Annotated in this window: 46 protein-coding genes (1 of these 46 cut by a window edge); 10 read left to right on the forward strand and 36 right to left on the reverse strand. The window is 68.1% G+C overall.

Annotated elements, in window-relative coordinates; all coding sequences use genetic code 11:
• The 4 genes in view from EV648_RS40625 to EV648_RS40640 are tightly spaced (each overlapping or abutting the next) and all read right to left on the reverse strand, a layout consistent with a single transcriptional unit that may run on beyond the window.
• Window positions 1-186 carry the start of a respiratory chain complex I subunit 1 family protein gene (locus tag EV648_RS40625; RefSeq protein WP_132301513.1) on the reverse strand. The gene continues 762 nt to the left of window position 1, outside the view, so the window shows 186 of its 948 coding nt (coding positions 1-186); its start codon is at window positions 184-186; its stop codon lies off the left edge, out of view.
• The gene (locus EV648_RS40630; RefSeq protein WP_132301515.1) at window positions 183-2,243 is read right to left on the reverse strand and encodes a proton-conducting transporter membrane subunit; all 2,061 of its coding nucleotides are present in this window, start codon (window positions 2,241-2,243) and stop codon (window positions 183-185) included. The genes EV648_RS40625 and EV648_RS40630 overlap by 4 nt, the downstream gene beginning before the upstream one ends.
• Window positions 2,240-2,722 (reverse strand): NADH-quinone oxidoreductase subunit B family protein, encoded by a 483-nt coding sequence (locus EV648_RS40635; RefSeq protein ID WP_132301517.1) that lies wholly within the window; start codon window positions 2,720-2,722, stop codon window positions 2,240-2,242. The genes EV648_RS40630 and EV648_RS40635 overlap by 4 nt, the downstream gene beginning before the upstream one ends.
• On the reverse strand, window positions 2,719-3,087 hold the full coding sequence (locus EV648_RS40640) for a helix-turn-helix transcriptional regulator (RefSeq protein WP_132301519.1): 369 nt from the start codon (window positions 3,085-3,087) through the stop codon (window positions 2,719-2,721). Before EV648_RS40640 ends, EV648_RS40635 begins: the two co-directional genes overlap by 4 nt.
• Before the next feature lie 220 nt (window positions 3,088-3,307).
• Between EV648_RS40640 and EV648_RS40645 the strand changes: the two genes are divergently transcribed.
• Window positions 3,308-3,502, forward strand: coding sequence for a hypothetical protein (locus EV648_RS40645; protein WP_132301521.1), 195 nt, complete (start codon window positions 3,308-3,310; stop codon window positions 3,500-3,502).
• A gap of 229 nt (window positions 3,503-3,731) precedes the next feature.
• On the opposite strand, the gene EV648_RS40655 is transcribed toward EV648_RS40645, so the two are convergent.
• Together EV648_RS40655 and EV648_RS40660 are read right to left on the reverse strand one after the other, a co-directional pair.
• A complete protein-coding gene (locus EV648_RS40655) occupies window positions 3,732-4,322 on the reverse strand; it encodes a hypothetical protein (protein WP_199235123.1) in 591 nt (196 codons plus the stop codon).
• 118 nt (window positions 4,323-4,440) lie between these two features.
• Window positions 4,441-4,629 carry a hypothetical protein gene (locus EV648_RS40660; protein WP_132301525.1) on the reverse strand — a complete coding sequence of 63 codons (189 nt, stop codon included), beginning with the start codon at window positions 4,627-4,629 and terminating at the stop codon, window positions 4,441-4,443.
• A 569-nt stretch (window positions 4,630-5,198) separates the two neighbouring features.
• Between EV648_RS40660 and EV648_RS40670 the strand changes: the two genes are divergently transcribed.
• Window positions 5,199-7,952, forward strand: coding sequence for an AAA family ATPase (locus tag EV648_RS40670; protein WP_206751966.1), 2,754 nt, complete (start codon window positions 5,199-5,201; stop codon window positions 7,950-7,952).
• A 38-nt stretch (window positions 7,953-7,990) separates the two neighbouring features.
• On the opposite strand, the gene EV648_RS40675 is transcribed toward EV648_RS40670, so the two are convergent.
• Both EV648_RS40675 and EV648_RS40680 read right to left on the reverse strand, forming a co-directional pair.
• Complete coding sequence (locus EV648_RS40675) at window positions 7,991-8,425, reverse strand: nitroreductase/quinone reductase family protein (RefSeq protein ID WP_132301527.1); 435 nt, start codon at window positions 8,423-8,425, stop codon at window positions 7,991-7,993.
• Between the two features lie 100 nt (window positions 8,426-8,525).
• Complete coding sequence (locus EV648_RS40680) at window positions 8,526-9,845, reverse strand: NAD(P)/FAD-dependent oxidoreductase (protein ID WP_132301529.1); 1,320 nt, start codon at window positions 9,843-9,845, stop codon at window positions 8,526-8,528.
• Between the two features lie 219 nt (window positions 9,846-10,064).
• Here EV648_RS40680 and EV648_RS40685 point away from each other — a divergent pair, with 219 nt between their 5' ends.
• The gene (locus EV648_RS40685; protein WP_132301531.1) at window positions 10,065-12,806 is read left to right on the forward strand and encodes a helix-turn-helix transcriptional regulator; all 2,742 of its coding nucleotides are present in this window, start codon (window positions 10,065-10,067) and stop codon (window positions 12,804-12,806) included.
• Window positions 12,807-12,827: 21 nt separating this feature from the next.
• On the opposite strand, the gene EV648_RS40690 is transcribed toward EV648_RS40685, so the two are convergent.
• The 8 genes from EV648_RS40690 to EV648_RS40725 all read right to left on the reverse strand — a co-directional run bounded on the left by EV648_RS40690 (window position 12,828) and on the right by EV648_RS40725 (window position 19,865).
• Window positions 12,828-14,198 (reverse strand): phosphomannomutase/phosphoglucomutase, encoded by a 1,371-nt coding sequence (locus EV648_RS40690; RefSeq protein WP_132301533.1) that lies wholly within the window; start codon window positions 14,196-14,198, stop codon window positions 12,828-12,830.
• A gap of 6 nt (window positions 14,199-14,204) precedes the next feature.
• Window positions 14,205-14,420 carry a hypothetical protein gene (locus EV648_RS44605; RefSeq protein WP_132301535.1) on the reverse strand — a complete coding sequence of 72 codons (216 nt, stop codon included), beginning with the start codon at window positions 14,418-14,420 and terminating at the stop codon, window positions 14,205-14,207.
• 46 nt (window positions 14,421-14,466) lie between these two features.
• The gene (locus EV648_RS40700) at window positions 14,467-15,303 is read right to left on the reverse strand and encodes a carbohydrate ABC transporter permease (protein ID WP_132301537.1); all 837 of its coding nucleotides are present in this window, start codon (window positions 15,301-15,303) and stop codon (window positions 14,467-14,469) included.
• Window positions 15,303-16,181, reverse strand: coding sequence for a carbohydrate ABC transporter permease (locus EV648_RS40705; RefSeq protein ID WP_132301539.1), 879 nt, complete (start codon window positions 16,179-16,181; stop codon window positions 15,303-15,305). Before EV648_RS40705 ends, EV648_RS40700 begins: the two co-directional genes overlap by 1 nt.
• A gap of 83 nt (window positions 16,182-16,264) precedes the next feature.
• On the reverse strand, window positions 16,265-17,551 hold the full coding sequence (locus tag EV648_RS40710; RefSeq protein WP_132301541.1) for an extracellular solute-binding protein: 1,287 nt from the start codon (window positions 17,549-17,551) through the stop codon (window positions 16,265-16,267).
• 68 nt (window positions 17,552-17,619) lie between these two features.
• Complete coding sequence (locus EV648_RS40715; RefSeq protein WP_132301543.1) at window positions 17,620-17,895, reverse strand: hypothetical protein; 276 nt, start codon at window positions 17,893-17,895, stop codon at window positions 17,620-17,622.
• Between the two features lie 40 nt (window positions 17,896-17,935).
• Window positions 17,936-18,502 carry a hypothetical protein gene (locus tag EV648_RS40720; RefSeq protein ID WP_132301545.1) on the reverse strand — a complete coding sequence of 189 codons (567 nt, stop codon included), beginning with the start codon at window positions 18,500-18,502 and terminating at the stop codon, window positions 17,936-17,938.
• A 544-nt stretch (window positions 18,503-19,046) separates the two neighbouring features.
• Entirely contained in the window at window positions 19,047-19,865 is an 819-nt protein-coding gene (locus EV648_RS40725) for a helix-turn-helix domain-containing protein (protein WP_132301547.1), read from the reverse strand.
• 128 nt (window positions 19,866-19,993) lie between these two features.
• Here EV648_RS40725 and EV648_RS40730 point away from each other — a divergent pair, with 128 nt between their 5' ends.
• The 7 genes from EV648_RS40730 (at window position 19,994) to EV648_RS40760 (ending at window position 28,252) form a co-directional block, all read left to right on the forward strand.
• Window positions 19,994-20,545, forward strand: coding sequence for a carboxymuconolactone decarboxylase family protein (locus EV648_RS40730; protein WP_158294210.1), 552 nt, complete (start codon window positions 19,994-19,996; stop codon window positions 20,543-20,545).
• A gap of 165 nt (window positions 20,546-20,710) precedes the next feature.
• Window positions 20,711-23,527, forward strand: a complete 2,817-nt coding sequence (locus tag EV648_RS40735) for a penicillin acylase family protein (RefSeq protein WP_132301551.1) — start codon at window positions 20,711-20,713, stop codon at window positions 23,525-23,527.
• Between the two features lie 88 nt (window positions 23,528-23,615).
• The gene (locus EV648_RS40740; RefSeq protein WP_132301553.1) at window positions 23,616-24,164 is read left to right on the forward strand and encodes a GNAT family N-acetyltransferase; all 549 of its coding nucleotides are present in this window, start codon (window positions 23,616-23,618) and stop codon (window positions 24,162-24,164) included.
• Between the two features lie 320 nt (window positions 24,165-24,484).
• On the forward strand, window positions 24,485-25,420 hold the full coding sequence (locus EV648_RS40745; RefSeq protein WP_158294211.1) for a hypothetical protein: 936 nt from the start codon (window positions 24,485-24,487) through the stop codon (window positions 25,418-25,420).
• A complete protein-coding gene (locus EV648_RS40750) occupies window positions 25,413-25,991 on the forward strand; it encodes an RNA polymerase sigma factor (RefSeq protein ID WP_158294212.1) in 579 nt (192 codons plus the stop codon). Before EV648_RS40745 ends, EV648_RS40750 begins: the two co-directional genes overlap by 8 nt.
• A gap of 188 nt (window positions 25,992-26,179) precedes the next feature.
• Window positions 26,180-26,410 (forward strand): response regulator transcription factor, encoded by a 231-nt coding sequence (locus tag EV648_RS43610; RefSeq protein ID WP_199235125.1) that lies wholly within the window; start codon window positions 26,180-26,182, stop codon window positions 26,408-26,410.
• Window positions 26,411-26,659: 249 nt separating this feature from the next.
• On the forward strand, window positions 26,660-28,252 hold the full coding sequence (locus tag EV648_RS40760; RefSeq protein WP_132301559.1) for an MBL fold metallo-hydrolase: 1,593 nt from the start codon (window positions 26,660-26,662) through the stop codon (window positions 28,250-28,252).
• A gap of 62 nt (window positions 28,253-28,314) precedes the next feature.
• Here EV648_RS40760 and EV648_RS40765 read toward each other — a convergent pair whose 3' ends face one another.
• The 20 genes from EV648_RS40765 to EV648_RS40860 form a co-directional block, all read right to left on the reverse strand.
• Entirely contained in the window at window positions 28,315-28,992 is a 678-nt protein-coding gene (locus EV648_RS40765; RefSeq protein ID WP_132301561.1) for a sugar transferase, read from the reverse strand.
• 18 nt (window positions 28,993-29,010) lie between these two features.
• Complete coding sequence (locus EV648_RS40770) at window positions 29,011-30,087, reverse strand: hypothetical protein (RefSeq protein WP_132301563.1); 1,077 nt, start codon at window positions 30,085-30,087, stop codon at window positions 29,011-29,013.
• Window positions 30,084-31,421 (reverse strand): polysaccharide biosynthesis C-terminal domain-containing protein, encoded by a 1,338-nt coding sequence (locus EV648_RS40775; protein ID WP_132301565.1) that lies wholly within the window; start codon window positions 31,419-31,421, stop codon window positions 30,084-30,086. Before EV648_RS40775 ends, EV648_RS40770 begins: the two co-directional genes overlap by 4 nt.
• Window positions 31,418-32,722: an O-antigen ligase gene (locus EV648_RS40780; protein ID WP_132301567.1), complete on the reverse strand. Its 1,305-nt coding sequence runs from the start codon at window positions 32,720-32,722 to the stop codon at window positions 31,418-31,420. Before EV648_RS40780 ends, EV648_RS40775 begins: the two co-directional genes overlap by 4 nt.
• Window positions 32,719-33,768: an aminoglycoside phosphotransferase family protein gene (locus EV648_RS40785; protein WP_132301569.1), complete on the reverse strand. Its 1,050-nt coding sequence runs from the start codon at window positions 33,766-33,768 to the stop codon at window positions 32,719-32,721. The genes EV648_RS40780 and EV648_RS40785 overlap by 4 nt, the downstream gene beginning before the upstream one ends.
• Window positions 33,765-34,202 (reverse strand): hypothetical protein, encoded by a 438-nt coding sequence (locus EV648_RS40790; RefSeq protein ID WP_132301571.1) that lies wholly within the window; start codon window positions 34,200-34,202, stop codon window positions 33,765-33,767. The genes EV648_RS40785 and EV648_RS40790 overlap by 4 nt, the downstream gene beginning before the upstream one ends.
• Window positions 34,199-35,353, reverse strand: coding sequence for a glycosyltransferase (locus EV648_RS40795; protein WP_132301573.1), 1,155 nt, complete (start codon window positions 35,351-35,353; stop codon window positions 34,199-34,201). Before EV648_RS40795 ends, EV648_RS40790 begins: the two co-directional genes overlap by 4 nt.
• Window positions 35,353-36,372 carry a hypothetical protein gene (locus EV648_RS40800; RefSeq protein WP_132301575.1) on the reverse strand — a complete coding sequence of 340 codons (1,020 nt, stop codon included), beginning with the start codon at window positions 36,370-36,372 and terminating at the stop codon, window positions 35,353-35,355. The genes EV648_RS40795 and EV648_RS40800 overlap by 1 nt, the downstream gene beginning before the upstream one ends.
• On the reverse strand, window positions 36,369-37,613 hold the full coding sequence (locus EV648_RS40805) for a hypothetical protein (protein ID WP_132301577.1): 1,245 nt from the start codon (window positions 37,611-37,613) through the stop codon (window positions 36,369-36,371). The genes EV648_RS40800 and EV648_RS40805 overlap by 4 nt, the downstream gene beginning before the upstream one ends.
• Window positions 37,614-37,641: 28 nt before the next feature.
• Entirely contained in the window at window positions 37,642-41,868 is a 4,227-nt protein-coding gene (locus EV648_RS40810) for a PKD domain-containing protein (protein ID WP_132301579.1), read from the reverse strand.
• A gap of 26 nt (window positions 41,869-41,894) precedes the next feature.
• The gene (locus EV648_RS40815) at window positions 41,895-43,355 is read right to left on the reverse strand and encodes an RtcB family protein (RefSeq protein WP_132301581.1); all 1,461 of its coding nucleotides are present in this window, start codon (window positions 43,353-43,355) and stop codon (window positions 41,895-41,897) included.
• A gap of 44 nt (window positions 43,356-43,399) precedes the next feature.
• Window positions 43,400-44,884 carry a polysaccharide biosynthesis protein gene (locus EV648_RS40820; RefSeq protein WP_241996099.1) on the reverse strand — a complete coding sequence of 495 codons (1,485 nt, stop codon included), beginning with the start codon at window positions 44,882-44,884 and terminating at the stop codon, window positions 43,400-43,402.
• On the reverse strand, window positions 44,881-46,098 hold the full coding sequence (locus tag EV648_RS40825) for a DegT/DnrJ/EryC1/StrS aminotransferase family protein (RefSeq protein WP_132301583.1): 1,218 nt from the start codon (window positions 46,096-46,098) through the stop codon (window positions 44,881-44,883). The genes EV648_RS40820 and EV648_RS40825 overlap by 4 nt, the downstream gene beginning before the upstream one ends.
• 120 nt (window positions 46,099-46,218) lie before the next feature.
• Window positions 46,219-46,905: a response regulator transcription factor gene (locus EV648_RS40830; RefSeq protein WP_132301585.1), complete on the reverse strand. Its 687-nt coding sequence runs from the start codon at window positions 46,903-46,905 to the stop codon at window positions 46,219-46,221.
• Window positions 46,902-47,546 (reverse strand): response regulator transcription factor, encoded by a 645-nt coding sequence (locus tag EV648_RS40835; RefSeq protein WP_132301587.1) that lies wholly within the window; start codon window positions 47,544-47,546, stop codon window positions 46,902-46,904. The genes EV648_RS40830 and EV648_RS40835 overlap by 4 nt, the downstream gene beginning before the upstream one ends.
• Window positions 47,543-48,115, reverse strand: a complete 573-nt coding sequence (locus EV648_RS40840; protein ID WP_132301589.1) for a sensor histidine kinase KdpD — start codon at window positions 48,113-48,115, stop codon at window positions 47,543-47,545. The genes EV648_RS40835 and EV648_RS40840 overlap by 4 nt, the downstream gene beginning before the upstream one ends.
• Before the next feature lie 147 nt (window positions 48,116-48,262).
• A complete protein-coding gene (locus tag EV648_RS45490) occupies window positions 48,263-48,361 on the reverse strand; it encodes a hypothetical protein (protein WP_158294213.1) in 99 nt (32 codons plus the stop codon).
• 96 nt (window positions 48,362-48,457) lie between these two features.
• Window positions 48,458-49,789 carry a right-handed parallel beta-helix repeat-containing protein gene (locus EV648_RS40850; protein WP_158294214.1) on the reverse strand — a complete coding sequence of 444 codons (1,332 nt, stop codon included), beginning with the start codon at window positions 49,787-49,789 and terminating at the stop codon, window positions 48,458-48,460.
• Window positions 49,790-50,032: 243 nt separating this feature from the next.
• Window positions 50,033-51,163, reverse strand: a complete 1,131-nt coding sequence (locus EV648_RS40855) for a HAMP domain-containing sensor histidine kinase (RefSeq protein ID WP_132301593.1) — start codon at window positions 51,161-51,163, stop codon at window positions 50,033-50,035.
• Complete coding sequence (locus EV648_RS40860; protein WP_132301595.1) at window positions 51,135-51,800, reverse strand: response regulator transcription factor; 666 nt, start codon at window positions 51,798-51,800, stop codon at window positions 51,135-51,137. Before EV648_RS40860 ends, EV648_RS40855 begins: the two co-directional genes overlap by 29 nt.
• Between the last annotated feature and the right edge of the window lie 398 nt (window positions 51,801-52,198).

Raw genomic sequence — 52,198 nt, forward strand, 5'->3', positions numbered from 1 at the left:
GCCCTCTGGGCTGATTGCCTCCTTGGCGAGTTGCTTGCGCAGATCCCGCCACGGCTGCCCGATGCCTGCGCCGGCACGGCCCTCCAAGCGGGCCCTGACCTGCCGCATCACGCCAACGACGTACGGCGCGACCGCGATCAGCAGGACCACCTGGAGCAGCACACCGGCCATTGCGCCCGGGGTCATGACGTCACCCCCACAACGACCAGCACGATGATGAGTCCCACCAGCCCGAACGCGAGGTACCGGTGCACGCTGCCGTTCTGCATTCGGCCGGCCAGGCGACCCCAACCGGTCGCTGCGCCGAGTAGCGGCGGATACAACGCAACTTCGACGCGATCGGCGACCTTCTGGCGGTACTGGACACTCTCGATCAGGTATCGCGACTCGGCATGGTGCGTGACGTCGATGTCCTGCTCCGGTGCGAGGACGTCGTCGAAGACTCGCGTCAGCGGTTCGGCGAAGGACGTCGCTGTGTACTCCATCCGGGGATCGAGCCGCGTGCCGCCGCAGCCCCACACCAGTGCTTTGCGACGCGGCAGCCCGCGACCGGCGATACGGAGCGTCACGACGATCACAAGTGCCGCAGCGAACAGCCCGCAGAGGATCAGTAGCGGCGACATCGAACCCGCGATCCTGGTCAGCTGCAAGGTCACTCCGCCCTGCAACGGTGCGCCGTCGCAAACCGTCGGGAAGGTGGCCGCGACCCTGTTGAGGGTCGGTCCCACAATGGCGGGGACGATCGCGAGCGCGGCACAACCGGTGGCGGCCAGCGCCATCGCCGCGCGCATGGAGACCGGGCTCTCGATGGCGTTGCCGGCGGCCATCGAGCGAGGTCGGGCGAGGAATCCGACCCCGAACGCCTTCACGAACGTCGCGACCCCCAAGCCGGCAGTCAAGGCGACGACGCCGACCGCCAGTGGCATCGCCACGGCGATCAGGACGGACGGCGATCCGGCTGCGGGCAGGCTGTGGATGAGGCCTTGCAGCAATAGCCACTCCGATACGAACCCGTTCCCTGGTGGCAGTGCGGCCGCGGCCAGTGCACCGACACCGAACAGCGCAGTGGTGATCGGCATTCTCGACACCAGGCCACCGAGGCTGTCGAGATTGCGCAACCCGGTCGAGCGCAGTACGGACCCGGCACCGAGAAAGAGCAACGTCTTGAATCCGGTGTGGTTGATCGCGTGCAGCACTGATGCTGCCAGCAACAGTGTCGCCAGCGGCCGATCACCGTCGGCCGCGAAGATCCCGGCGGCTCCGACGCCCATGAAGATCAGGCCCATGTTCTCGGTGGTCGAGTAACCGAGCAGCCGCTTCAGATCTACCGCGACGCTCGCCTGCAGTACGCCGTACAGGGCCGACACGGCGCCGGCGGCGAGAACGAGCACCCACCACCAGCGCTGTCCACCACCGAGCAGATCGAAACCGACCCGCAGGATCCCGTAGAGGCCGAGCGTCACCATTGCCGCTGACATCAGCGCCGAGACGTGACTTGGAGCTTCCGGGTGCGCCCTGGGCAGCCAGACATGCAGCGGCACGATCCCGGCCTTGGAACCGAATCCGACCAAGGCCAGCAGGAAGATCAGCGACCGCAGCGTGGTCGGCAGTTCGGCCGCACCCACCCGCAGTGCGGCGAATGAATCGCCGCCGACCTGGGAAGAGAACAACACCAGGGCGAGGAGGATCGCGACGAAGCCCGCGTGGGTCATGGACGCGTACCACGCGGCGGCGGTGCGCACCTGCGGGCGGGCGCGGTGCTCAGCCAGCACCAGCACCAGCGAGGTGAGCGCCATCAGCTCCCACAACACCAGGAACGTGGTGACGTTGCCCGCGATCGGAACCCAGACCATCGTCGTCACGAAGAGCGGTAGAACTGCTTGAACTGTCCTGGACCCTGCCCCGGATCCAGGACCATGGTCGAGCGGCGAGCCCGGGCTTGTGTACCCGATGCTGTAGATCCCGGCGATAACCGCGACCGCACCGACCAGGGCCACGAACACTCCCGAGAGAGCATCGCCCGCCACTGCCGCAGTGCCCAGTGGCAGCAGACCGGGGACCGTTGCTGAGTATGTCTGACCGTCCACCAGCGCGATGCCGGCCAGCAAGCCGCCGGCGCCACAAACGCTGGTCGACACACCAGCCACGACTGCACGAACCCGGGGACCGGTCAGGGCCGCGCCGACAGCTCCGGCCAGGGCGAAAACGGTGCCGCCCAGCAGGGCCTGTGCAACCAGGTTCATCTACCGGTCAGATCCCGCAACGCAGCGACGATCACGTCCGGCTCCGGTGGGCAGCCGCGGATCTCGACGTCCACGGGCACGATGTCACCGACTGTTCCGACGACTCCGTAACCCCCCGCGAACACACCGCAGTTGTGGGCGCAGTCACCGACGGCGACGACCCGCTTGGGTGCCGGCGTCGCCTCGAACGCCTTGCGCAGAGGGTCCTCCATATTGCGTGTCACCGGACCGGTCACCAGCAGCACGTCCGCGTGCCGTGGGGATGCGACGAGCCGGGCGCCGTAGCGTTCGGCGTCATACACCGGGCCGAACGCCGAGGCGATCTCCAGTTCGCAACCGTTGCAGGACCCGGCATCGACGTGGCGTATCTGCACAGAGCCGCGCAGTACGCCGGGATCAGCGGCCTGGTCTGAGGCGCGAGCCGGAGCCGGCTGGGCGACCCGGCCGGTCGTGAGGATCTTGCGGAACAGGCTTCTCACTTCGAGCCGCGCAGAACCCGTGCCCGACCCATTGCCTGGGCGTCCGCCTTCAGGCCGTCGAGCAGTTCGGTCCGGTCGGTCAGCACACTGGTGAGGATCACCCTCGCGACCGCCAACAGCTCGGCGACGTGTGGGCTGGTCAGCGAGTAATAGACCGCCGAGCCCTCTTTGCGGGTCGTGACCAGCCCAGCGCGCCGCAGTACGGCCAACTGCTGGGACAGGTTCGACGCTTCGAGCCCGACCTCCGGGAGGATCTCTCCCACCGACATCTCACGCTCGCTCAACAGCTCCAGAACTCGGATGCGGGCGGGATGCCCGAGGGTCTTGAAGAACTCGGCCTTCAGTTGATGCAGCGGTGTGGTCACTTCTCCTCCTTCCATCACGCACCTCTCCGCCGCGGTCCGGATGATCGTCTCCGGCAGACGACCGTGACGGATCTCATCGTCAGGGACAGGCACACGTCTTCACAGCATGCACGATGGATGGCATCATGAATTGAAGAATTCTGCAAGTCTTGTCATATAGTCGCACCAGCGGTCAGTTTCGGCCGAGATCAGCAGCAACCTGCGAGGAGTGGGGAACCCGATGAGCTCGTTCGCTGACGAACTGCTGCAGAGGATCGCCGGCGCCCGGCAAGCCTTGTCGAACGCAAAAGGTGCCGGTGAGCTCGACGCCGAGCGGGTCTACGCCGGAGAACTCGACAGCCTGCTTCGACTGGCGATGGAGAACGGCGTCACCGTCCCACCAGAGCCTGCTCACCACCCACAGGACTTGAGCTGATCTGCACCACAGTGAATCGCCGTCCGCCCCGCACGACGACGCATGGAAGGCAACGATGCGCTACGTAGTGACCCATTACAGGCCAGGGCAGGACGCCACTGAATCCACCGTGACCGACGCGGCCGGCGTCTCCGAACTGGTCCGCCAAGCGGCTCGGACGGGCAGCCGTGTGCACGTCAGACCCGTGCCCGAAGGAGAACAGGCAACGCCCGCATCAGGATCGGACGCCTCAACGCCCTGAGGACCCCGCGGGCGGCACAACCGGCGGACTTTTCGTCGCCTTCCGCTCCAGTGGGTTCGCTGCGATCCTGGCGGCGAGATCGTTGCGCATCGCGGCGGCGGCCGAGCTGTCCGGTTTGCGTCTCGCCTGGTCCTGGAAACACCGGACGAACTCGTCGGCCAGGCTCAGCCGCGGATACCGCTCCAGCACCTCGGTCCGGAAGCTGACAGGGAAGTCGTCGAGGTTGCGCCCCGCGATGTCGACAGCTGTGGACCTGGCCAGCAGGAAACCTTCCGGGTCCTCGCCTGGATCCACCTCGGCCCACATGTGCCGGGCGATCACCTCCGACAGACGCGCGCGTCGCTGGACCGGCCACCCGGCGCCCGCTGCGAATACCCACGCCACGCTGCCGCCGGCCACTTCGAACGGCACCATGTGGTTGTCGAACTCGTCGACCAGCCCGAGGTCATGCAGCAGCGACGCGACGAAGAGCAGTTCGGGATCGAAGGTGACACCGCGCGCCGTCCCGAAGGCTGCCGCCCACACGTACGCCCGGATCGAGTGGTTCAGCAGCGCGGGCGAACAGTAGGTCGTCGCCACGTCGACAGAGTTCACACACACCGGACTGTCGGGAAGCACAATCTCGGCCAGGCGCATGGATCGCATCACCGCAGCACACCCGCCGCGGTGGACCACGGGCCGTGACCGACCGAGTAGTTCACGACTCCCCGCCGAGCGCATCGAGCAGGCGGTCCCGGCTCAGGCCGAGTTCGAACAGCAACTCGGCGTCCGTGGCGTTGTCCGGGTTGATCCGATCGGGCAGTCGGCCGGCCACCGACTCGGCGATGTCGGGACCGAACGCACGGCGAATGACTCCGAGCGCCTCAGACTTCGTGTAAACGGCCATGATTGCCTTCCTTTCAAGAGGATGTTGGGTCCGAGGTGAGGGGGCGCGCTACTTGGTCAGAAATGCCAGCTGCCCTGCATGACCAGGACCGGTACGTCGATCTTCGGCAGGTCAGCCCGGAAGTCGGTGTGCCAGGTGGCCACGCAGTCGATCGCCCCAACGGGTGACGCAGCGACAGCGGTGTTCCGGTGGCGTTCTCCAGTCCGACGGTGCCGTAGGGCATGGCTGCTTTCCTCTCCCTGCCAGCGATCGTGAGAAGTGTGACCAGCGTGCCGCCGTCTGCTGTACGTTCGTATCCGTGAGTCCCGGGGTGATTTCGGTGTCTACCCCGGGATCAGGTCCCGATGATCCCCAGCGGCCCATTGCTGACACGGAGCTTCCGGGCAAGACTTGAAGGCAGCCGTCAAGGGCCCGACCGACGGTGGCAAATGCATTAGCGAGCGCAGCGGTACTGCTCTTGCCGTCGCGCCGTGCAGGTGGCGAACGGAGGCCGAGATGGCCAGCGAACCGGCGATCAGACTCGTGGACGACGTCGACGGAACGACCCGACACGCAAGCAAAGTCGACTGTTGAGCACCATCGCGCCTCTCTTGCGCGGACGGCAGGCCGAGTGCCGGCAGCTCGAGCTGCTGGTCGACGCCGCCCGCCACGGTAGGAGCCAGGCCTTGGTGATCTCCGGTGAGGCCGGGATCGGCAAGTCGGCGTTGCTGGACTACCTGGTGGCCGAGGCCTCCGGCTGCCGCGTGATCCGGGTGGTCGGCGTACAGGTCGAAGCGGAACTCGCTTTCGCTGGGCTGCACCAGCTGTGTTCGCCGCTGCTGGACCAGCTCGACCGTCTCCCCGCGCCGCAGCGTGAGGCGCTTGGCACGGCCCTCGGCTTGCAGAACGGCCTCGCGCCGGACAGATTCCTGGTGGGGCTGGCGGTGTTGAGCCTGATGGCTTCCGCCGCGGCTGAGCGTCCTCTGCTGTGTGTGGCTGACGACGCGCAGTGGCTGGATCGGACCTCCGCGGAAACTCTTGCCTTCGTCGGGCGTCGGTTGGTGGCGGAGTCGGTCGGGTTGGTGTTCGCGATGCGGGACCCGGCTGACGAGCAGGCGTTTGCCGGGCTGCCGCAACTGGTCCTGGGCGGCCTACCTCCCCAGGACGCGCGAGAACTGCTGGCTGCGGTGGTTCCTGGAGCGTTGGACGAGCGGGTGCGCGACCGCATCGTCGCCGAGACCCGCGGAAACCCGCTGGCCTTGCTGGAGCTACCTCGAGAGCTGATCTCGGCCGAGCTGACGGGTGGGTTTCGCCTGCCGGGCGCCCAGGGCCTCTCGGACCGGATCGAGGACGGCTTCCAGCGTCGACTGGCGCCGCTGCCGCCCGACACACGCCGGCTGCTGCTGGTCGCAGGTGCGGATCCGACCGGCGACCCGGCGCTGATCTACCGCGCTGCGTCGCGGCTCGGCATCGATGTCGACGGGCACGATCTCACCGCGTTCGCGGGACTGCTGCACTGGGGCACGCAGGTGACCTTCCACCATCCACTCGCCCGTTCGGCTGTCTATCGAGCGGCCTCGCCCGACGAGCGCCGGGAAGCACACCGTGCGCTCGCCGAAGCCACCGATCCGGTCCACGACGCCGACCGTCGCGCGTGGCATCTCGCCCACGCGACTGAGGGGCCTGACGAAGACGTCGCCGCCGAACTGGAACGCTCGGCAAGGCGGGCACGGGCCCGGGGCGGACTCGCCGCGGCCGCTGCCTTCCTCGAACGAGCGACGCAACTCACCCCGGGCCGCGCGCGACAGGCGCACCGCGCGCTAGCAGCCGCCCGAGCCAAGCTCCAGATCGGTGCGGTCGAATCGACGCTGGCTATGCTCTCTGTAGCCGAGGAGGGGCCGCTCGACGACCTCCAGCGGGCGCATATCGAATTGCTGCGGGCAGAAGCCGCCTTCGCCTCGAATCGCGGTTCTGAGGCCCCCTCGCTGTTACTTGCCGCCGCACGCCGACTCGAATCGCTGGACGGCAAACTCGCTCGTGATACCTATCTGGACGCGCTTTCCGCCGCCATGTTCGCCGGGCGCCTGGCTGATCGCACGGGTGTCGGTGTGGTGGAGGTCGCGCGGGCGGCACGGCGGACACCCCGCTCGCGTGAGCCGGACAATGGTGAACTGCTCCTTGAAGCGCTCTCTACGCGCTTCACCGACGGGTACGCGGCCGCGGCTCCACTGGCAAAGCGAGCGCTGCGGGCGTGCTGCAGTACCGAGATCACCGCGGAGGAGGGACTTCGCTGGCTTTGGCTGGCCGAAGCCATCGCGGCGGACCTGTGGGACGACCAGAGCTGGGAGGTCCTGACCAGCCGCCATCTCAGGCTGGCGCGGGAGTCGGGCGCACTTGGCGAACTTGTCCTCGCGCTCAACTCGCGCATCGTCCTTGAGTTGTTCGCCGGCCACTTCAGGGCAGCGGGGACCCTCACCGACGAAGCATGCGTCGTCACTGAGACGATCGCCGGCAGCATCGTCCCCTATGGCGCCGTCTGGCTCGCCGCCTGGCATGGCCGCGAAGACGAAGCAGTCCGGCTGATCAGAACCGCGGCCGCCGAGGCTCTGGCCCGCGGCGAGGGAATAGGCCTGACGGTCACGCAAGCTGCCGGCGCCATGCTCGCCAACGGTCTCGGGCACCACGAACGCGCAATGGACGAAGGCCGACTGGCCAGCGAGTCGCCACGGGAGCTAGCTGCACCCAATTGGGGACTTGCCGAGTTGGTCGAGGCGGCCGCCCGTGTCGGTAACGGCAAGCTCGCTGCCGAGGCCTTCGCGCGCCTCTCGGAGATGACGACTGCAAGTGGCACCGAGTGGGCGATGGGGCTCGACGCCCGGGCACGCGCATTACTCAGCGACGACGACAGCGCCGAGCCGCTCTACCGCGAGGCAATCGATCGGCTCAGCCGCACGCGGGTAAGCGCCGAGCTGGCCAGGGCCAGGCTGCTGTACGGCGAGTGGCTGCGTCGCCGTGGTCGCAGCTTGGACGCGCGCGAACAGTTGCGTGAGGCGTACGAGATGTTCACCGCGATGGAAGCCGAGGCGTTTTCCGAGCGCGCGCACCGCGAACTCGTGGCCACGGGGGAGAAAGCCCGCAAGCGCACCGTGACCACCACCGATCAGCTCACGGCCCGGGAGGCTCAGGTCGCTCGGCTGGCGCGGGACGGTCTGTCGAATCCCGAGATCGGCACGCGTCTGTTCCTGAGTCCGCGCACCGTCGAGTATCACCTGGGAAACGTCTTCGCCAAGCTCGGCATCACCTCGCGCCACGAGCTCGGCAACGTGCCCAGTAGCGTCCGATAACGACCGGCACCCATACCCGCTAGGCGCCGGGTGCGGACCTAGTCGAGGTCGATGCGGACCGTTAGCGGGTTCGTGCTCATGACGTGGGAGGCGCTCAGGCAGAGCCGGCGCCAGCCGTTGTCCCGACCGAGCTCTCGCCGTCGCTCGCCCGGGTCGTCGCGGTCGACGATGTGAGCCGTCCCGGTCATCCACCTGCCGCCGGCGCTGAAGCGGACTCGCACCCGGGGGTCACTTTCGATATTCCGAACGTAGTCGGTGCGCCGCCCGTGCTGGGCGATCAGCCAGAACGTGGTGCCTTCCAGTCCGTTACAGATCGGCGTGCGATGCGGCTGCCCTGTGTGTCGCCCGATCGTTTCGAGATGGGCGTCGCCAGGCGGTGCCAGTCCCAGCCACCACACCAGGCGCACGGGAGGGTCGACGACGAGGCGCTGAAACAGCCGTACAGCGTGATACTTCCGATCGGACCCGATCATGTTGTCCCCGTGACAACTCGGTAGGTGGACATGTGACACCCCTTTCGTCTCTGTGAGTGGACTGCTCTACCGCAGGTGTAGAGCGAAGGCTGCACCGGCCCTAAGCCACTTGCGGCCTCTCGACAACCGTGCGGGATCCGAGCGGACTGGTGCACTCCAGCCGCACCCGGTCCGCGCTGACCAGACCGAGCTGTACCGCTCGCGGAGGCATCATCGCGTTGATGGCCCAGTCTGCCGCGGTGCGGGTCCGGTTGCCGGGGAGCGAGAGGAGGTGGTAGCCGCGAGTGACGGTCTTGGCGGCGAGGCCGGACAGGGGTATGTGCAGCGGATTGGCGGCTGCCTTGCGGCCCCCGAGATCGACCAGGAAGCCGAGGTCGTGATGCTGATAGGGCTCGAGGTCGTGCCCCGTCAGCGAGGCCGCGACGTTGCGGGCCACGAGCTTGCCCTGCCGCTGGGCGTGCTGCGCGGTCATGCCGGTGATCGAGCCCGGATGCGTGAGATCGGGAACCGCCGCGCAATCCCCACAGGCGAACACGTGCGCGCGGCCGCGCACCACGAGCGTCTCGTGCACCTCGACCCGCCCATGGTCCGTCGGCAACGACAGCGCGTCGACGAGTGGGTCCGGGCGCACGCCGACACACCAGATCAGCGATCGGGTGGCGATCTCCTCACCGGTTGTCATCCGCAGACATTCCGGCCCCGCGTAGTCGACGGACTGCCCCACGCAGACCTCGACCCCACGCCGGCGCAGTACCCGCTCGGCTGTCGTCGACATCCGCGGGCTGAGTCCTGGAAGGAGCCGCTCGGCGAGGTCGGCCAGCAGCCATCGCACCCGCTGGTTCCGCAGGGCCGGGAGCTGACGAACCAGCCGTGCTGTGAACAACTGGCCCTGCGCGGCGACTTCGGTGCCGGTGTAGCCGGCTCCGACGACGACGAACGTGCACCTCGCCTCACGTTCGTCACGGTCGTCGGTCGAGGCCGCGAGCTCCAGTTGCCGGGTGATGTGGTCGCGCAGATACAACGCCTCGGAGATGCCACGGAACCCGTGCGCGTACTCGGCGACGCCGGGAATCGGGAGCAGCTTGTTCACGCTCCCCGCGGCCAGCACCAGACGATCGAACTCCATGGCGCTGCGCCGCCCCTCGGGGCTGACCCATTCGACCCGGTGCCCGTCGATGTCGATGTGCGAGACGGTGCCGAGCACCAACTTGACCTTTGGGAGGCGGTCCGGCAGGGACACGCAGATACGGCGGGGCTCGAGGATCCCGGCACCTACCTCGGGCAGCAAGGGAACGTAGAGGAAGTAGTCGGTCGGGTTGATCAACACGATCTCGGCGCCGGGCGCGTACTTCTGCAGACCCCTGGCCGCGTGGAAGCCCGCGAATCCGGCTCCTACGATCACTACACGTGGAACGCTCATAGCTGGTCAGGGGCGCCGGTACTGAGAGGAGCCCGGTCGCCCCGTCCTCCTGTCCGTTCGTTCGTGGACGTTTCCGTTCGGATCAGCGTGCCGTTGGACGGTGATGCATCGCATCCGGGAGGCACGGGGCCGGCTCACCAGGCTTTCGCACCGGGGGCCGTTTGAAGAACGTGGCTTGGGCATCTTGGCTCCGGAATCGAACGGGGTTACGTTTCGAAGATGTTGGTTGATCGGCGTAGCGAGTGCCGGCACGTCGACGAGCTCCTCGCCGACGTCCGACGAGGCATCAGCCAGTCCCTGGTGATCTCCGGTGACGCCGGGATCGGCAAGTCGGCGTTGCTGGAGTACCTGGTGGCCGAGGCTTCCGGCTGCCGGGTGATCCGGGTGGCCGGCGTACAGGCGGAGGCGGAGCTGGCCTTCGCCGGCTTGCATCAGCTGTGTTCGCCGCTGCTGGATCGGCTGGACCGCGTTCCCGCGCCACAGCATGATGCGCTCGGCACGGCTTTCGGTCTACGGGCAGGCCCGGCTCCGGACCGCTTTCTGGTCGGGCTGGCCGCGTTGAGTCTGCTGGCTGTCGCCGCTGCCGAGCGTCCCCTGGTGTGTGTTGTCGACGACGCCCAATGGCTCGATCAGATGTCCGCGGAGACTCTTGGGTTCGTAAGTCGTCGGCTGGTGGCGGAGTCGGTCGCGCTGGTGTTCGCGGCGCGCGATCCGGTCGATGAGCGGGCGCTCGCGGGGCTCCCAAGGCTCGTTGTCGGCGGCCTACCTCCCGAGGACGCCCGAGAACTGCTGGCCGCGGTGATTCCTGGAGCGTTGGACGAGCGGGTGCGCGACCGCATCGTCGCGGAGACACGCGGAAACCCGCTGGCCTTGCTGGAGCTGCCGCACGAGTTGGGCTACGCCGAACTCGCCGGTGGTTTCGGCCTGCTGGACGCCAAGAACCTCGCGGGCCGGATCGAGGACAGCTTCCGGCGTCGGCTCGCGCCACTGTCGCCTGATCTGCGTCGGCTGCTCCTGGTCGCCGCGGTTGAGCCTGCGGGGGAACGGGCGCTCGTGGATCGCGCGGCGCAGCGGCTCGGCATCGCCGTCGACGCGGTGGACCCCGCGGAGTTCGCGGGCCTGCTGCAGACCGGAGATCGGATCACCTTCCGGCATCCGCTGGTGCGCTCGGCCATCTACCGAGAAGCGACCTCGGAGGAACGCCGGGAGGCGCATCGTGCGCTCGCTGAGGTCACCGATCCCGCGAGCGACGCCGATCGCCGCGCGTGGCACCTCGCCCACGCAGCAAGCGGTCCGGACGAGGAGGTGGCCGGGGAGTTGGAGCGCTCGGCCGGCCGGGCTCGGGACAGAGGCGGTCTGGCTGCGGCGGCCGCGTTCCTCGAGCGTGCAGCGAAGCTGACACTCGACCCGGAGCATCGGGCTGGACGGGCGGTCGCCGCCGCGCAGGCCAAGCTCCAGGCGGGCGCGTTCGATGCGGCAGTGGACCTGCTGGCCATGGCCGAAGTCGGCCCCCTGGGCGAACTCGAACAGGCCCAGGTGGAGATGTTGCGGGCCCAGCTTGCGTTCGTCACGAGCCGGGGCCGAGACGCGCCGCCGCTGCTGTTGAAGGCGGCCAAGCGGCTCGAGCCGATCGACGCTGATCTTTGCCGGGCGACCTACTTGGACGGGCTGACCGCCGCCATGTTCGTGGGCGCCCTGGCCAGTCCGGGTGGGGGCACGTTGGATGTAGCCCGCGCTGCCGGTACCGCGCCGCGCCCGCCGCACGGCGTGCGGGCGCCGGACCTTCTCCTGGACGGACTGGCGGCGAACTTCAACCAGGGATATGCGGCGGGAGTGCCCTTCTTGCGGGAGGCTCTGGCGGTCTTCGGCAAGGGAATGTCCGCGGATGAGGAGCTGCGCTGGTTGTGGCTGGGGACCGAGGCGGCCTTGCATCTGTGGGACGACGAGGCGTGGCACGCACTCTCCTCTCGGTACGTCGAGCTTGCGCGCGCGAGTGGCGCGTTGAGTGAACTTCCGCTCGCACTCAGCACGCGCGCCTACATGCTGCTGTTCGCCGGCGACCTGACTGCCGCGACGTCGCTGGTCGCCGAGGGACAGGCGGTAACCGAGGCGACGGGCAGCAACCTCGCGCCGTACAGCGCCATGGCTCTCGCCGCGTTCTGCGGAAGGCAGGCCGAGACAGCGGCCCTGATCGAGGACACCATCAGGGACGTGACCCGCCGAGGCGAAGGCATCGGGATAGCTGTCGCGCACTGGACCAACGCAGTCCTCTACAACGGCCTCGGCAACTATCCTGAGGCGATGGCGGCCGCGGAGGAGGCCCTCCGGCACCAGCAGTACCCCGATCTGCGGTACCCCGGCGTGGCGAACTGGGCCGCCACCGAGTTGATCGAGGCAGCCGCCCGCAGCGGGCGGCGGCAGACCGCCGCCGAAGCCTTCGAGTGGATCGCCGCGATGACCGGAGCCAGTCGCACCGAGTGGGCGCTAGGCCTGGAGGCTCGGTGTCGCGCGTTGCTGAGTGAAGGTGACGACGCCGAGCCGCTGTATCGGGAGGCGATCGAGCGGCTGAGCCGTACGCGAGTGCGTGGGGAGCTGGCTCGGGCCACGTTGCTGTACGGCGAGTGGCTGCGTCGGCGGGGTCGCCGTGTCGATGCGCGGGACCAGTTGCGCGCGGCGCATGAAATCTTCACGTCGACGGGTGCTGAGGCGTTCGCCGAGCGGGCACGTCATGAGTTGGTGTCGACGGGCGAGAGAGCCCGGAAGCGGACGGTGACCACCACCGGTCACCTCACGGAGCGGGAGGCGCAGGTCGCTCGGCTGGCGCGTGACGGTCTGTCGAATCCCGAGATCGGCACCCGGCTGTTCTTGAGTCCACGCACGGTGGAGTACCACCTGGGAAACGTCTTCGCCAAGCTCGGGATCAGTTCACGCCACGAGCTCGATCGTGCTTCCGGCGCCTGAGGGACGGGCTCGCTCCACTCGTCAAGACTCTTGGCGAGTGGAGTTCACGGGTCCCAGGAACGCCAGGACCTCTTGACGGAGTTCGGTCATGCTGTGCTGGTCCGATGCTTCGACGTTGAGGCGGAGCAACGGTTCGGTGTTGGACGGGCGCAGATTGAACCAGGCTCCGTCCGGCAGGGTGATGGTCAGACCGTCCAGCCGGTCCACAGCGGCGCCGTTCGCTGCGTAGTGCTTCTCGACGCGGTCCAGAACGGCAGGAATGTCGGTGACGGTGCGGTTGATCTCGCCGCTGTCGGCGTAGCGGGAGAACTGGGCGGTGAGTGTTGACAGCGGCTGGTCGGTTTGCCTGAGGGCTGCCAGCACGTGCAGCGCGGCCAGCATGCCGGTATCGGCACGCCAGAACTGGCGGAAGTAGTAGTGGCCTGAGTGTTCCCCGCCGAACACTGCGTCGTACTCCGCCATGACTTGCTTGATGAACGAGTGTCCGACCCGGGTGCGGACGGGTCTTCCGCCGTGTTCGGTGATCTGCTCGGCGACTGCTTTGCTCGTGATGACGTTGTAGACGATCGCCGCGCCGGGATACACGGCAAGCGTCCGGGTGGCAATCAGACTGATGATGTTGTTGGGAGACACGGCATCGCCGTTCTCGTCGACGAAAGCGCAGCGATCGGCGTCCCCGTCGAAGGCGAGGCCGACATCGGCCTGGTGCCGACGCACGGCAGCGCGCAGGTCGACCAGGTTGGCGGGGTTCAGCGGGTTGGCCTCGTGATTCGGGAAGGTGCCGTCGAGCTCGAAGTACAGCGGCACGATCTCGAAGGCCGGGTGGTCGAGTACGACGGGCGCGGTCCGCCCGGCCATGCCGTTGCCCGCGTCGACCACGACCTTCAACCGCCTGTCGCCCGCGAGGTCCACCAGGCCGCGAAGGTATTCGGAGTACGCGGGCAGCAGGTCCTCACGACGCGTGATTCCGGCCGGGCCGTCATGGTCCGACAGGCCGGTCTCCAGCAGGGACTTGATTTCGGTCAGGCCAGTGTCCCGCCCGACGGGTGCCGCCCCGGGACGGCAGAGCTTGATGCCGTTGTAGGCAGGGGGATTGTGGCTGGCGGTGATCATCGCGCCCGGCACATCACGCGCACCGGAGGCAAAGTAGAGCAGATCGGTGGAGGCCAGCCCGATCGCGAGCACATCGGCTCCGCGGCTGTTGACGCCTGCGGCGAACGCATCAGCCAGTTGCGGTGAGGACAGGCGCATGTCGTGTCCGACCGCGATGAGTCCGGCGCCGCTCACGTGTGCGAAGGCGGCACCGACCTGGAAGCTCAAGTCGGCGTCGAGTTGGTCCGGCACCGTACCGCGAATGTCGTATGCCTTGATCAGGGTGTCGAGGTCTCGCATGGCTGTTCATCCTTGGCTTGTCGATGAGAAAGACGATCGGTCCAGCCTCGCGACGCCGATCTTGGCGTCGGCCATTCCGTAGAAGACGGAGTGCACGCCGTCGACCTCCTCGTCGGGGGTGTGGCCGGAGGCTGGGTTCAGCACGCCTTCGGACTCGAGGTCGTTGCCCGGCTTCGGCGTCATCACGACACCCAGGCGCGTCAGGGTATAGGGAACAGTCACAGCGAAAGACCTTTCACAACAGAAAACGAAGGGGTTCTAGGCGAAATCAGCCCTTGACCCCGGACTCGAGGCTGGAGGAGATGAATTGGCGCTGGAAGGCGATGAACAGAGCGACCGCGGGAGCGGCCAGTACACAGGCACCGGCCAGTACCGCACCGAACGGGTTCGCGGCTCGCGCCGACACGGTGGTGAGGTAGTTGGACAGGGACACGGCCAACGGCTGCAGGTCTTGTTGTTTGGTGATCAGGAACGGCCAGAGGAACTCGTTCCAGGGACCGATGAAGGTCACCAGCACACCGGTCAGCAGTGCGGGTCGCACCAGCGGGATGGCGATCCGCAGCAAGATTTCCAGCTCGTTGGCGCCGTCAACGCTCGCGGCGTCGAACAGTTCCTGCGGCAACTGGAGGAAGTATTGGCGGAAGATGAACACCGCGACCGAGTTGATCGCGAACGGCGCGATCATGCCGAGGTAGGAGTCGGCCAGGCCGTAGCTGCGCACGATCATCACGTACAGCGGGATGGTCAGCAACTGGAACGGCACCACCTGGACCAGCAGCATCAGGCCGAACACCGCACCCCGGCCGCGGAACTGCAACCGGGCCAGCGCGTAGCCGGCCAGCACCCCGAAGACCATCGTGCCGAGGATGACGCCGCCGGTGAAGATCCCGGAGTTCAGCAACGACTGCCCGAGGCTGATCGCTTTGTCGATCTCCACATAGTTCTGGCCGGTCAGGTTCCCCGGCTCGGGGAAGGCGCCCCTGACCGTCGGGTCGGGTTCGGCCTGCAGGCTGCCGATCAGCATGTAGTAGAAGGGGAACAGGAAGACGAACGCCCCGACCAGCAGAGTCAGGAAGCGCCACGGATTCGGTAGCAATCTCCTCATCAGTCGTCCTTCCCGACGAACAGGCGCTCGATGAGAGCCAGAATCAGCACTCCGATCACCAGCAGGACTCCGATCGCCGACCCGAGGTCGGGGTTGCCCTGCTCGATGCCCTTCTGGTACATCACCAGCACCGGCGAGGCCGAGGCCCCGTTGGGGCCACCGCCACCGGTGAGCAGGTAGGGCTCGGTGAACAGGTTGGCGCCGGTCACCGTGGCCAGCAGTACGACGAGTATGGTGGCCGGCCGCACGCCCGGCACGGTCACGTTCCAGAAGGACTTGATCCGGCCGGCGCCGTCCATCGACGCGGCTTCGTAGAGGTCCTTGGACACGTTCTGCAGCGCGGCCAGGTAGAGCAGGATGAAGAAGCCGAGCTGCTTCCAGGTCACGTAGATCGCGATCGTCGGCATCGCCAGTTTCGAGTTCACCAGCCACGACGGGCTCGGCGCGAGTGGGCCGAGCACCGTGTTGACCAGCCCGTTCTCGTTGAACAGGAACAGCCAGACCCCGACCACCGCGACGCTCGCCGTCACGTAGGGCACGTAGTAGCTGACCCGGAAGAACGTCCGCCACCGGATCGCGGCGTTCAGCGCGTTCGCGAGTCCGAGCGACAGCACCACGGTCAAAGGGACGTTGATCAGCAGGAAGATGCCGACGTTCAAGAACGACCGGCGCACCGCGGGGTCCGACAGCACCGTCACGTAGTTGTCGAACCCCACGAACGGCCGGTCTACGATCGCGCCGGGCGCGGTGAAGAAGTAGTCGTGGAAGGACATGTAGACCGCGAACGCCAGCGGGTAGGCGAAGATCGCGGCCAGGAACACCAGGTACGGGGCGACGAACGCCGAACCGATCGGCTGCTTACCCAACACCGTGCCCATGACCGCGCGCAGCGCTTCTCGCCTACGGCCCGCCGCCGGCCGGGCCCTCCTGGCCGGCTTGGGGACTGTGGCTGGCCGGCGGTTCATGGCTGCGCGGTGAGCTGGTCGACCTTCTGGGCGGCGCCGTCGAGGGCCGCGCCCGGATCCTGCTGACCGAAGATCACGGACTTGGAGTACGCGTCGCGGAAGGTCTGCCAGATCTCGATCGAGTTCGCCACGTTCGGCACCTCGACGGTCCGCGCGGCCTGGTCGGCGAACGACTTGTAGTCCGGGTTCTTCGTGAAGTACTCCGGGTAGGTGCCGGCCACGTCGTTGCGCAGCGGCATCTGACCGGTGCCCTCGAGCAGCATGCCGTCCTGCTCCTTGCTGGTCGCGAACTTCAGCACATCCCAGGCGGTGCCGCGGTTCTTGCAGGCCGAGTACATCGCCACGTTCTTGGCGTCGCTGAAGGTGAAGGTCTCGGACGCGGGCTTGCCGGCCGAGGTCGGCACCGGCACAGCGCCCCACTCCACCTTGCCCTTGTACGTCGCGATCGCCCACGGACCGACCACGGCCATCGCGGCGGTGCCGTCGACGAACGCGTCACCGGTGTACTTCTCCTGCGGGGCCAGCTTCTCCGCATACATGGTCCGCCAGAAGTTCGCGACCTTCTTGCCCTCGTCGGAGGCGAACTGCGACTTACCGTCCTCGACCAACTGCTTGCCGCCGGTCTCGGCCGCGAACAACGGGTAGAAGTCGAACCAGGACTGGTAGAACTCGTTGCTCGGCGCCGGGTAGATGGCCGCCTTGGCGGCCTTGGCGGCAACCAGCTTGCGCGAGGTGGCCAGGAACTCGTCGTAGGTCGCCAACGGCGGCTTGGCCGTGTCGATCCCTGCCTTGGCGAACGCCTTCTTGTTGTAGAAGATCATCACCGGGTTGTCCTTCCACGGCAACTGGTAGTACTTCCCGTCGGTCGACTTGTACTGCTCCGCGGTCTTGCCGGTACGGTCCTCGACGTACTGCTTGCCATCGCTGAAGCTGTCGAGCGCCACCAGGCCACCCTGCTTCTGGAACTGCGAAACCGACGCCGGGGACGTGTTGAAGATCAGACAAGGCGCGTTACCCGCGGTGATCGCCGCACCGATCACCTCCTCAGAGCTCTTACCGGTCGGGATCTCCTGGGCAGTCACCTTCTGGTCCGGGTGCGCGCTGTTCCAGGCCGCGACCATCTGCTTGCCCCAGGCCACTTCTTCCTTGTTGTTCGAGAGCCAGACGGTAATCGCACCCCTGGCTTGCGCCGCCGCGTCGGCATCACCGCCACCGTCCCCGCAGGCTGCGGCAGCGCCCGCCAAGGCAAGAGCCAGCGCGGCGGCGGTGATCTTGCGTTTCATGATTCCTCCAATGGTTGAGAGCGGCTGCCTGGCGCACGGCAACGCATCTGCAGGCATGTTCCGGGAGTTCAGCGTCGGCCATGGGTGGGATCCACGGTGAGGATGCTGGTGGCGAGCAGACGACGCTCGTTCACGCAGGAGCAATGAGCGCAGAGGTACAGGTCGCAATGCTGATGAGTGAACTCGCTGATCGGCGGGAACACCCATTTGACTTGGGCCCGGGTACTGGGACCGCAGCGGGCGCAGCTTTCGTTGGGATCGAACGCGCGGTCCACTGCGCTCAATGGCGTCATCCACGGGTCTGGAACGAGCACGGATGTCGGCATCTCGGTTTCGATGGTCATGGCAACGCCTTTCTGTCCGTTGGGTTGGCGGCACAGGTGCTCAGTAGCCGGGGCCGATGGGGTTTTGAGTCATGGAGCCAGCCGGGCTGGGGTTGGTGACGGGCGCGCCGGCCGGCGACACGACGGTCCAGACGCCGCCGTTGAGGTTGACGCCCTGACCGTTGGTCTGGCCTGGCGTGGAGTCGCCGACGAAGGTGTAGACGGGGTGGCCGGCGACGGTCAGTTGGCGGTTGCCGTCGGCGCGGGTGGCCATGCCCAGCGTGCCGGTCACACCGGGCAAGGATTTCGGGAGCGGCGCCGGCGCCGGCACGTACGGCCAGTTGGCCGCGCACCCTGCGGCGCAGGTCGACATGCTGTTCTTGTCGTTGGCGAACTCGTACACAGTGCGGCCTTGTCCGTCGACGAGGATGGTGCCCAGTGCGGTAGCTTGCGCGCTGACCGTGGAGCCGGTGGCCGTCGGCACCGGCACCGACCCGGCTGCGCCGGCGGGGCTGCCGGAGTCGTTGCCGCAGCCGGCCGCGGTCAACGTGAGTGCGGCGGCCGCGAGGGACGTCAGTGCGACCTGACGCCGGCGGTGGATCCTGTCTGACGTCCGACTCGTGCTCATGATTGGCTGCTCCCTCGGCGAACTGATCTTTGGTGTTGCTGACGGATCTACGGTCGCCTGATTGCCGCGCGTTGGACCCCGGTGATGCCCGGGGTTCGATCCCGGGTTTCCACAACCAGGGGCACGAGCGAACCGCTGGAACACACACCGTGACCCAGCCGTGCGCCAGCGTGTTTCTTGATCTCGGAGATCACGCTGTCGATGTGGATGCGTCCCCAGGTTCCTATTGGCAGTGGTGATCTCGCCACGTCAGGCCCCCAACGTCAGCGGTCGGTGACTGCTCAACGTCTCGGCTGTCGGAGACTCCGCGAGGAGGACATGAGGCCGCAGGCAATGTGACTCACAGTCACGAGTTGGTCGAGGCTCATCTGGCCGGTGTGACCAGCTCCAGATGGCCCTCGCTGTTGGTGCGGACCCGCCGCAACTGCGCAAGCTCGTCTTCCTCGCTCGTGGTCAACCCGCCATCACCGGTGCCGGCATCTCGTTCGGCCTGCGCCGCCGTACCTTCGACAGACTCGACCCTGGCGTGAGGTCAGCTCGATCGTCAGACCTCCACGTTCGAGCTGATCCGACGCCAGGCCGCGCGGGTGCCGTCGTCAGTGGGGAAGAACGCCTCGATGCGCAGTTCCTGGGTGGTGACGTCGGTCGGCGTACCAATGGTGGAGACAACCGAGAAGAGCTCGACGACCTCGTCACCGAGGGCGAACCGGACGTCGATCACCGGCGCGGTCGGCGAGGCCGAACCCGGGTCCGCAAGCAGCTCGGCGACGTCCGGAAGCGCTCGCAGCCGACGGACCAGCTCCGCGGTGTCGCGGTCGAGGACGCCGCCGACGGCCTCCCGGCCGCTCCGCTCGAGCAGCGCGGTCGCGACCGCGGCCCAGTTCAGCACGCTGCGGCGGACGGGACCGGGCTCGATCATGAGCCGCAGGACGTTGGCCGGTGTTGGCATCGGGTCGGGTGCTAGCAGCCGACCGAACAGCAGCCGCGCGCCGCGATTCGCACGTAGCACGTTCCAGCCGCGGTCCATCACAACCGCCGGGTACGGCTCGTGCTGGTCGAGCATCGAGGTCAGCGCCGCCTCGATCCGGCCGAGCTGCGCGCTGCCGAGCTGCGCCACCGGATAGCGCGGGGCGAAGCCCGCGGCAAGCAGCAGCGCGTTGCGTTCCCGCAGAGGCACGTCGAGCGCGCGGGCCAGCCGCAGTACCATCTCGCGGCTCGGCCTTGCCCGGCCAGTCTCCACGAAGCTCACGTAACGCGGAGTAGTGCTGGCGACCGAGGCGAGGTCGAGCTGGCTGGTCCGGCGGACCGCTCGCCAGTGCCGCAGCAGCTCGCCGAAGTCTGCTGATTGATCAGCCTGCCACATTCGAACAGCGTATGTCATGCGTTGGCCGCACTCCCTTCCCTCGTTGGGAATCGTGCCTCACCGCCGCGGCCCGGAGACTAGATCCCTACCGGCGACCGCCGGGGAACGACGAGACTGTTGAGGACACGATGGACCTGACGATTCACACACCCGACACCGCGCCGGCCGAGTCCAAGGCGCTGCTGGATGGCATCGCCGAGGATCTCGGCTTCGTACCGAACCTGGCCGCGACGGCGGCCGCGTCGCCGGCTCTGCTGGCTGGCTTTGACGGGCTGCGGCGGGCGGTCGGTTCGGGCGCGCTGGACCCGATGTTGCGCGAGACAGCCGGCGTCGCCGTCGGAGTCGCGGCAGACAATCGGTATGGCGTGGCGTTCCACTCCACCGTGCTGTCCGGGCTCGGCGCGGACGACGGCGAGATCGAGCGGATGCGTTCCGGCGAGCCGCCCGCCGACCCGCGCGCTGCCGCCGTGTATGCGCTGGCCCGGGAGTTGGTGCTCACTCGCGGGAAGGTTGCCGACGGCACGGTCCGGCGCGCCACCGAGGCGGGGCTGTCCCCGGGAGAGATCCTCGAGATCGTTGCCGAGTGCACCTTTGTCGGGCTGATCGGGGTGCTGGACAACCTGGCCGGCCGGGTCACGCTGGACGAGTTCCTGCGGCCGTGGGCCTGGACAGCAGCGTGATCAGTCCGGTGGTCAGGTCAGCGGCTCTTGCCACTGTTGGTCGCGATCTTGGCCTGGTGTGACGAAGGTCCTACTGCCGAGGACCGTCCAACCATCCCTTCCGCGCGAACAACCTATGACCGGGACATCCGGTCAATCACATACTCAGAGGTAAAGGAGTTGCTGATGGCCAGATCGCGCGTCGCTCTGTTCTCTGTCGGCGTCCTCGCCGCGGGAGCGCTCGCTGTGCCACAGGCACCAAGCGGGCACGCGGATGTCATCGACCTGGTCAAGATCCCTGGCCTGCACGCCCCCGCGTCCGTGGTCCGTGACGACGACGGGATCGCTCATATCAAGGCGCAAAGTTCGCATGACCTGTTCTTCCTGCAGGGCTGGGTTCATTCGGACGATCGGCTGTTCCAGATGGATGTGCTCCGCCGGCGTGGGTCGGGTACGCTCGGCGAGCTGCTCGGCAGCAGCGCGTTGCCCAGCGATGTTCAGCTGCGGACGTTCGGGCTGCGGCGTACCGTCGAGCGCAGCCTGTCGGTGTTGTCGTCCGAGACCCAGGCGGATCTGGGCGCGTACGCCGACGGGGTGAACGCGTGGATCGCACGGAACAAGCTGCCGTCGCAGTACGCAGCGGCGCAGGTGACCAAGGTCGCGCCGTGGACTGTGGTGGACAGCCTGGTCATCAACAAGACGCTCACGTTCAGTCTGTCGTTCGACCTGGACATCGACCGGACCACGGCCGTGCAGAGGTACAGCGCGGCCGGTCTCGACGGTCACACCGCGGTGTTCCAGGACGTGTTCCCGTTCGCGCCGTTCAACACGGCGTCGCCGGTGATCGACTCGACCGCGACGGCGGCCAGCCCGGGAACGCGGAACCCGGCATTCAGCGGCAGCATCGGCGTGTCGGACGACGCCGAGCGTTTGGCGGCCGACTACCTCAAACGCGCCCAGCAGGTACCGCTGATTGTCGAGGCGATGAACCGCAACGCCGAGCGCGGGTCGAACTCGTGGGTCATCGGCGGGCAGCACACCGCGACCGGCAAACCGATCCTGGCCAGCGACCCGCACCTGACCCTGGAGGCCCCGTCAACGCTGCTACCCATCGACCTCGAAGGCGGCGGGTTCGACATTCAGGGCGACAGCCTCCCGGGTACCCCGTACATGATTCTCGGCCAGAACCGGGACATCGCGTACGGCGCAACCCAGCACTTCGTGGATGTGACGGACACGTACACCGAGAAGATCCAGCCCGACCCGGCGTCCCCGAGCGGGCTGTCCACGATGTATCAGGGCAAGCTCGAGCCGGTCGTGGCCATCGACGAGAAGTACCGAGTTAATCCGCGCACACCGGGGCAGCAGGACGTGCTCAACGATGTCCCCGCAGGCGGGGCGATCCCCGCGAAGACGTTGATCGTCCCCCGCCGCAACAACGGGCCGCTGGTGGCAGTCAACCTGGCGGCGGGCACCGCGCTGTCGGTGCAGTACGTCGGGTGGTCGCCGACTACCGAACTCGAGGCGTTCCGGCGCTTCAGTCTCGCGCGCAACGTCGACGACTTCCGTGACGCGATGCAGTACTTCGACATCGGCGGGCAGCACTTCATCTACGCCGACACCAAGGGCAACATCGCGTACTTCACCAACTCCGAGGTGCCGGTTCGGGAGGACCTGCAGGCCGGGATGGTCCGCGGGAACCCGCCGTACCTGCTGCGCGACGGGACCGGTGGCAACGAGTGGCTCCCGGTCACCAACCCGCAACGAGGCCAGTCGCTGCCCTACGAGATCGTGCCGTTCAGCGAGTTGCCGCAGGTGGTCAACCCGCCTGCCGGATTCATTGTGTCGGCGAACAACGACCCGACCGCCAACTCCTTCGACAACAACGTCCTCAACCAACTCCGCCCGGGAGGCGGCATCGCCTACCTCGGCTTCTTCCACAACGGGTTCCGGGCCGGTCGCATCACCGACATGGTGAAGGCCGCCGTCGCCAAGGGTCGGATCACCGCCGCCGACGTAGTAAACATGCAGGCCGACGTGACATCACTGGACGGGCAGTTCTTCACTCCGGTCATCTCGAACGCGCTGGACAGGGCCAAGCGCAGCTCCACACCGGAGTTGGCGGCGCTGGCCAAGGACCCGCGCATCGTCGAAGCGGTCGGTCGGCTCGCCAAGTGGAACTTCACTTACCCGACCGGCATCCCGGAGGGGTACGACGCCAGCGACGTCGATGGCAAGCTCAGCAAGCCATCGCAGCAGGAGATCGACAACAGCGCGGCCGCCACGATCTACGGACTGTGGCGCAGCCGGATCGCCGTCAACGTGATCGACCGGCACGTCCCGCAGGTCTCGCCGCCGCTGCCGACCGGCGACTTTGACTCGGTCAAGGCGTTGCGGCAGCTTCTGCTCGACTTCGGCACCCGCAAGGGCGTGGGTCGGTCCGGGATCGACTTCTTCGCCGTGCCGGGGATTACCGACGCGGCCGACCGGCGTGACTTCCTGGTGCTCAAGAGCGTCGGTGACGCGCTCACTCTGGCCGCCGGCGACAACTTCAAGACGGCGTTCGGCAACTCGACCAACCAGAGGGACTACCGGTGGGGCAAGCTGCACCGGATCACGATCCCCTCCGTGCTCGGCGCGCCGTTCACGATCCCGTCGCAGGGCAACAGGTTCACCTCGCCGCTGCCCGGCCTGCCCGGCATCCCTGTCGACGGTGGCTTCAACGCGCCCGACGGGGCAGGACACCTGGTGCGGGCCGACACGCCGGAGAAGTTCACCTCTACGTTCGTGCCGCACCGCCGGTTCGTCGCTCAGGCGACCTCGGATGGCTGGCGGTCGGTGAGCTCGGAGGTCACAGGTACCAGCGAGGACCTCGGCAGCAAGTTCGAGCAGAACCTGCTGCCTGGCTGGCTCACCAACGACACGTATCCGGTCCGGCAGTCCCCGCTGGATCTCATCGGGGCCATTGACTCGATCACGACGTTCGTTCCGGCGGGCAGCTAGCTCCATAGATGGACGTCTGGACCCCGCCTCTCCGGCGGGGTCCAGACCGCCGGCACCAACCCAGCAGATCGCACAGGGAGATCATCAGATGCGTCCCGTTTCAAAGACTGTAGCCGGGTCGGCCCGACGCGCCGCTGCGGTGATGATCCGGCCCGCCGAACCGGCCGACTTCGAGGCGGTCGGTCGGCTCACCGTCGCTGCCTATCGCGCGGACGGTCAGCTCAACGAGGCGACCGGTGACTACGCCGAGAACCTGGCGAACGTCGCCGGCCGGGCCAGCCAGGGCACGACTCTGGTCGCGGTCGACGCAGCGGGCGACATCGTGGGCGGAGTGCTCTTCGCACTGCCCGGATCGTCGTACGCCCAGCTCGCCCGCCCAGGCGAGGCCGAGTTCCGCATGCTCGCGGTCTCGCCGTCGGCCCAGGGTCAAGGAGTCGGCGCGGCACTGGTCGGTGCGTGCCGCGACCTGGCCGTCCGAGTAGGCGCCTCGGCGATCATCATCAGTACGCGTGACTTCGCCCAGGTGCCGCAGCGGCTCTATGCGAGGTTGGGCTTCGTCCGGGTGCCGGAACGGGACTGGTCGATGCAGCCGGGGGTGAACCTGCTCGCTCTCCGACTAGACCTCACGTCACCGTAAGCCGCGGCGCCGGCCTACCCGCATCGACCAGATCCACCAGCGCGACCTCGAGCGCCGCGATCCGTCGGTGATCTCGGGATCACGCAGCACGAACCAGGCGGAGTGCAGTGCGAAGAACACCAACGCACCGGACCGCCACGAGGAGTCGATACGTGCGGCACTCACACGAACTGGAGATCGACATGACCGACGACGACCACCCCAAAGATCTTGTCGGCGCGTACGTGATCGGGGCTTGTCCGCGTGACGAAGCGCGGTCGGTCGCCGAACACGCTAGCCGCTGCCCGACGTGTGCGGCCGAGATCGCCGAGTTGAGCCGGGTGGCCGAGTGGATCGGCGTGACCACCGCCAGGGGGCCGGCTCCCGAGTTGCGCTCGCGGACACTGTCCGCTGCACTCGCCACGCGACCGGCCGGCCGGCCCACTGTCAGACCGGCTTCCGTCGCCGGCCACGCTATCCCCGATGCGGGCGGGGTTCCGGATGTGGACCAGTTCGGCGATGTTGGCGACGGCGCCGAGGTTCGCCGGCTCGTCGAGCCGTACCGGGTACAGGTCGCCGAGTTGGACCGGCTACTGAGCCGGCTGTCGCAGCCGCAATGGCTGCTTGCGACGGGGCCGCACCGATCGGTGCGCGACCTGATGTTGCACCTTCGGAGCAACGACGAGCTGATCGCAGCCGCGGCCGGCTTGGACCCGTCCGGACAAGGTGATCTGCCGTCAGAATCAGACATTCGCCTGAGTTGGCGCGGGCAGGCGGCCGCCATCCTGGACGTCGTGGCCCGTCAGGGCGCGGGGGTGCTGCATCGGCAGGTCCGGCTGGCCGGCCGCATGGGGATCGCAAGCCCGGTGCGCGAGGCGTTGATCCAGCGAGGCTTTGAGACCTGGATTCACGCCGAAGATATCCGTGCCACCCTGCGCCTGGCGCCGCAGACGCCGAGCGCGCAGCAGGTATCCGACATCGTGAACTTCGCGCTGCGACTGATTTCAGCCGCGATGGAGTCCGCCGGGCGTGCCCACCCGTACAAGGCGATGAGGGTGGTGTTGACCGGTGTCGGCGGCGGTACCCGGCTGGTCGACCTGTCGGCGGCGAGTCCGACGCCCGGGACCGTGGTCGTCGAGCTGTCATTGCCGGCGGTGAGCTTCTGCCGCCTGCTGGCCGGCAGGCTCATCGCACCATCGGCGGAGGTAGAGATCGACGGGGACTCCAGCGCTGCGAACGACTTCCTCACCGTGGCCGCGACGATGGGTTGTGACTGACGTGCCTGAGTCCACCGACGAGAGCGACGTTCGGATACGTGATGCACTCATCGCAGGCTCCGAACGAACGCTGGCCGAGGTCTACGACACGTACGGTCCGGTCGTGTATGGGGTGGCGCTGCACATCACGAGGGAGCAAGGCGCGGCCGAGGACATCGTGCAAGATGTCTTCGTTGAGCTGTGGCGGCGGCCGGAGCGCTTCGACCCGCAGCGTGCCCCGCTACGGGGCTGGCTGTGCATGCTCGCGCGCAGGCGCGGGATCGATTGGACTCGGCGCCGCCGTACACGGCCAGACCTGAGCCCGACCGCTGTGGAACTGGCGTCGAGCGGGTTCGAGGACGACGTGCTGGTCTCTACCGCGTACAAGCAGGTCCGTAAGGCTGTCGAGGATCTGCCGACGCCCCACCGGCAAGCGATCTTTTTGGCCTACTACCACGGATTGACCTACCGCGACGTCGCCAAGGCGTTGGGCATCCCCGAGGGCACGGCCAAATGGAGGCTACGCAGCGCCCTACGCCGGATCGGCGAACAACTGACCGCGGAAGGATTCGAGGACGCCACCCTCGAGTGAGCGCAGCGACCACCTCACGTTCCTCCGGACTTCAACCATGCGAAGTGGTGCGCGCTGCCGCGGCTGATCACAGGGTCGTCGGCGGCGCGGGTGTTGGTGCTGACCACCTTCGACCTGGACGAATACGTCTACGCCGCGCTGCGTGGCGGGGCGAGCAGCCTCCTGCTGAAGGACACCCACCGACCGAGGTGCTCGAGGCGATCCGAGTGATCGCGGCCGGGCCGGCGCTGCGCGAGGTCCGGCCCGCGGTTCGGCTGCCGGCGATCACCGATCGAGAGCAGGAGGTGCTGCTCCTGGTGGCCGAAGGGTTGTCGAACGCGAAGATCGTGCGGCGGTTGCACATCGAGCCGGGTACTGCCAAGACACACGTCGCACATCTCCTGACGAAACTCGATGCCCGGGACCCGTGGAGTTGGTGATACTCGCCTTCCGTGCCGGGCTTGTCAGCGCAGCCTGGATGACGCGAAGAGGTCGTCAGCGAGTATGTGGGGAAGCGGCCGCGCTCGACGAACCACTCGTGGCCAAGGAATCCCAAGACCGGGTTCTGGTGATCGCAGGTCTGTCCTGGGCGGCATCGGTGGGGCCGGTTTGTACCTGGCCTAGACGGCGTAGGTGTTCTCATGCAAGCGGGTGATGATCGGGCAGTGACCGCCGGGGAGCCTTGGGATATGAGTGAGCCGATGGTCACCGCGCTGGGTCATGCCGGTCTGCGCCTGGACGCGCCCGGAATTCGTCTACTGGCCGATCCCTGGCTGTCCCAGAGAGGTGCCTTTCTCGGCGCCTGGTTCCCGTTCCCGGACAACTCGCACCTACTCACCCCCGACCTGCTCGACGTGGACCTGGTCGTGGTCTCGCACGAGCACCTGGATCACCTTGACCTGGACGTGATCGCAGGACTCCCGCCGGAGGTGCCGGTGGTGATTCCGCGCTACCCGTCGACGATCATGCAGCGTCGGCTCCGCGCGATCGGTCGGACCCGGGTCGTCGTTCTGGACGCCTGGCAGCGGTATCCGCTCGGCGATGACCCGGACGACTGGGTGACGGTGATTCCAGAGCAGTGTCCGATGAGCCATGACTCGGCGGTGCTGATCAAGGTGGCGGGTCGGAGCGTGCTGCACACGAACGACGCGCGGATCTCGCTCGCGCAGACCAGACGGGCGATGGCCGAGGCCGGTGGCCCCTTCGACCTGATGGGCGCGCAGATGTCGGGTGCCAGCTGGCACCCGGTCCGGTACGAGTACGACGAGGTCGAGCGCGAGCGGATCTCCACGATCAAGCGGGTCGGCAAGTTCAAGGCTGTTACCCGGCTGGTCCGCTCGGTTCAGCCGCGTTTGGTGATGCCGTACGCCGGTCCGCCCTGCTTCCTCGACGACGACCTGTTCGAGCTCAACAGCGGCCTGCGGCCGGGCGGGATCTTTCCCGACCAGGGCGAGGCACTCGCCTGGCTCGCGGACCGCCTGCCCCAGCAGCCCGGCGTGTGTCTGCTTCCCGGGGATCAGGTGGAACTCGGGAACCTCGAGGTCACCAGAGATCCACAGTGGAAGGACTTCTCACTCGCTGCGGGTCCGGAGGCTCGATGTCGCTACCTGCGTGAGTACGCCGATCGCCGGCGCGCAGCGATCGATGGTGTCTGGGCCGCGAACCCACCACCCGCGCCCGGTCTGCCCGAGAGGTTCAAGGCCCACTTCGAGTCACTCGGCACGCTGTCCGAGTACTTCCTGGCTCGGATCGGCATGAACGTCCGCTTCGAGGTGTCGGGACCGGGCGGTGGCGTCTGGGACGCTCACATCGGCCCGGACCGCGTGCGCGTAGACCTGGACGGCGGCGGGTGCCATGCGGACTACCGGCTGATCCTGGACGGTCGCTGGCTCGATGGTGTCGTGTCCGGACGCACGCGGTGGGAGGAACTGTTGCTCTCGCTCCGCTTCACCGCACGCCGCCGGCCCGACCACTACAACGACTACCTCGTCGGGCTGCTCAAGCACGCCGACCGGGCCGCGCTGCGGGCCGTGGAGGAATTCGAGGCGGCCCGTGATCCCGAGGAGACCATCGAGATCACGGTGGATGGCAAGAGGGTTCAGGTCAGCCGCTTCTGCCCACACGCCGGCGAGGACCTGGCCGAGACAGGGGTTGTCGTCAACGGGGCGCTGCGCTGCCTCGGGCACAACTTCGAGTTCGACTTGACGACGGGCGACTGCCTCAACGCCCGCTGCGACCCGTTGCAGGTCAAACGCGACGTGGCCTACGACGAAGCAGTCTGACTTCAGACGTGCAGAGCGCGGCCGCCGGGTGATCCGGCCGCCCCGCCCTTGGGTGGAGGGGCTTACTGAACAGGGCGTTGCACGTCCACCAGGCCGCTGACGAAGAGCGCGGTCAGGACGAGGTAGTGAAGAGTCCGCCGGAGCGTGGGGCGACGGAGATACTCCTGGTCTGCGGCCACCCGGAGCGGAACAAGCACCTGCAAGTAGTAGGACTCGACGTCGGACCAGTTCGGCGGTGGGACGGCGGACCTTTCGCGATAGTGGAGCTGGGCGGGACCTGTCAGCCCGGGGCGAGCCAGGAGGATCGACTGGCAGGACGCGGGATAACGCCTGGCGAGGGCGTCGCTCTCAGGGCGTGGACCGACCAGCGTCATCTGGCCGCGGAGTACATGCCAGAGTTGGGGGAGCTCGTCGATCGCAGTACGGCGCAGGAAGGCACCGAGAGCGGTGATCCGGACGTCGGTCGCGGCCGTCACCTCGGGGCCTGAGGCAACCACCCGCATGGTTCGCAGTTTGTGAAGCGTGAACCGTCGCCCGTGTTCGCCGACCCGCGACTGGCTGAAGAACACCGGTCGTCCACTCGTCACCAGAATCAGCACGGCGATCACCGCGACCAGCGGCGCCACCAGGATCAGCAGGACTGACGCGACAGCGATGTCCAGCACGCGACGTCCCGGCCCTACGACGGACGGAGCGTCGGGCGCGACAGAACGGTGGCGGGCTCGGGCGATCAGGGACATGGGTGGGCTCCTCTTCGTTCAGCCGGTACCTGCGGCGACGAAGACAGCGGAGAAGGCCGCCGCGGCCAGGTCGCATTCGTGGGCGAAGGCCACGCGGTCGGTCGGCATCTGCGACGGGGTCATGTGGGTGGCGAGCTGCCGGCCTTCGCCGCGGCGGCGGACCAGTTCGGACCACAGTGGATTGGGGGACAGGCCCGGCCCGAGCAGGCTGACGATATTTCCTTGGTACTGCTGGCGCCAGGTCCAGATGTCGACCGCCCGCGCCCCGGCCGCGACTGGTACGTCGACGTAGGTGGCCGCGTCGTCGCTCGCCTGTCCCGCGTCGCCCTGGTAGCCGTCCGGCTCGGCGAGCGCCTTCCGGGCCTGGAGGATGGTGAGCTGCGGCCACCCCTGGGCCTTCACCCGGTTCCAGGCGTCGGTCTGAGCCTCGCGCTTGGTCAGTCCCCATTTGGCGTAGGTAGCGTCCTCGAGCAGGCCGGTGCTCAGGTCGAGCCGGTCGATCAGTTTGGCCCGCAGGTAGCTCTCGAGCGCCGCCGCCGTCGCCGCGGGGTACTTCAGCCGGACGCGTTGGGCGCAGCCCTGCTGGTTGCTCCCGCGCCAGGGCAGACAACCGAGCTCGGGCACGATCGCGTCCACCAGCAACTGTTTGCCAGGAGCAACCTGGGCGAGCCGGGTCTTGGCCGCCTTCAGGAACTCGGCCGCTTCCGCCATCGACTGCAGGCCGTCTTTGTAGCCGATCTCGTCGGAGACCTTGAAACCGACGACCCCCGGCTCCTTCGCGAGCTCTCCCAGCCTCGCGATCGCCGCGTCGAACGCGGCCGGCCCTTCGAGCCAGCGCGCGACGAGGTCGGTCTCCCACCAGATGGCGACACCTCGCTTGTGGAGCGCATTCGCCAGGTCGGCATACCGGTCGCCCGAGAGAGCCGGGGCCGGTGCTGCCGAAGGTGACGACGGCGTTGGTCCGCCGGTCGGCTGAGAGGGCACGGAGGTGTTGGTGATGCCCGGTGATGCATTGGTCGGGTTGGCCTCGGGAGACCCGCTGGAGCATCCCGAGATGAGGATGAGCACGGCCAAGGCCGGGGCGGCGAACCTCATGAAGACACCTCACTGGCTGGTACTGCGGTTCTGCTGTGGCGAGGCGTGGCGCGTCCGCTGAGCCGCAGCAGCAACCCGATCAGCAGCGCGTCCGTGGCCAGATACGCCGCTGTGGAGGCGATGGCCGCACCCAGAGCGCCGTGTGCGGGGATCAGTAGCAGGTCGAGTACGACGGTGATCACCAGGCCGATGCCGAGCACGATCGAGTTCAGCCCGGGAGTGCCACGTCCGTACAAGTATGCACTGGCGACTCCAGAGGCCCCCGCGAGCAACATGCCTGCCAGGAGCACACGTGCCGGAATTACTGCCGGGCCGAACTCCGCGCCGTACAGCAGCCGCATCACCGGCGACGTCAGCAGCGCGATGGGTAGCGCGGCCAGGACGATCCCGATCAGCGTCGGCCGGATCATCCGCCGGGCCGTCGACGCGGCCTCACTCTGCCCGAGCTTCGCAAGCCGCGGGTAGAACACCCAGGTCAGGGCATTGCCGGGCAGTCTGAGCAGTTCCGCGTACTTCGAAGCGACGGCGTAGCTGCCGAGAACCGCGGGTCCCGCCATCGCGCCGAGAATCGCGAAGTCCAGCCGGAGGTTGAGCAACGTGATGAGGCCGCCGACCTGACCCCGCATGCCGTACGACGCAACCTGCCCAGCAAGTCCCCGGTCCGGCCGTCCGAACCAGCCGAAACCGTTGCCAGCCAGTCCGAACCGCCGCCAGCCGAGCAACCGACTCGCCCGGCGCCATGCCTCGACAGCGACGACCAGGTCCGCCAATCCGAGTCCGATCACGATCGCCGCGACGCCATGGATGCCGCTCAGCAGCGGCAACAGGTAGCACGGTAGGAATGCCAGTTCCTCTGCGGCGATGACCACATCGCCGCCCCGGCGGTCTTCGAGTCCCTGCAGCGTCGTCTTGCCGAGTGTGAGCGACAGTTGCGTCGGCACCGTGAGTCCGGCCACCGCGATCATCAACGTCGACTCGTGCGGGAAGAACACGTGCGCGACAACCGGTGAGGCCACCAGCCAGACCACGGTTCCCAGCAGGGCACCGCCGAGGCCGATAGCGGCCAGCGTCGGCCAGAGCCGCGGCAGGTTTCGTCGCGGAGCCGCGAGGAAGTAGGCCAGCGCCCCGGGCAGGCCGAGCACGCAAAGCACGCCGACCAAGCCAGGGAGCATTCGCAGCAGCGCGTACTCGCCGACAGCCGATGGCCCGCCGGTCCGTGCGACGAGCACCGTGGCCAGCGTGAGTCCGAAGATCGCCAGCGCCCGGGCGGAGGTGTTCGCCACGACCGTTCGGAAGAGTTCGCCGGTCACAGGGATCCGCAGCCGCCGAGTCATGAGGCCCGCTTCTTCTGCTGGTCCGGCATGACGAGCACCAGGGCCGCGACGAGGCCGAGCAAGGTCCAGAGATGGCGGAAGTGCAGCACCTCGTAGAACCCCGCGGCGGTCGCCATGACCGGGCCGATGACGGCCAGCAGCCAGGGTCTCGGCACCAGCCCGGCATAGGCCTCAGGCAAGCTGCCGACGACCAGCCGGAAGCACCGGACACCGATAGCGATGCCCAGCGCCAACAGCCCGATCGTACCGATCAGCCCGCGTTCGAGCAGCGTGGCGAGGTAGTCGTTGTGCGCCTCCTTCACGTACGGCGCCTGGTTCGCGGCGAGCGTCGCCTTCGTCCGGGCCGGCCCGTAGCCGGTTGCGTCGCCCTGGAAGAAGAGGTGGGTTCCCTCCCGCACGATCGTCGCGCGTTCGCTGGTAGAGCTGCCGCTGCGACCGAAGGAGTCGCGGAGCAAAGGGATACTGCCTGCCGCGGCTTCACGGATCTGCCCCAGGTCGACTCGCGGCATCACGAACACGAAGACCAGACCGGCCACCAGCATCGACGCGGCGAGCGTGGTCAGGCCGACCAGCGCACCGTGCCGCCGGTACCGCGTGACGGTCACCGAGAGCACCAGCCCGACGAGCAGGGTGAGCATGGCTCCGTTGGAGCCGGTGAACCCGATCGCGGTGATCACCAGGGCATAGGCAATCCGTCGTACCCCGACGGATTGTGGGCACTTGCACGCCGCCATCACGAACAGCGAGACGACCAGGTAGTTGCCGGCCAGGTTGGGATCGCCGAAGGTGTACGACGCTCGCACGCCGTCCTTGCCCGAGACGCCGCTGAGCGCGTTGATGCCGAGGATGTACGAGGCCACCATCACGCCCGAGTAGACCGCGGCGGTCCGGCACCATGCCCGGGTGACGGCCGCCACGATCGCCGGGTTGTGGCGGCCCAACGCCAACGCCGAAGCCCACGCCAGCAGCAGCACGTCCTGTGCGAGGACGAGCCCCACTCCTACGGGCGCCTGAGCGACGTAGGCCGCGAAAGCCCCGCCGAGCAGCAGGCCCGCACCTCCCACCAGATAAGGCAGTTTGACGGGAAGGTGCTCGCGAACCGCCCAGAGCAGGGCGAGCCCGATGCAGAGGGTCATCCCGACATCGGCGAGTGCGGTGTTCCCCGGGCCGGCAGGCACGAGGAACGGGAGCAGGCAGACGGTCAGCCCCATCATGCTGGCGAGCACATCGCCGCGGGGCAGCCCGGGCCGGTTGATCCCGCCGGAAGCACGCTGTGGGGCAGCGATGGTCACTCCGCTCACCCCCGCTCCTGCTGGCCCGTGGGCCACGGTGGCAGACTCGCCAGCAGCTCGAGGTGGTCGCTGCCGAAGTCATCGTCGTTGGCCTGCGCCGCCACCTCGCCCAGGCCGACCAGAGCCGCGGCATGCCACAGTTCGGGCGGCAACCCGCTCGCCGCGAGACCATCGCGGAGGTACGAACGGACGAGGTCCGGCAACCATCCCTGGCCGAGCAAGCCGTAGGTGATCCCAGGCCCGAAGCCCGTACGCCGGAGGCCGCGGTGCCGTAGCACCCTGTGTCCAGGTCGCGTATGGCGATCCAGGTAGAGGCAGTAGCTGACCGCGAACCGCACCAGGTCCCGCAGCGGCCAGCCGTTGCCGGCGCCGCCCTCCCAGTCGACGACCCCGGTGATCATGCCGTCGTTCACCAGGAGATTCCCGAACCAGTAGTCGCCGTGCACCATCGTGCGGGTCACGCACTGGTCGCCGAGGCGGTGATCGGCCGACGACAACCGGATCAGAGCCGCCCCCAGCTGTGGGTGGCCAGGCCACCGATCGCGCAGTTGGTCGCTGACCTCCGCTGCCCAGCGGATCCGGCCGCGTCCACCCGCGGTCGCGGCCTGGAACCGTCGCAACCAGCCACCGGCGAGGGCGAAATCCGCAGCGACCACCCGCGGCCGGGCAGTATGCATCCAGTGGTGGTACCCGACGCTCATCGGCCTGCCGCGCACGACGGTCGACACCAGCGCGGGCCGGCCGTCGCTGTCGAGGGTCTCGACGTACTGCGGGATGGTTTCGGCGATGCTGCCGAGTTCGGCGTCGCGCAGATCGAGCAGCATCCTCGTCTCGCGCTCGATCGCCGTCGCGGCGACGGAGGTGGCTGGGATCTTGATGGCCACCGCGCCGATCGGACCACTCGGGAAGGTGCCTGCCGACGGCGTGACGATGAACGTTCTCTTGGCGTCCGGATCGCGTGAAGCCGCGATCAGGACGCCGCGAGTGCCAGGCGCGAGCAGGAGGTCGTGCACCGTGCGCGGCCGGGGGTGGATCGCCCGGGGTGCTTCGCTCATCGTCGTCTCCCCACGAGGGCGCGGCCGGGTGCGGCAGCGCCGGTCCAGCGCCAGGGCAGGGTTCGCGCCAGCGCCAGCAGCGCGGACGCAGGCACGGCAGTGATCGCCAGCCCCGGCGGCACGGTCGCGATCGCGGTCCAGAAGTGCCGGACCGCGGCCTCGGTGTCATCGATCAGGACCAACGGGTGTCGCAGGGACGGCAGCACGATGAACTCGCGCTCGATCTCGATCGACAGCCGCTGTGCCGTCCGGCGCAGCCGACGGCGGCTGAAGGGCCGCTGGTCGATGAGGACGATCGGCAGGTCAGGTGTCAGCTCGTCCGCGGCGTTCGCGTCGATGGTGCGGGCATCCAGCTCGAACGTGCCGAGCGGACACAGCGTCATCCATGGCGACGTCGCGAGCCGGGCCCGGCCGGCCGGTTCGGCGAAGCTCATCGCGCCACCAGACCGGCGGTCCGTCCGCCTGAGTAGACCTGGTCGAGCACTTCGGCGAGCCGCGCGGCGTCGAAGGTCGCACCCGCCAGCACCCGCCCGTGCTGAACCAGCCGCTCCGCCGTCCGCGGATCGTCCAGTACGCCGTCGATCGCGGCCGCGAGCAACTCCGGCCGCCCTGGCGGAACCAGTACTCCGCTCTCACCCGGCACGACCAGGTCTGGCACCGAGTTCACCGCGGTCGCCACGACGGGAACACCGCACCGCATCGCCTCGACCACAGCACAGGGCAGCCCCTCGTACCGGCTGGCCATCGCGAACACGTCGAAAGCCGGGAGCAGTCCGGCAACGTCGGAGCGCTCACCCGCGAACACGAAGCGGTCCAGCAGTCCATCGCGGCGAACAAGCTCCCGTGCTTGGGCGAGACCTGGTCCCGAGCCGATCCACACCGCGATCGTGTCCCGGTGCCGCAGCCTGGCGATCGCGGTGATCAGGTGCTCCGGCGCCTTCTGGTAGTCGAGCCGCCCCACCGTGCCGACCACCTGGGTCTGTCCCACGAGACCCAACGCGGACCGGGCGGCCGCCCGCGACTCTTCGGTCTTCGGCACCGTGACCGCCTCGACCACGGGTGCGATCGTGCGCAGCGTGGACGGCCTGGCCAGACCACGTCGCAATGCCTCGGTGGCGACCCCGGTGCCGATCGCGAGGACGGTGTCGGTGATCGTGGCGAGCCTGCGCTCGATCGCAATGTACGCCGCCTTCCGGATCGGGTTCTGGAACTCGTGGAACGGGAAGCCGTGGTAGGTGTGCACGATCAGCGGCACTCCGGCACGGTGGGCTGCCAGACGTCCGAGTGCTCCCGCCTTCGCGCTGTGGGTGTGGACCACGTCGAATCCGCCGGCGTTGCAGAGGTCCGTGAGCTTGCGCAGAGCGGTCCGGTCAGCGCGCGGTGAGAGCGGGGACACGAGCGAAGGCTCGAGGACGACCCGGAATCCGGCGGCCTCGGCCCGCGCGGTCAAGGGGCCACCCTGACCGGTGATGATGCTGACTGCGTAACGCTCGGGATCCAGCGGCAGCACCCCGCGCAGGGCGACGCCGCCCGCTCCGGCGATGAAGCGGGTGACGATCTGCGCGACCTCGATGCGGCCCGCCATCAGTGCACCCCGTTCGTGCGGACAGCAGCGAGGTGCGGTCGCAGAAGTTCGGCCAGGCCGGCCCCGGGCTTCCGGCCAAGGTCGAGCTCCAGGCACGGCAGCCTTGCGGCGAAGGTGGCGGCGACCTCCTCGATCGGTGGGTGGGCCGGACCACAGCCGGTCGCCATCGCGAGAACGGCAGCGGTCGACCAGAACCGGCGGAGCTCGCCCGCGGCGTACGTGCCCGCAACGACGGCCCGGGTGGCTTGGGCCTCGCTGATGTGCCGTATCCGAGGGTCTGTCTGGAGGCCGCGACGCAGGACGACGATCATCTGTGGCCGCAGTGCTCGCATCCGGGTAGCCCAACCGTGTTCTCGGCGGCCGTGGAAGGTCTTGCGACCCGTGGCGTCGGACATCTCCGCGGGCAGCCGCAGCGGTTCGGCCAGCCCGTACGCCGTGGTTCCGTCGCAGGCGGCGAGGTTGTCGCAGGTCGCCCGGCCGCCCGCTGCCAGCTCACGGGAAACCAGACTGGATTTGCCGACACCACCCGGCCCCGCTAGCAGTACTGCGACGCCGTCGATCTCGACGACCGACACGTGCAGCGGGGCAAGCCCCCGCTGCATGGCCAGCCATAGTGCCGGGTAGTGCACGAGCACCTGCCCGGTCAGTGCGTGGTGCCTGGCCGGGAGCAACCGCGCGGCGGCTGCCTCCTTGGTCGACGGCGTCCAGCGGCTGATGACCCGGACGCCGTCCTCGTCGATCGCCCACAGTTGGCTGAACCCCGAGCCGCCGACGCTCTCGATGATCGCCTCCCGCCGGTGGGTCGCCCACACGCCGCGAGTGATCGGCTCACTCCCTCGCGTGTCGAAACGTTCCCGGCTCTGCTCGAGCGAGATCACGAGATTGGGCGGATCCGTGCAGGTGGTCTCGGCCTCGCCCGTTGCCGAGAGCACCTTGCGGACCGCGTCGTCCCGGCCTTCGATCGTGACCCGTTGCCCCGCGGTGTGCAGCAGGGTCCGGCCGACGGGTGCGGCGTTCACACCAGCCTGCCGAAGCGGCGCTTGGCCGGGCCGCTGACGATGCCGAGCACTGGCCAGCGGACTGCCTTGAGGACGTCGTCGAGGTCGTCGAGCCGCCGCAGCAGCACGGTGCCGCCGGACACGACCACCACGCCGGCGGTCATCTCGTCCTGTGGTGAGACAGCGGACAACCCGGTGAAGCGGACGTTGGCGAAGGGTGCGTCCAGATCCAGCACACTCGGCTCGCCGGCGTCCTCCATCCCACCGGGTGACGGACTCATCGCCCGGTACGGCGCCGACGAGAAGCCCGAGAGAGCGAAGAGCAACTGGCTGACGGTGTCGGCATCGGAATCGTCGGCGCCCATCAGGACGACCGCGTCGACGCCTTGGCGCCGGGCCGCGAGCGCCATCGTGTTGCGCAAGGAGCTGATGTCCTCGGAGGACTTGCCGAGTACTGGCGCCTGCAACAGGTGCGCCAGGGCCCGCACACTCGCCACGCGAGGATGCATCGTCTCCAGAATCGCGGCGGCCGTCAGACCGAGTATCAGGCCGAGCAGCAACGCGAGAGCGGCCTGGGGGAGGAGTGACGACTGCACCTGGCTGATCTCCGCCTTGGTGCCGACCGGCACCACGATGTCGCGGTTGGCGTCCGCGATCGCCAGCGAGGCCCGCTGAGTGCTGAGCTGCGACACCAACTGGCTGGCGGACTGGATCTGGGTCTGGAGGTCGGCCCGGGCATTGACGTCGGCGATGCCCTTCAACTGCAGGACGAGCTTGTCCCGGATCGCCGTCGCGTCCGCGACCTGCTTGTCCACCTTGGCCAGCGCCGCGTTGAAGGCGGCCCGGTCGCCATTGTTCATGAACGTGGCGACCCGCCTGGCCAGGGCGGCTACGATCTGGCCGGCCGCGATCGGGTCCTTGTCGGTGACGCTCAGCTCGACGATCGACGACTCGCCGAGCCGCTGCGCCGCGACATGGGTTGCGGCGAACTCGGCCACGTCGCGCTGCGCGCGGGCCTCCTCGAGCGATGCGCCCAGCAGGCTGGGTGTCGTCGCCAAGGCGAGCACCCGGCCGCTGATCCCCTCGGCCTCGGTCGCCGACCGCGGCGCCCCGGAGACCACCTGGAGCCGGACCGACGCCAGTGACACGGCCGGCTTGCTCGACTGGAACGCGATCGCCGCGGCCACCGGCAGCAGCATGCACACCAGGATGATCCCGAGGTGGGCCCGCACGATCCGACGGAACATCTCTTCGATGGTCATCGCTGTGCCCTTCGTCCGGTGCTGTGCCTCACGGGAGCACCTTCACTGTCTTGGTCGCGGAGGCGGCCAGCCCGACCGTGTCTGTCACCGTCACGCTGACCGTGAACGTCCCGGTCGAGCTGTAGGTGCAGGTGGTGGTCGGCGCGGTCTGGATCGGCTTGGCCGGACCATTGCCGCAGTTGAACTGGTAGGTCGCGATCGGGGACTTGTCGACGCTGGTCGACCCCGAGGCGTCCGCCGTGATCGTCTGGCCCTGCTTGATGCTCGACTTTGACAGCATCAGTTTGGCCGTGGGCGGCACGTCGGCCAGGATCTTGACCTGGGCCGTAGCGGTGCTCGTCAGGCCGGCAGTGTCGCGAACTGTGACCCGGGCGGTGAAGGTCCCGGCATCCTGGTAGCTGCAGGTGAACGACGAGGCGGCCAGCGGACCCGTTGTCTGACCGTTCCCGCAGTCGAACGTGTAGCTGGCCAGCGGCCTGCCGTCGGCGTCCGAGGAGTTGCCCGCGTTGAGGACCACCTCCTGCGGCCGGTAGGCCTGGTTCGGCGTGGCGGTCAGCTTCGCGGTCGGCACCCCGTTCGGCTTCACCACGATCGGCGCGCTGGTCCAGGTGTCGCTGAGACCGGACTCATCCGTCACTGTGACCGTCGGCGTGAACGTGCCGGCCGCGGCGTACTGGCAGGTTCCGGAAGCGCTGGTCAGCACCGTTCCGTTGCCACAGACGATCCGGTACGCCGTGATCGGCGTGCCGAGAGCGACACTGGTCGACCCGTTCACCGTCACGTCCAGCGGTGCGAACCCGGTGGCAGGCGAGACGATCGCGCGGGCCACCGGTCCGGCGTACTCGAGGGCACCGAGGTCGGCGAACGGGATCGGTCCGACGCCGGTGTTCGCGACTGTCGGATGGTCGGCCGGAGCCGTGCCGTCGCGGTTCGTCGCGGTCCAGCCGGCCACACCGGTGTCGGCGGCATCGATCGCGGGGGATTGGCTGGTCAGGTGCAGGTCACGGCCGGTCAGGTTCACGAAGTTCGGGTTGGCGGCCTTGCCGGCGGCCTCCTGCCCACTCGCGGTCCGGAAGGCCGCAATCGTGCTGTAGTCCTGCGATGCCCATTCGAACAGGGCGCCCCCGGCGGCGGTCTGGAAGACCAGGTCGCGATTCAGCGTGGTGCCCGGGATTGACGCCTTGTCCACTCGGATCTCGCCGATGGTCCGGGTGCTGCCGACGGCGTTGTCCATCGCCACGTTGTCGCGGCTGGTGGAGTTGGTCGAGCCGCCCTCGAAGTTGATGCCGGCGGTGGCGTTGCGGACGACAGTGTTGGACAGCACTGTCGTGGTCGGCGCGAACGAGGTGTCGATGCCGTGGTCGCCGTTGTCGTAGACCACGTTGCGACGGATCGTCGTATCGGTCGAGCCGCTGTAGGCCTCGACGCCGGAATCGTCGTTGCCGTATGACAGATTGGCTTCGATCAGCGTCTGCTGCGAGGCGGCGCTGACGTCGATGCCGGTGGCGATCCGGGTCGCCAGCCGCTTGTTGAGGTAGGTGATCACCCCGGCCACCGTCACCCGTGTGCTGCCCTGGACGCTGACGCCGTGGTGCTGGTTCTCGTGCGTGACCGAAGCCCGCAGTTCGCTGTCGGTGGAGTTGAAGAACCGGACGCCGATCGAGAGGTTGAAGGCCGACTGGATGCCGGTCAGCGTCGCGTTGCTCGACGCATCCACCGTGACGCCGGGAGCCCCGGCCTGGGCGACGTCCAGATCGCCGAGGGTGATCCGCTGGGTCCGGTCCAGCGCGACGCCGTTGAAGTTGTGCTGGCGAATCGCGAAGCCGGAGACGGCGATGTCGCTGACCTGGCGCAGCAGGACGCCGAAGCTGCGAGCGCCCGCGGCGACCGCGTGACCGGCCGCGGGGTTGGTGCCGCCCGTGTCGACGTACAGGCTCGTCGTCGCGGCGTCATAGAACCAGCTGTTGGTCGTGGTCGTCGTCGCGCTGGTTGCCTTGGGCAATGCCTGACCGTCGAGGAACACCTGTGTCGGTGCGACGGCGAAAGTGTGCTTCCAGGCCGTCGTCGCGGTGGCGGTCCAGCCGGCCGCGTCGGAGACGTCGTTGGTGCCGACGATGACCGCGCTCGGCGAGGTCGCCTTCAACGTGATCGGGTTGGCCGGCTCGCCGCTGCTGGTGATCGTGACCTGCTCGCGGTACTGGCCAGGTCCGACCAGCGCGGTGTCACCGGCGAGGAGCTTCGTGGTGGCCGCGCCGATCGTGCAGAACGGTGCGGCGGCGGTGCCCGGGCCGGCGTCGGTGCAGGCGGAGTTGGTCTGCTCCACCGAGTAGGTCTGGACAGGTCTCGTGCTGACGACCTCCTGCGCGCTTGCGGAGTCCGTCAGCCCTGCTCGGTCCGTGACGGTCACGGCAACCGCGTAGCTGCCGGGCCCGGCGTAGGAGTGCGTGGCCGTCGGCGCTGCCTGCGGGCCGACCACGGTGCCGTCACCGAAGTCGAAGGTGTAGGTCGCGATGCCGATCTGGTCGGCGTCGCTGGAGCCGGTCGCGTCGGCGGTGACCGGGACCGACGGTGAGGTGCTCACGGCGGCTGGGTCCACGACCAGCGCCGCGTGCGGAGCGTAGTTCGTCGCCCCCGCGACCGGCTGGAACTCCAGCGCGCCGCGGTCGGCGTACGCCGGGCTGCCGGCACCGGTGTCCGCCACGATCGGGTCGTCGGCTAGCGGGCTGCCGGCGGGATCGGTCGGGTGGAAGCCGGTCGTGGCGGAGTTCGCCGAGTCGACCGCGGTCGATCCCGCGGTCAGCCGGAAGTCTCCCGACGCGGGGTCGACGAGATCGGGGTCCACCGACGACCCGTGGCTCTCCTGGCCACTGGCCGCCGCGTAGGCGGACAACTTCTGGTAGACGGTGCCACCGACCTTCGTGGTCGCGGCCGTGGTGTGGTTGAACGCGGTGTCGTAGTCGGCGCCGAAACCGGGCAGCGAGCCGGCGTCGACGTACAGGTTGTACTCGTTCGCGGTGACGCCGTTGTCGACCATGAGGTTGTTGGCCAGCGTGGCGCCGGTGGACACACCCTCGACGGAGATGCCGTCGCGACGGTTCGCGTACGAGGTGTTGTTGAGGTAGCGCGCTCCGGTGGATGCCAACGTGTCGAATCCGTGGTCACCGTTGGCGTAGGAGATGTTGCGAACGACGAGAGCGCGGTGGGACCCGTTGTAGATCTGTACTCCGGTGTCCTGGTTCTGGTACGTCACGTTGTTGCTGACCGTGTTGTCGGGGGAGTTCGTGTTCACGTCGATGCCGGCCGAGGTGGCCGTCGGGCTGGGCGAGGTGTTCGCGTAGGTGGCGTTGCCGTCGATCACGTTGTTCGACGACGTGGACAGACCGATCCCGTGCAGACCGTTGTGGTGGCTGCTCGATCCGGTGACGACGACCCCGCTGGAGCCGGCGATCCGGATGCCGGTGGACAGCGAGCCGTCCACAGCGGCCGCGCGGACAGCGATGCCGCCACCAGGAGACGTGTCGATCAAGATGCCGTTGCTGGCCGACTGGGACGCGGTGACGTGGTCGATCGTCGTCGCGGAGGAGGAGAGCAGCCGGACGCCGGCGAAGTTCGGGCGGATCACCTCGAGGTTGCTGATGACAAGGTTCTGCCGGCTGCTCGCGGTAATGCCGAACGACTGGGCACCGGCCTCGATCTGGTGGCCGTCGCCGGGATTGGCGCCACCGGCGTCGACGGACAGGACCTTGGCGGTCGCGTCGTAGAACCAGCTGTTCGGCGTGGTGGTGGTCGCCGAGGCCGCAGCGGAGAGGCGCTGGCCGTCCAGGAAGACCTGTCGTGGCGGCGATGGCGGCGCGTAGGGCGTACTCCACGCCGTCGTACTCGTGGCAGTCCACAGGGCCGCCGTGCCGAGGGCACGAGTACCGAGAATGACAACACCCGGCCCGTCTCCTGTCACGGTGATCGGATCGGTGGCGGTACCGGACGCGTTGACGGTGACCTGCTCCCGATAGGTCCCGGGCGCGACATGCACGATGTCACCCGGCGCGATCGCCTTCTTGGTGCCCTGCGAGATTGTGCAGAAAGGCACTGTCTGAGTGCCCGCGGTCGCCAGGGTGTCGCTGCAGTTGGCCGCCGTGTTGTCCACCCAGTAGGCGGTGCCGGCCGCGGCCGCCGAGCCGCTCGTGACCACCGCCAGGCTGGACATGGCGAGGATCATGACCGATCCGGCCGCCAGTTGCTTCAGCCGTCTGTTCATGATCTCTCCCGCGTCGGAACGAGTTGTCAGTGGAGGACTGCCACGGGCCGCATCCGCGCGACAGGCATGACCAGGCCGTTGCGGACGAGGACGTCGAGGGCGGCGTCGACACCGCGATCGTCGAAGTGGAACGCGTCGGTCGGAGCGCCGTCGTCGTAGCGATAGCGGCGCGTTCTGCGGCCGAGCGGGTCGTTGGCGGAGATGCCCCGGGTGACGAGATCCTTGACGACGGTGCCGGCGCCGTGGCACGCGGAGTACAGGCTGGCCGCCGCCTTGTCCCCGGCCACCGCGAGGTAGCTGGAGGTGCGGTGCGTGCCGGGGAGCAGCACGGCCTGGCCGGTTTCCGCGAAGGTTGTGCCGGGCGTCATCATGCCGGCGGGGAAGGCTCGGCAGGAGTTGTGCCGGTGGATTACGGCCGTCGAGTGACCGACGGGTTCCTCGTAGATGCTGTTGTGGGGCGAGTCGACGACGAGACGCCCGGTGGCAGCGCCGAAGGTCTCGGCCGCGATCTTCCGGAGCGCGGCGTACGTCGCAGTGCGGAAGGCGAAGCCGTAGTTCATCGCGGCCGCGGTAGCCAGCATCAGGCGCTGACCTTCGTCGCTGGCGAGCTCGAGCGGAGTACAGCCGTCGGTGAAGTAGAGGTTCAACCGGGCCTTGAGCTGCGCGAAGGACTTGGCCGACCGCAGGTGGAACCACGGCTTGAGCGCCGCGTTCACCGCCTTGATCTGTCGCGGGTAGTCCTTGCGACGGAAGAACAGCCGGCCGATCTCGCCGGTGAGGACGCCGCCACCACCGTGGTACTGGATGGTCAGCTGACCCTCGGTCACACCGAGCTTCGCCGCCCGCTCCGGGTCGAGGATCTCCTCGACCCGCTGGAGCTCGACGAAGTGGTTCGACGGACCGACGGTGCCGAACCGGTAGCGGGCCAGCTGGAAGGCGACGCCGGGCAGCTCGGACTGCAGCCGATCGATGCCGCCGTAGCGCTCGAGCTCGAGCCGCCCGCCCTCTTCGATCCGCTCCAGGTCGTCGGCGGGTGCGCCCCACCGGTCGACGCTGAACTCCGACCCGTCCTTGACCGCCCTGACCACCTCCGAGCGGGACAGCTCCCGGGTGCCCTGCGTGGGATAGGGGTAACGCTCCCGGACGGCCCGGATGAAGGTGTCTATCGCCCGGTCGTCCGGAACCTCGGAGTCGACGGCGATCAACGCCATCCCGCAGTTCACCGACGAGCTGGTCAGGTCGGGGCGGATGGTGCCGGTGGTCGCGACGGCGACGCTGGACGGCAGCTCCATCTTGGACTTGTGGTGGAAGTCGGGTAGCACAACCGGTGGGGCGGCCAGGTCCGCGCCCTCGATCCGATGACTCAGCACCGATACCGTGGTGGGGTCAACCGGCAGGAGGCTGGTGTCGTCGAAGACCGTCGGGGTGTGCGTGACGGTGGCATCGAGGACGCGGACGCTCAGTGGTGGCCTTGCCTCAATGGTCATCTCTTCTCGCAGTCGTCGCAGGTGGTCGCTGGTGGATGCGGTGCTCAGAAGTCGTCCGGATACGGCGCACCCGCGGCGACCGCGGACATCAGGCCTGGAGCCGGCGTGTACTCGGGGACGAGCCGGCGCAGGTGCCGGAACACCTCGTCGGGCCGGTTGTGCGAGGCGGCGTCGTACAGCTCGTGCAGGCCGGCCCGGAAGCCGGGGACAGCAGGGGGCGGCCGCGTCATCGAGATCCGCGGGTGATCCGTCGGCAATGCTTCCTCTTCGCAGCCGAACAGCTCCTCGGTGAGCTTCTCGCCCGGACGCAGACCCGTGTACCTGAACCTCACGTCGCGGATGTTGAGCAGGTTCGCGAAGTTGCGGACAAGGTCGACGATCCGGACCGGCACACCCATGTCGAGCACGTACGTCGATGAGCCGTCGGCCATCCGGGCTGCTTCGAGGACCAGCCCGACGGCCTCCTCGATGGTCATGAAGAAGCGGTTCACCTCCGGGTGGGTGACAGTCACCTCGGAGCCGCTGGCGAGCTGGTCGCGGACCACGTGCAGGAGCGAGCCACGGCTGCCGAGCACGTTGCCGAACCGGACCGCCGTCAGCACGGTGTCCGACCCGTGGTGCGCCTCCAGCACCAGCTCGGCCAGCCGTTTGGTTGCCCCCAGCACCGAGGCAGGGTTGGCCGCCTTGTCGGTGGAGATCAGCACGAACCGCTCGACGTCGTACGCGATCGCGGCCTCGACCAGGTTCTCGGTGCCGCGGACGTTCGACTTCACGCCTTCGCAGGGATGGCGTTCAAGGACGGGCAGGTGCTTCAGCGCCGCCGCGTGGAAGACGATCTGCGGACGGTGGTCGCGGAACAGTTGGTGGATCCGCTCGCCGTCGCGGATGTCGGCGACGACGGTGCTCTCGGTGTCGAGCAACGCCTCGCCCCACAGCTCGAGCTGAGTCCGATGCAGATTGGACTCGTCGTGGTCGAGCATGATGAGTTCGGCGGGCCCGAAGCCGTAGACCTGGCGGCACAGCTCGCTGCCGATCGAGCCGCCGGCGCCGGTGATCAGGACCCGCTTGCCCGCGACCGCTTCGGCCGCGCCGCGGCTGACCACGTGCATCTCGGGTCGGCCGATCAGCGGGCCCACCTGAAGTGCGCGCATGTCCGTCCCCGCGATCTGGCGCTGCAGAGCCGAGAGGAAGGGCGGCAGGTGCAGCACTGTGACGCCCTGCGCGGCGGCTCGCAGCCCGAGCTTCTTCACCTCGTGAGATGGCATCGAAGGAATGGCGACCACGACGACGTCGATACGGTTGCGTTCCAGCACCTCCTCGAGATCCGCCAGCGTTCCCAGCACCCGGCGTCCCCCGAACCGCCGGCCCTGTTTCGCGTCATCGTCGTCGAGGAAGCCCACCGGATCCAGTCCGAACGAGCTGACCCGGTGCAGGTCACGGGCCAGGGCGAGGCCGGCCTCACCGGCCCCGACCACGATGGTCCGCAGCAGGTTCTTCTCGTCTTGCCGTAGCAGCACAGGCTGACTCATTCCGCTCCCTTTCTGGAGAACCGCCGATGCGTGGCGTCTGCCAACGCCGCGCATACGGCATAGATCTGGCCGTCGGTCAGCCGGGGATGGATCGGCAGCGACAGCAGTTGGTCGAACAGCGTCTCCGCCCCGGTCATCCCGCCCGGCGGGATCGACGCGATCTGGCCGAAGTACGTGAGCTGGTGGACCGGGATGAAGTGCACCGACGTGCCGATGTCTCGCCCAGCGAGCTCGGCGATCACCTCGTCCCGCTCAATGCCCGGTGCCAGTCGGATCGGGTACAGATGCCAGGCGTGCGTGCCGGCCTCGAGTTCGGGACGGTGGGGGAGCCCGATGCCGGGCTGGGAAGCCAGCAGGTCGTCGTACCGTGCGGCGATCTGCGCCCGGCGGCGTTGCCAGGCCGGCAGGTGAGCGAGTTGCGCACGTCCCATCGCCGCCTGGATGTCGGTCATGTTCGCTTTCAGGCCCGCCTCGGCGACGTCGTAGCGCCAGCCGCCGCCGGGCAGGTAGCGACGCCAGGCATCGGCGGTCATTCCGTGCAAACGGGCCCGACGCAACCATCCGGCCCGCTCGGGGTCGTCGGTGGAGACCATGCCACCCTCGCCGAGCGGCAGGTTTTTCGTTGCGTAGAAGGAGAAACAGGTCGCTGCGCACTCCGACCCGATCGGTGTCGACCCGGCATACGTACCGATCGCGTGGGCCGCATCGACGACGACCTGATCAAGCGTCAGTCCCGCCGCATCGGCCAGAGCCGGCACGTCCGCGAGATCACCGGCCCAGTGCACGATCGTCATCGCCGCCGGCTGCCCGAAAGCCCGCACGGCCTCCCGCACCGTGGCGGGCGTCGGCATGCCGGTGACCGCGTCCACATCGACGAGAACCGGGTGCAGACCGGCGTGCACGATCGCCTGGACAGCGCCACAGAACGTCATCGTCGAGGTGAGGACCAGGGCTCCACGCGGCAGTCCGAACGATCGCAGCGCGAGCTCGATCCCGTGTGTGCACGAAGAGACGGCCACCGCCTGCTCCGCGCCGACGTACCTCGCGAACTCGGTTTCGAAGGCGGCCACCTCCTTGCCGGTGGTCACCCAGCCGGACCGCAGTACGCGCATCACCGCCGCCTGCGCCTCGGCCGAGATATAACAGTCCGCGAACGGCACCGCGATGTCTTCGGCCGATACGGCGCGTGGCACAGCGTTGATTCGGGTTGTCATCCCGTTGTCCCCTCAGAGCCCCTGTAATGACCCCGACGCTACGGGCTGTGAGCGTGCCTCGCGCCCGACGAGGAGGTGAGAACGCCTACGTCAATAGGACGATCCGGGCCCGCCGGCAGCTCAGAGATCGTCGATTTCGTCGATGCCTTTCACGCCGTGTGACCGGGCGAAGGCGACCAGCGCCAGGGCCGAGTGCTGGTCCGATCGGCGGAGCAGACTCTGCACGTGGGTGCGGACGGTGTTCATCGACACGAACAGCTGCTGTGCCACCTCGGCCCTGGTCATCCCGGACACCAGGCAGCGCAGGACTTCGAGCTCGCGCGGGGTCAGATCGGCGACGAAGCCGGCCGCCTGGTCGCGTCCGCGCAGCTCGGCCAGCAGGTGCGTCAGCACCGGTCGGAGTGTCGGGGGCGCGAGGTACATCTGACCGTCGAGTACCTGCCAGACGGCCGCCCGGAGCGTCTCCAGCTGGGTGGTCTTCGACAGCCAACCCCTCGCGCCGCACTCGAGTGCCTTCACGATCAGGCGCGGCTCGCTGCTTCCCGACAACACCAGCGCGGCCGGGGCGTCCTCCCGATGGGCAAGCTCGCACAGCAGTTCCAAACCGGATTCGTCAGCCAGGACCAGGTCCAGGAGCACGAGATCGGGTGGATCCGCGGCCAGCAGTGCGCGCGCCGTCTCCAGCGTCGCGGCGTGGTTGACCCGGCTGATCCCGCCGTCTGTGAGCAGTGCGTCGGCCAGCACGTCCGCGAACACCCGATGATCGTCGACGAGCAGAATGACCGCTCCCGAGTCGCAGGCCATCATCCCTGCATACCTTCGGTGCTCGACAGAGTTGCCACGTCGACCAGTCCCGCGGCTGCGGCGGCACGGGCGACCTTGCCCCGGCCATGGACGCCGAGCTTCCGCAGCACCTGCTGTACATGGGTGCGGATCGTGTGGCGGCTGACGCCGAGCTGATCAGCCATCATCTGGGTCGAATGTCCTCGCACGACGAGCCGGAGTACCTCGAGCTCCCGGCTCGTCAACGCGTCGACCACACCCTGGTGCAGTCGTCGCTCGGCCTGCTGCCAGCCCTCGGACACCCGGTCGCCGGCGGCAACTCGGTCGATCGTCGCCATCAGCACCGGGAAGGCACAGGACTTGTTGACGACGCCTTGAAGGAGCCCTCGTTCGTGGGCTTCCCAGACACCTTCCTGGCACGAGTCGGTCAGCAGCACGACAGCCGGCCTGGGTTCGAGTTCAGCCAGGTGCTCAGCCACCTCGACAGCGGATGGGGAGCCGGTCGTGATGTCCAGGACGCAGACCTCGGGCCGGATGTCGGCCGCTTGGTCCAGGAGTACAGACGGTTCATCGGTAGTCAGCACCGTCTGGTGGCCGTGCTGGGCAAGAGCTGCGGCCAGGACGGAGACGAACAACCATTGCTCGTCGCAAACGGCGAGCCTCATGCCGGCCTCACCATCCGCCGGGGAGCAGGCAGGCAAAGCCGGACCGTGGTGCCAACCCCTGGGCCGCTGGAGATCTCCACCCGGCCCTGGCAGGCGCGGACAGCGGCGGCGACGACCTGCAGGCCATGACCCGTGCCCGGAGTGATCCCGCCGAAGCCGGCGCCGTCATCGACGACCTCGACCGTGGCGACCTCGGCGTCGACGTCGACTCTGGCTGTCACGATGCCGTCGGGTCCGGCGGCACGGCAGGCGTTGTCGAGCATGTTGCCGACCGCGCGCCGCAGCAGTGCCTGTTCGCCGTGGACGAGTACCTGGCTCGATCGCGGGATGGTGATCCGGCCCCGATGGGTGAGGCGCACGACGTCGGCGCACTCGGACACGAGCCGGGTCAGATTGACCGCGCCGGCGCCCTGGCTGCGGTCGAACTCCGCGGCGAGCATCTCGGCGATCGCGGTGAACTGCTGGTGGATCAAGGTCAACCGCGTCTGCCCGGCTTCCTGCCCTGGCCTGGGCTCGGACAGCAGGAGACCTGCGGCGACATACTGTCGCAGGTCGTGACACAGCCTCATCAGCTGATCCGGACCGGTGTCCGCGGACCCCTCTCCGACGAATGGTTCCGACGCACTGACAGCACTCACCTGGGACCACCCCCCTCAGAGTCGTCACCGAGCGAACCGCCCCCGCGGTTCCGTGCTGCCCAAGCCCGCCGACCTCGGCTACCGACGGTGATGCCGCCACTGCCGCCTCGATGAGCCCCCAAGGACACACGTCCCGGTCTCAGGGCTCCAGTAGATGCGTTTCCCCGCCTGAAACAAGCGACTATCGCCCAGCCGTCATGATGCGGTCATCTTTTCGTCATCTACCGTCCACCCCCGCTACGGAGTAAGAATTTCACGGATCGTGACGTCCGATCAGGGGAGGTACTCGTACCCGCCGAGGTCGTCATACGGGCGTGGCCCCTCGGCGAAGGTGTTCGGCGTCGCGGGATCGTCGTAGCGCGAGTTGCCCTCGATGTCAGTCGCCTGTGCGCCACTGACGCCGGAGTCGCCACGGTCGATCGCGGCCGAGCCGGCCAGCAGCCGCAGATTCCAGCTGTCGGCCTCGACGAAGCCTGGATCGGCCTGAACTCCGTGCGCCTCCTGGTGGGTCGCCGCCTGCATCGCGGCCAGCGAGGTGTAGGTCGACCCGAATGCGTACATCTTGCCGGCCATGGTCAGCCAGACCAGGTTGTGGTCGACGACGGTGCTGGCCGGGGCGGAATCCCAGATGCCGATGTTGCCCGCCCGCCGATTGCAGGCGATGCCGTTGTAGGCCGGGTAAACAGCGTTGTCGGCGGCGATGTTGTTGATCACCTGGTAGCTGCCTGAGGTGCCCTCGACATTGATCCCGGTGGTGCAGTTGCGGTAGACGGTGTTACCGATCATCCGTCCGCCGGTGACGTTGAGGTTGTCGATGCCGTGGTCGCCGTTGTTGTAGGTGACGTTGAGCGCCGCCAGGTTGTCATTGCCCCCGGTGTAGAACTGGATCCCGGAGTCCTCGTTGTCGTGGGTGACATTGCGAAGTACGGCATTGCCCGGACTGATCACGTTGATGCCGTTCGCGTTGCGCTGGAACCCGTCGGCGTTGAAGCTCGCGGTGTTGGCGGAGACCGTGATTCCGGTCGCCCCGGAGTTGAGCACGATGCCCGTGCCGTTGTTGTGGTGCACGTAGTTACCGCTGACCGTCGACGACGTCGCGCCGCGGATGCTGATGCCGGGCGCCGTCTGGCTCTTGGCGGGGCGGCCGGCTCCGATGACCGTGTTGCCGGTGATGGTCAGGTGGTCGCCCTTCGACACATAGATGCCATCGGCAACGGTTCCGGTGAAGGTCAGCCCGGCGATGGAGAGATAGCTGCGGCTGGTCAGGTTGGCGCCGTAGTAGGTGGAGCCGATGATGGTGGGATTCCGTCCGGGCCACTCGGTGATCGTGATCGGCGCGTCCGCGGTCCCCGAGACGGCGGGCTTGATCGTCTCGGCGTAGCTGCCGTCGCCGATATAGAGGGTGAAGCCCGCGACGAGCCGGCTGACGCCCTTGCCGATCGTGCAGTACGGCGTTGTCTCGGTGCCCGGGCCGGAGTCGGAGCAGGCCACCGTCCGGTCGACGTACAGCGTCGTTGTCGCGGCTTGGGCGAGGGAGGGGATCGCCAGCAGCCCGGCCGGCAGCAGCGCCGTGGCGCACAACCCCAGACCCCTGATCAGTCTCATGTACTCACGATAGGAAACGGGACAGGATCGTTGCATCACGCAAACGACGTAGCCGCCTGCGTCCACTGGACGAGATCCGGACCGGAACCTGCCACTGCGTACGTCGTCCGAGCGTGGTTGCGGCCGACGCGGCGAGGGGGGATGCCGACGTGGGCGACAGGCACGACGCTGAGACGAACTGTGGGGGTTCGGCCCGGCGCGTCGACGTACGCAGTTGAGGCAAGGCTGCGCCATCGCACGGCGTCAGAGCAAGGAAGATGACGGCCTTGTCATCGAGTGGTCAGACGGCCCTGACGACCTGGCCGGGAGGGTGAGCTCGAACACCGCGCCGCCGAAGGGGTGGTTGCGGACCGCGAGCGTACCGCCGTGCGCAGTCGCCGTCGCGCGTGCCATCGACAGCCCCAGACCACTGCCCATCGGTCCGTTCGGCGGCATCCGGTGCCAGAAGCGGTCGAAGAGCTTGGGCAGGTCCTCGGTCGCGATTCCGGGGCCAGAGTCTGTCACGGAGACGATGCAGGTGCTGTCGAGCAGCTGGCAGCGCAGGCTGATCGTGTCGCCGTCGGTGGTGAAACGGACCGCATTCTCGACCAGGGCGTCGATGGCCAGCGCGAGCCACTCGGGATCCACTGCGACGAGACCGGTCGGCTCGTTCCTGATCCGCCACCTCCGGTCGGCGCTGGCGGACCAGTTGGTGCCCAGTCCCTCCACGAGCTCGGCGACGTCGGTCGGCTGCAGTCGTAGTGCCACTCCCGAGTCGAGCCGCGCCAGTGCGAGCAGCCGGTTCGACAGGGCCGACATCCGATCCAGCTGCTCCAGTGCGACGGTCAGATCCTGTTCCACGCCGTCCGGAATCTCGGTTGCCGCCGCCAGTTCGAGATGGCCGCGGGCGATCGTCACCGGGGTCCGGATGGCATGTGAGGCGTCACGGAAGAACTCGCGTTCCCGGTCCAGGCCGGCGAGCTGGCGCGACGCCATGTCCTTCACCTGGCGCAGGGCGGTCGCCCGGCGCTGAGCGTGCCAGACCATCACGAGGACCAAAATCGGCACCAACGGAATCTCGGCCAGCTCGGCGTGCGCGAGTGCACCCTCCGAGGCATGGGTCCACATCAGCCATCCGCTCGGTACGGTGATCGCCACCACGACCGCCAAGGTAGGCACGACGGGCCAGAGCCGGTAGCCGTAGGCCAGTGCGACGGCCACGAACATGATGTGGAACGGCGCGGCCTCATGGCCTGGCTGCGTCACCATCAGGCCCATCATCGCCACAACGAGGACGGCCAGGCCGACGTCGACCACCAGTCCGGTCCGGGGCCGCGGCACCGAGACCGCCGGAGCCGTCAGTGGCTCAGGCGCTCTGGAGCTGATAGCCGACATTGCGCACCGTCACGATGAGGTCCGGTCGCACCTTGGCGCGCAACCGGCCGATACAGACGTCGACCACGTTGGTCGCCGGGTCGAAGTCGTAGCCCCAGACCTCGGAGAGCAGCTCCTGCCGCGAGCAGACCGCGTCCGGGTTGCGCATCAGGTGCAGCAGCAACAGAAACTCCCGCTGGGACAACGCCGTCGTCTTGCCGTTGACGAGCAGTTGCCGCGCTTGCAGATTCAGCACGACGTCGCCGACCTGCAGGGTGTCCCGCCGCCTCGACCCGGCATTGTCCTGCAGCCGGTTGCGCACGCGGGCGATCAGTTCCCGGAGGGCGAACGGCTTGGCCAGGAAGTCGATCGCGCCCTGCTCGAGGCAGGCGATCCGCAGCTGGACATCGCCGGTCGCCGACAGGATGAGCACCCGTAGGCTCGGATCCTGTGCCATCAACGCGGACAGCACCGCTTCGCCGTGTACGCCCGGCATGATCAGGTCGAGCACGACCAGATCGGGGTGCTCGGTCAGCGCGAGACGGATCCCGTCGAGCCCGTTCGTCGACGTGAGTACCTGGTAGCTCTCTGTCTCCAGAGCCCGCCGGACGAATCTCACCAGGTCGGGTTCGTCGTCGATCACCAAAATCTTGGTCATCCGGGCCCCCTCTGGACGATGACCTTCGTTCTTCCCCTGTCGCCCATTCTTGCCAGGACGACGCTGCCCACAATAGGCCTGAAGTCCTTGAAAAGGTGGGGATTGCCCAACGGCGCAGGAGCGGCTCCAACGATCGGACGGCCGGTCCGTCGATCGTGAACAGCGGGTGAGCCGGCGGACACTCGGCGTCCGCTCAGCATCGCGGCCGTGAGGTCCGGGGTCATGGACATTGCGTGCTTCCAGGTCGAGGATGCAGGGAGTCATTGAGCTTTTGGGAGGGGCGGGATGGGGACGTCGAGGCGACGGGTTGTGGCGGTCGGGTGCTCGGTGGGGTTGCTGCTGGGGCCGTTGGTGGTGGCTGGTCCGGCGCGGGCGCAGGATCGGCCGGCCAGGCCGGT

It is taken from the genome of Kribbella sp. VKM Ac-2568 (assembly GCF_004345365.1).
Taxonomy (GTDB): domain Bacteria; phylum Actinomycetota; class Actinomycetes; order Propionibacteriales; family Kribbellaceae; genus Kribbella; species Kribbella orskensis.

Coding starts and splice junctions, on each gene's coding strand:
- EV648_RS40630 (WP_132301515.1), bottom strand. CDS start 2,243: ATGAACCTGGTTGCACAGGCCCTGCTGGGCGGCACCGTTTTCGCCCTG.
- EV648_RS40645 (WP_132301521.1), top strand. CDS start 3,308: ATGAGCTCGTTCGCTGACGAACTGCTGCAGAGGATCGCCGGCGCCCGG.
- EV648_RS40660 (WP_132301525.1), bottom strand. CDS start 4,629: ATGGCCGTTTACACGAAGTCTGAGGCGCTCGGAGTCATTCGCCGTGCG.
- EV648_RS40675 (WP_132301527.1), bottom strand. CDS start 8,425: ATGATCGGGTCCGATCGGAAGTATCACGCTGTACGGCTGTTTCAGCGC.
- EV648_RS40680 (WP_132301529.1), bottom strand. CDS start 9,845: ATGAGCGTTCCACGTGTAGTGATCGTAGGAGCCGGATTCGCGGGCTTC.
- EV648_RS40685 (WP_132301531.1), top strand. CDS start 10,065: ATGTTGGTTGATCGGCGTAGCGAGTGCCGGCACGTCGACGAGCTCCTC.
- EV648_RS40690 (WP_132301533.1), bottom strand. CDS start 14,198: ATGCGAGACCTCGACACCCTGATCAAGGCATACGACATTCGCGGTACG.
- EV648_RS40700 (WP_132301537.1), bottom strand. CDS start 15,303: ATGAGGAGATTGCTACCGAATCCGTGGCGCTTCCTGACTCTGCTGGTC.
- EV648_RS40705 (WP_132301539.1), bottom strand. CDS start 16,181: ATGGGCACGGTGTTGGGTAAGCAGCCGATCGGTTCGGCGTTCGTCGCC.
- EV648_RS40710 (WP_132301541.1), bottom strand. CDS start 17,551: ATGAAACGCAAGATCACCGCCGCCGCGCTGGCTCTTGCCTTGGCGGGC.
- EV648_RS40715 (WP_132301543.1), bottom strand. CDS start 17,895: ATGACCATCGAAACCGAGATGCCGACATCCGTGCTCGTTCCAGACCCG.
- EV648_RS40720 (WP_132301545.1), bottom strand. CDS start 18,502: ATGAGCACGAGTCGGACGTCAGACAGGATCCACCGCCGGCGTCAGGTC.
- EV648_RS40725 (WP_132301547.1), bottom strand. CDS start 19,865: ATGTGGCAGGCTGATCAATCAGCAGACTTCGGCGAGCTGCTGCGGCAC.
- EV648_RS40730 (WP_158294210.1), top strand. CDS start 19,994: ATGGACCTGACGATTCACACACCCGACACCGCGCCGGCCGAGTCCAAG.
- EV648_RS40735 (WP_132301551.1), top strand. CDS start 20,711: ATGGCCAGATCGCGCGTCGCTCTGTTCTCTGTCGGCGTCCTCGCCGCG.
- EV648_RS40740 (WP_132301553.1), top strand. CDS start 23,616: ATGCGTCCCGTTTCAAAGACTGTAGCCGGGTCGGCCCGACGCGCCGCT.
- EV648_RS40760 (WP_132301559.1), top strand. CDS start 26,660: ATGAGTGAGCCGATGGTCACCGCGCTGGGTCATGCCGGTCTGCGCCTG.
- EV648_RS40765 (WP_132301561.1), bottom strand. CDS start 28,992: ATGTCCCTGATCGCCCGAGCCCGCCACCGTTCTGTCGCGCCCGACGCT.
- EV648_RS40770 (WP_132301563.1), bottom strand. CDS start 30,087: ATGAGGTTCGCCGCCCCGGCCTTGGCCGTGCTCATCCTCATCTCGGGA.
- EV648_RS40775 (WP_132301565.1), bottom strand. CDS start 31,421: ATGACTCGGCGGCTGCGGATCCCTGTGACCGGCGAACTCTTCCGAACG.
- EV648_RS40785 (WP_132301569.1), bottom strand. CDS start 33,768: ATGAGCGAAGCACCCCGGGCGATCCACCCCCGGCCGCGCACGGTGCAC.
- EV648_RS40790 (WP_132301571.1), bottom strand. CDS start 34,202: ATGAGCTTCGCCGAACCGGCCGGCCGGGCCCGGCTCGCGACGTCGCCA.
- EV648_RS40795 (WP_132301573.1), bottom strand. CDS start 35,353: ATGGCGGGCCGCATCGAGGTCGCGCAGATCGTCACCCGCTTCATCGCC.
- EV648_RS40805 (WP_132301577.1), bottom strand. CDS start 37,613: ATGACCATCGAAGAGATGTTCCGTCGGATCGTGCGGGCCCACCTCGGG.
- EV648_RS40810 (WP_132301579.1), bottom strand. CDS start 41,868: ATGAACAGACGGCTGAAGCAACTGGCGGCCGGATCGGTCATGATCCTC.
- EV648_RS40815 (WP_132301581.1), bottom strand. CDS start 43,355: ATGACCATTGAGGCAAGGCCACCACTGAGCGTCCGCGTCCTCGATGCC.
- EV648_RS40820 (WP_241996099.1), bottom strand. CDS start 44,884: ATGAGTCAGCCTGTGCTGCTACGGCAAGACGAGAAGAACCTGCTGCGG.
- EV648_RS40825 (WP_132301583.1), bottom strand. CDS start 46,098: ATGACAACCCGAATCAACGCTGTGCCACGCGCCGTATCGGCCGAAGAC.
- EV648_RS40830 (WP_132301585.1), bottom strand. CDS start 46,905: ATGATGGCCTGCGACTCGGGAGCGGTCATTCTGCTCGTCGACGATCAT.
- EV648_RS40835 (WP_132301587.1), bottom strand. CDS start 47,546: ATGAGGCTCGCCGTTTGCGACGAGCAATGGTTGTTCGTCTCCGTCCTG.
- EV648_RS40840 (WP_132301589.1), bottom strand. CDS start 48,115: ATGAGGCTGTGTCACGACCTGCGACAGTATGTCGCCGCAGGTCTCCTG.
- EV648_RS40850 (WP_158294214.1), bottom strand. CDS start 49,789: ATGAGACTGATCAGGGGTCTGGGGTTGTGCGCCACGGCGCTGCTGCCG.
- EV648_RS40855 (WP_132301593.1), bottom strand. CDS start 51,163: ATGTCGGCTATCAGCTCCAGAGCGCCTGAGCCACTGACGGCTCCGGCG.
- EV648_RS40860 (WP_132301595.1), bottom strand. CDS start 51,800: ATGACCAAGATTTTGGTGATCGACGACGAACCCGACCTGGTGAGATTC.